Annotated in this window: 56 protein-coding genes (2 of these 56 cut by a window edge); 37 read left to right on the forward strand and 19 right to left on the reverse strand. The window is 67.7% G+C overall.

Translation table 11 applies throughout. The features are described from left to right. Positions 1-72, forward strand: the 3' end of a protein-coding gene (locus tag DIE11_RS14090; RefSeq protein WP_081334211.1) for a hypothetical protein. 255 nt of this gene lie to the left of the window's left edge; only the last 72 of its 327 coding nucleotides appear in the window; its start codon lies off the left edge, out of view; its stop codon occupies positions 70-72. A 28-nt stretch (positions 73-100) separates the two neighbouring features. Further along, entirely contained in the window at positions 101-787 is a 687-nt protein-coding gene (locus tag DIE11_RS14095) for a histone H1-like DNA-binding protein (protein ID WP_059608192.1), read from the forward strand. 215 nt (positions 788-1,002) lie between these two features. On the opposite strand, the gene DIE11_RS14105 is transcribed toward DIE11_RS14095, so the two are convergent. The 10 genes from DIE11_RS14105 to DIE11_RS14150 form a co-directional block, all read right to left on the reverse strand. After that, positions 1,003-1,476: a glycine zipper 2TM domain-containing protein gene (locus DIE11_RS14105; protein WP_059608193.1), complete on the reverse strand. Its 474-nt coding sequence runs from the start codon at positions 1,474-1,476 to the stop codon at positions 1,003-1,005. Between the two features lie 19 nt (positions 1,477-1,495). Then, entirely contained in the window at positions 1,496-2,434 is a 939-nt protein-coding gene (locus DIE11_RS14110) for a carbohydrate kinase family protein (protein WP_124624748.1), read from the reverse strand. Between the two features lie 94 nt (positions 2,435-2,528). Further along, positions 2,529-3,032, reverse strand: coding sequence for a thiol peroxidase (gene tpx / locus DIE11_RS14115; RefSeq protein WP_059535219.1), 504 nt, complete (start codon positions 3,030-3,032; stop codon positions 2,529-2,531). Between the two features lie 72 nt (positions 3,033-3,104). Beyond that, a complete protein-coding gene (locus DIE11_RS14120) occupies positions 3,105-4,454 on the reverse strand; it encodes a DUF3426 domain-containing protein (RefSeq protein WP_124624750.1) in 1,350 nt (449 codons plus the stop codon). A gap of 45 nt (positions 4,455-4,499) precedes the next feature. Further along, positions 4,500-5,402 carry a 50S ribosomal protein L11 methyltransferase gene (gene prmA / locus DIE11_RS14125; protein WP_124624753.1) on the reverse strand — a complete coding sequence of 301 codons (903 nt, stop codon included), beginning with the start codon at positions 5,400-5,402 and terminating at the stop codon, positions 4,500-4,502. A gap of 2 nt (positions 5,403-5,404) precedes the next feature. Next, complete coding sequence (accC, locus tag DIE11_RS14130; protein ID WP_059608197.1) at positions 5,405-6,772, reverse strand: acetyl-CoA carboxylase biotin carboxylase subunit; 1,368 nt, start codon at positions 6,770-6,772, stop codon at positions 5,405-5,407. 84 nt (positions 6,773-6,856) lie between these two features. Beyond that, positions 6,857-7,333 (reverse strand): acetyl-CoA carboxylase biotin carboxyl carrier protein, encoded by a 477-nt coding sequence (gene accB, locus DIE11_RS14135; RefSeq protein WP_124624755.1) that lies wholly within the window; start codon positions 7,331-7,333, stop codon positions 6,857-6,859. 64 nt (positions 7,334-7,397) lie between these two features. Then, complete coding sequence (gene aroQ / locus DIE11_RS14140; RefSeq protein ID WP_040143361.1) at positions 7,398-7,850, reverse strand: type II 3-dehydroquinate dehydratase; 453 nt, start codon at positions 7,848-7,850, stop codon at positions 7,398-7,400. A 194-nt stretch (positions 7,851-8,044) separates the two neighbouring features. Next, complete coding sequence (locus tag DIE11_RS14145) at positions 8,045-8,599, reverse strand: TlpA disulfide reductase family protein (RefSeq protein ID WP_059608199.1); 555 nt, start codon at positions 8,597-8,599, stop codon at positions 8,045-8,047. Between the two features lie 7 nt (positions 8,600-8,606). Then, on the reverse strand, positions 8,607-9,251 hold the full coding sequence (locus DIE11_RS14150; protein ID WP_059681884.1) for a hypothetical protein: 645 nt from the start codon (positions 9,249-9,251) through the stop codon (positions 8,607-8,609). 234 nt (positions 9,252-9,485) lie between these two features. Between DIE11_RS14150 and mpl the strand changes: the two genes are divergently transcribed. From mpl to pyrF, 17 genes are all read left to right on the forward strand, one after another. Next, complete coding sequence (gene mpl / locus DIE11_RS14155; protein ID WP_124624757.1) at positions 9,486-10,871, forward strand: UDP-N-acetylmuramate:L-alanyl-gamma-D-glutamyl-meso-diaminopimelate ligase; 1,386 nt, start codon at positions 9,486-9,488, stop codon at positions 10,869-10,871. Next, positions 10,868-11,437 carry a YqiA/YcfP family alpha/beta fold hydrolase gene (locus tag DIE11_RS14160; protein ID WP_059608201.1) on the forward strand — a complete coding sequence of 190 codons (570 nt, stop codon included), beginning with the start codon at positions 10,868-10,870 and terminating at the stop codon, positions 11,435-11,437. The genes mpl and DIE11_RS14160 overlap by 4 nt, the downstream gene beginning before the upstream one ends. Positions 11,438-11,518: 81 nt before the next feature. Further along, positions 11,519-13,609 (forward strand): RNB domain-containing ribonuclease, encoded by a 2,091-nt coding sequence (locus DIE11_RS14165; RefSeq protein WP_059608202.1) that lies wholly within the window; start codon positions 11,519-11,521, stop codon positions 13,607-13,609. Then, positions 13,606-14,472, forward strand: coding sequence for a shikimate dehydrogenase (gene aroE, locus DIE11_RS14170; protein WP_124624760.1), 867 nt, complete (start codon positions 13,606-13,608; stop codon positions 14,470-14,472). The genes DIE11_RS14165 and aroE overlap by 4 nt, the downstream gene beginning before the upstream one ends. 14 nt (positions 14,473-14,486) lie before the next feature. Continuing rightward, a complete protein-coding gene (gene mtgA / locus DIE11_RS14175) occupies positions 14,487-15,224 on the forward strand; it encodes a monofunctional biosynthetic peptidoglycan transglycosylase (RefSeq protein WP_059681846.1) in 738 nt (245 codons plus the stop codon). 426 nt (positions 15,225-15,650) lie between these two features. Beyond that, positions 15,651-17,261 (forward strand): S10 family peptidase, encoded by a 1,611-nt coding sequence (locus DIE11_RS14180; RefSeq protein WP_124624763.1) that lies wholly within the window; start codon positions 15,651-15,653, stop codon positions 17,259-17,261. 84 nt (positions 17,262-17,345) lie between these two features. Further along, positions 17,346-17,750: an EF-hand domain-containing protein gene (locus tag DIE11_RS14185; RefSeq protein ID WP_124624765.1), complete on the forward strand. Its 405-nt coding sequence runs from the start codon at positions 17,346-17,348 to the stop codon at positions 17,748-17,750. Positions 17,751-18,086: 336 nt separating this feature from the next. Further along, complete coding sequence (locus DIE11_RS14195) at positions 18,087-18,986, forward strand: IclR family transcriptional regulator (RefSeq protein WP_059608207.1); 900 nt, start codon at positions 18,087-18,089, stop codon at positions 18,984-18,986. Next, on the forward strand, positions 18,983-20,008 hold the full coding sequence (locus DIE11_RS14200) for a 2-dehydro-3-deoxygalactonokinase (protein WP_124624771.1): 1,026 nt from the start codon (positions 18,983-18,985) through the stop codon (positions 20,006-20,008). The genes DIE11_RS14195 and DIE11_RS14200 overlap by 4 nt, the downstream gene beginning before the upstream one ends. 22 nt (positions 20,009-20,030) lie before the next feature. Continuing rightward, positions 20,031-20,708 carry a 2-dehydro-3-deoxy-6-phosphogalactonate aldolase gene (locus DIE11_RS14205; protein ID WP_124624775.1) on the forward strand — a complete coding sequence of 226 codons (678 nt, stop codon included), beginning with the start codon at positions 20,031-20,033 and terminating at the stop codon, positions 20,706-20,708. Further along, on the forward strand, positions 20,708-21,487 hold the full coding sequence (locus tag DIE11_RS14210; protein WP_124625068.1) for an SDR family oxidoreductase: 780 nt from the start codon (positions 20,708-20,710) through the stop codon (positions 21,485-21,487). The genes DIE11_RS14205 and DIE11_RS14210 overlap by 1 nt, the downstream gene beginning before the upstream one ends. A 102-nt stretch (positions 21,488-21,589) precedes the next feature. After that, entirely contained in the window at positions 21,590-22,585 is a 996-nt protein-coding gene (locus DIE11_RS14215) for an arabinose ABC transporter substrate-binding protein (RefSeq protein ID WP_124624778.1), read from the forward strand. A gap of 67 nt (positions 22,586-22,652) precedes the next feature. Then, positions 22,653-24,164: an L-arabinose ABC transporter ATP-binding protein AraG gene (gene araG, locus DIE11_RS14220; protein ID WP_124624781.1), complete on the forward strand. Its 1,512-nt coding sequence runs from the start codon at positions 22,653-22,655 to the stop codon at positions 24,162-24,164. A gap of 90 nt (positions 24,165-24,254) precedes the next feature. After that, the gene (gene araH / locus DIE11_RS14225) at positions 24,255-25,271 is read left to right on the forward strand and encodes an L-arabinose ABC transporter permease AraH (protein ID WP_059465359.1); all 1,017 of its coding nucleotides are present in this window, start codon (positions 24,255-24,257) and stop codon (positions 25,269-25,271) included. 23 nt (positions 25,272-25,294) lie between these two features. Further along, on the forward strand, positions 25,295-26,110 hold the full coding sequence (locus tag DIE11_RS14230; protein WP_124624784.1) for an SDR family NAD(P)-dependent oxidoreductase: 816 nt from the start codon (positions 25,295-25,297) through the stop codon (positions 26,108-26,110). 74 nt (positions 26,111-26,184) lie between these two features. Next, on the forward strand, positions 26,185-27,246 hold the full coding sequence (locus tag DIE11_RS14235; protein WP_124624787.1) for an aldose 1-epimerase: 1,062 nt from the start codon (positions 26,185-26,187) through the stop codon (positions 27,244-27,246). Positions 27,247-27,285: 39 nt separating this feature from the next. Beyond that, the gene (gene pyrF / locus DIE11_RS14240) at positions 27,286-28,113 is read left to right on the forward strand and encodes an orotidine-5'-phosphate decarboxylase (RefSeq protein ID WP_011350899.1); all 828 of its coding nucleotides are present in this window, start codon (positions 27,286-27,288) and stop codon (positions 28,111-28,113) included. A gap of 255 nt (positions 28,114-28,368) precedes the next feature. Here the strand turns inward: pyrF and DIE11_RS14245 are convergent, their stop codons facing one another. Genes DIE11_RS14245 through thiL form a run of 3 tightly spaced genes read right to left on the reverse strand, consistent with a single transcriptional unit; the run spans position 28,369 to position 30,467 of the window. Then, positions 28,369-28,869, reverse strand: a complete 501-nt coding sequence (locus DIE11_RS14245) for a CinA family protein (RefSeq protein WP_059608214.1) — start codon at positions 28,867-28,869, stop codon at positions 28,369-28,371. Between the two features lie 31 nt (positions 28,870-28,900). Next, positions 28,901-29,443 (reverse strand): phosphatidylglycerophosphatase A, encoded by a 543-nt coding sequence (locus tag DIE11_RS14250; RefSeq protein WP_059608215.1) that lies wholly within the window; start codon positions 29,441-29,443, stop codon positions 28,901-28,903. Then, on the reverse strand, positions 29,433-30,467 hold the full coding sequence (thiL, locus tag DIE11_RS14255; protein WP_108064731.1) for a thiamine-phosphate kinase: 1,035 nt from the start codon (positions 30,465-30,467) through the stop codon (positions 29,433-29,435). The genes DIE11_RS14250 and thiL overlap by 11 nt, the downstream gene beginning before the upstream one ends. Before the next feature lie 100 nt (positions 30,468-30,567). On the opposite strand from thiL, the gene DIE11_RS14260 reads away from it, so the two are divergent. The 3 genes from DIE11_RS14260 to DIE11_RS14270 all read left to right on the forward strand — a co-directional run bounded on the left by DIE11_RS14260 (position 30,568) and on the right by DIE11_RS14270 (position 34,301). Next, entirely contained in the window at positions 30,568-32,910 is a 2,343-nt protein-coding gene (locus DIE11_RS14260) for an NADP-dependent malic enzyme (RefSeq protein WP_269467503.1), read from the forward strand. 379 nt (positions 32,911-33,289) lie between these two features. After that, positions 33,290-33,721 carry a ribonuclease gene (locus DIE11_RS14265; protein ID WP_006760307.1) on the forward strand — a complete coding sequence of 144 codons (432 nt, stop codon included), beginning with the start codon at positions 33,290-33,292 and terminating at the stop codon, positions 33,719-33,721. A gap of 16 nt (positions 33,722-33,737) precedes the next feature. After that, positions 33,738-34,301, forward strand: a complete 564-nt coding sequence (locus DIE11_RS14270) for a barstar family protein (protein ID WP_124624790.1) — start codon at positions 33,738-33,740, stop codon at positions 34,299-34,301. A gap of 340 nt (positions 34,302-34,641) precedes the next feature. Here the strand turns inward: DIE11_RS14270 and DIE11_RS14275 are convergent, their stop codons facing one another. The 3 genes from DIE11_RS14275 to speE form a co-directional block, all read right to left on the reverse strand. After that, positions 34,642-35,409, reverse strand: coding sequence for a 16S rRNA (uracil(1498)-N(3))-methyltransferase (locus tag DIE11_RS14275; protein WP_124624802.1), 768 nt, complete (start codon positions 35,407-35,409; stop codon positions 34,642-34,644). 17 nt (positions 35,410-35,426) lie between these two features. Further along, entirely contained in the window at positions 35,427-35,843 is a 417-nt protein-coding gene (locus tag DIE11_RS14280; protein WP_124624805.1) for a glyoxalase/bleomycin resistance/extradiol dioxygenase family protein, read from the reverse strand. Between the two features lie 205 nt (positions 35,844-36,048). After that, on the reverse strand, positions 36,049-36,906 hold the full coding sequence (gene speE, locus DIE11_RS14285) for a polyamine aminopropyltransferase (RefSeq protein ID WP_124624808.1): 858 nt from the start codon (positions 36,904-36,906) through the stop codon (positions 36,049-36,051). A gap of 216 nt (positions 36,907-37,122) precedes the next feature. Between speE and tkt the strand changes: the two genes are divergently transcribed. Beyond that, a complete protein-coding gene (tkt, locus tag DIE11_RS14290) occupies positions 37,123-39,195 on the forward strand; it encodes a transketolase (protein WP_059608220.1) in 2,073 nt (690 codons plus the stop codon). A gap of 86 nt (positions 39,196-39,281) precedes the next feature. Continuing rightward, on the forward strand, positions 39,282-40,292 hold the full coding sequence (gap, locus tag DIE11_RS14295) for a type I glyceraldehyde-3-phosphate dehydrogenase (RefSeq protein ID WP_006485712.1): 1,011 nt from the start codon (positions 39,282-39,284) through the stop codon (positions 40,290-40,292). 76 nt (positions 40,293-40,368) lie between these two features. On the opposite strand, the gene DIE11_RS14300 is transcribed toward gap, so the two are convergent. Then, complete coding sequence (locus DIE11_RS14300) at positions 40,369-41,259, reverse strand: LysR family transcriptional regulator (protein ID WP_124624811.1); 891 nt, start codon at positions 41,257-41,259, stop codon at positions 40,369-40,371. Between the two features lie 149 nt (positions 41,260-41,408). Between DIE11_RS14300 and DIE11_RS14305 the strand changes: the two genes are divergently transcribed. Further along, positions 41,409-42,182: an SDR family NAD(P)-dependent oxidoreductase gene (locus tag DIE11_RS14305; RefSeq protein ID WP_059608222.1), complete on the forward strand. Its 774-nt coding sequence runs from the start codon at positions 41,409-41,411 to the stop codon at positions 42,180-42,182. A 9-nt stretch (positions 42,183-42,191) separates the two neighbouring features. Beyond that, positions 42,192-43,250: an L-idonate 5-dehydrogenase gene (locus DIE11_RS14310; protein ID WP_124624814.1), complete on the forward strand. Its 1,059-nt coding sequence runs from the start codon at positions 42,192-42,194 to the stop codon at positions 43,248-43,250. A gap of 248 nt (positions 43,251-43,498) precedes the next feature. Here DIE11_RS14310 and DIE11_RS14315 read toward each other — a convergent pair whose 3' ends face one another. Then, positions 43,499-44,221, reverse strand: a complete 723-nt coding sequence (locus DIE11_RS14315) for a FadR/GntR family transcriptional regulator (RefSeq protein ID WP_175815302.1) — start codon at positions 44,219-44,221, stop codon at positions 43,499-43,501. A gap of 188 nt (positions 44,222-44,409) precedes the next feature. Here DIE11_RS14315 and DIE11_RS14320 point away from each other — a divergent pair, with 188 nt between their 5' ends. From DIE11_RS14320 to DIE11_RS14330, 3 genes are all read left to right on the forward strand, one after another. Continuing rightward, entirely contained in the window at positions 44,410-45,729 is a 1,320-nt protein-coding gene (locus DIE11_RS14320) for a C4-dicarboxylate transporter DctA (protein WP_124624817.1), read from the forward strand. A 101-nt stretch (positions 45,730-45,830) separates the two neighbouring features. Further along, on the forward strand, positions 45,831-46,838 hold the full coding sequence (alc, locus tag DIE11_RS14325; RefSeq protein WP_124624819.1) for an allantoicase: 1,008 nt from the start codon (positions 45,831-45,833) through the stop codon (positions 46,836-46,838). Between the two features lie 13 nt (positions 46,839-46,851). After that, complete coding sequence (locus DIE11_RS14330) at positions 46,852-47,376, forward strand: ureidoglycolate lyase (RefSeq protein ID WP_059535280.1); 525 nt, start codon at positions 46,852-46,854, stop codon at positions 47,374-47,376. 196 nt (positions 47,377-47,572) lie between these two features. On the opposite strand, the gene fur is transcribed toward DIE11_RS14330, so the two are convergent. Then, on the reverse strand, positions 47,573-48,001 hold the full coding sequence (gene fur / locus DIE11_RS14335; RefSeq protein ID WP_011350926.1) for a ferric iron uptake transcriptional regulator: 429 nt from the start codon (positions 47,999-48,001) through the stop codon (positions 47,573-47,575). Positions 48,002-48,143: 142 nt separating this feature from the next. Here fur and DIE11_RS14340 point away from each other — a divergent pair, with 142 nt between their 5' ends. The 8 genes from DIE11_RS14340 to DIE11_RS14375 form a co-directional block, all read left to right on the forward strand. Beyond that, a complete protein-coding gene (locus DIE11_RS14340) occupies positions 48,144-48,941 on the forward strand; it encodes an outer membrane protein assembly factor BamE (RefSeq protein ID WP_059608228.1) in 798 nt (265 codons plus the stop codon). Positions 48,942-49,006: 65 nt separating this feature from the next. Next, positions 49,007-49,804 (forward strand): 4-hydroxy-tetrahydrodipicolinate reductase, encoded by a 798-nt coding sequence (dapB, locus tag DIE11_RS14345; protein ID WP_059608229.1) that lies wholly within the window; start codon positions 49,007-49,009, stop codon positions 49,802-49,804. Between the two features lie 19 nt (positions 49,805-49,823). Next, positions 49,824-50,492 carry a MotA/TolQ/ExbB proton channel family protein gene (locus DIE11_RS14350; RefSeq protein WP_059682572.1) on the forward strand — a complete coding sequence of 223 codons (669 nt, stop codon included), beginning with the start codon at positions 49,824-49,826 and terminating at the stop codon, positions 50,490-50,492. Positions 50,493-50,516: 24 nt separating this feature from the next. Next, positions 50,517-50,972: a biopolymer transporter ExbD gene (locus DIE11_RS14355; RefSeq protein WP_124624822.1), complete on the forward strand. Its 456-nt coding sequence runs from the start codon at positions 50,517-50,519 to the stop codon at positions 50,970-50,972. A gap of 280 nt (positions 50,973-51,252) precedes the next feature. After that, positions 51,253-53,847, forward strand: a complete 2,595-nt coding sequence (gene leuS / locus DIE11_RS14360) for a leucine--tRNA ligase (protein WP_124624823.1) — start codon at positions 51,253-51,255, stop codon at positions 53,845-53,847. 38 nt (positions 53,848-53,885) lie between these two features. Then, on the forward strand, positions 53,886-54,437 hold the full coding sequence (lptE, locus tag DIE11_RS14365) for an LPS assembly lipoprotein LptE (RefSeq protein WP_059608233.1): 552 nt from the start codon (positions 53,886-53,888) through the stop codon (positions 54,435-54,437). A gap of 18 nt (positions 54,438-54,455) precedes the next feature. Next, positions 54,456-55,550, forward strand: coding sequence for a DNA polymerase III subunit delta (gene holA, locus DIE11_RS14370; protein WP_059682564.1), 1,095 nt, complete (start codon positions 54,456-54,458; stop codon positions 55,548-55,550). A 137-nt stretch (positions 55,551-55,687) separates the two neighbouring features. Further along, a protein-coding gene (locus DIE11_RS14375; protein ID WP_124624826.1) for a glutamate-5-semialdehyde dehydrogenase crosses the window boundary here: on the forward strand, positions 55,688-56,639 show its 5' portion. Its footprint extends 320 nt past the window's final position; 952 of the gene's 1,272 nt are visible here — the first part of the coding sequence; its start codon is at positions 55,688-55,690; its stop codon lies off the right edge, out of view.

Here is a 56,639-nt window from a genome sequence, read left to right on the forward strand (position 1 = left end):
CCGCTTCGAAGCGCACGTCCTGAACAGCGTCCGCGGGAAGCGGGTTTTGACGAAGGGTGTAGTTTGAACTGACTCTCATCTGAACCTGAAGGAGAACAACATGGCTACTGCCAAGAAGAAACCGGCTGCTAAGAAGGTCGCTGCCAAGAAGACCGTTGCGAAGAAGGCTGCTGCTCCGGCGAAGAAGGCCGCTGCAGTGAAGAAGGTTGCTGCGAAGAAGGTCGCGGTGAAGAAGGTTGCCGCGAAGAAGGCAGCACCGGCGAAGAAGGCCGCTGCGAAGAAGGTCGCGGCAAAGAAGGTCGCAACGAAGAAGGTTGCAGCCAAGAAGGTCGCTGCGAAGAAAGTCGCGGTGAAGAAGGTTGCCGCGAAGAAGGCAGCACCGGCGAAGAAGGCCGCAGCGAAGAAGGTTGCAGCGAAGAAGGTCGCAGTGAAGAAGGTTGCTGCGAAGAAGGCAGCACCGGCTAAGAAGGCTGCTGCGAAGAAGGCCGCGCCGGCGAAGAAGGCTGCCGCCAAGAAGGCTGCGCCTGCTAAGAAGGCTGCTGCGAAGAAGGCTGCCCCTGCGAAGAAGGCTGCGCCTGCCAAGAAGGCTGCCGCCGCACCGAAGGCTGCTGCCGCACCGAAGGCCGCTGCCCCGGCGAAGAAGGCTGCTGCTCCGAAGAAGGCCGTCGTGAAGAAGGCTGCACCGGCAACCACCGCGTCGACCGCATCGGTCGCGCCGGCATCGGGCGTGAAGACCGCGCTCAACCCGGCAGCGGCATGGCCGTTCCCGACCGGCAGCCGTCCGTAATCGCGGCTGACCAGCACCACCCGGACACTCACGTGGTGTCCGCGGGTTGAGTAGCGCTACTCAATCGGTCCCGCCATCTGGCTCAGGTGGCGGGATTTTTTTCGTCCGTATTCATCGATGTGTCGACCGGTTGCCGGGCACGGACGAAAAAAAACGCATGTGCAGCGTCGCACATGCGTTCGACCGCGGCTTGCGCCGCGTGCTGAGGATGCTCGTTAGTGCGTGACGCGCGTGACGCCGCCGCTCGACAGCAGTCGCACACGCTCGCCGGCGCGGAACATTTCGCCGCTCGCCGCCTGCGTGATCGAGCGCAGGTCACCGTTGTCGAGGCGCACGGTGATTTCGACACCGTTCGCCGTGCTGAGGTTTTCGCCGACCGCGTTGCCCGCGACCGCGCCGACGAGACCGCCCGCGATGGCCGTCAGGATCGACCCCTTGCCGCCGCCGATCGCGCTGCCCGCGACCGCGCCGAGCGCACCGCCACCGAGTGTGCCGATCGCGCTGCCGCCGCCGTCGGACTGGATGCGCACGGCACGGACGCTTTCGACCGTGCCCATGCGAACGGTTTGTTCGCGCTGCGCCTGGCCGACGCTATAGACATCTGCGGAGCCCGGCGCCGTGAAGCAGCCCGCGAGCGTGAGCGTGGCCGTCAGCATGGCGGTGAGCGTGAGGGTTTTCTTGGTCAACATTTTTACTCTCCCACAATATTCATTTGAGACTGTACCCGAAGGCAGCCTCGAAACGCGCGTCGATTTCGGCGCGCGTCAGTGCGTAAGTTTGAGGCCCCTGGTGGGCGATCTTGATCGAGCCCATCAGGCTCGCGAGGCGGCCCGTCGTTGCCCAGTCGAGGCCATTCTCAATGCCGTACAGCAGGCCGCCCCGGAAGGCGTCGCCGCAGCCGGTCGGATCGACGACACGCTCGGCTTGCACAACCGGAATCTGTTCTTCGCCGTTTTTGTGAAGAATGGTGGCGCCGTGCTCGCCGCGCGTGATGATCAACGCCTGAACCCGGCTGGCGATTTCCTGTTCGGACCAGCCCGTCTTGTCGCTGACGAGCTTGCCTTCGTAGTCGTTGACCGCGACGAAGGTCGCGAGTTCAATGATGCGGCGCAGCGTCGCACCATCGAACAGCGGCAGGCCTTGGCCCGGATCGAAGATGAACGGGACGCCGGCCTTCGCGAATTGCTCGGCGTGCTGGACCATCCCGTCGAAGCCGTCCGGCGCGACGATGCCGAGCTTCACGCCCGACACTTCGTCCGCGCGGTTCAGGTGCGACTGCATCATCGCGCCCGGGTGGAATGCGGTGATCTGGTTGTTCTCGAGATCGGTCGTGATCATCGCCTGCGCGGTATGTGTTTCGGGCACCACGCGCACGCTGGCCTTGGACAGGCCGAGGCTGTCGAGACGCTCGAGATAGCGATCGGCGTCGTTCGCGCCGACCGTCGCCATGATGCGCGCGTCGCCGCCGAGCATGTGCAGCGCGTAAGCGATGTTCCCCGCGCAACCGCCGAATTCGCGACGCATCGTCGGCACGAGGAAGCTCACGTTCAGAAGGTGAACCTGGTCGGGCAGGATGTGCTCGCGAAACCGGCCTTCGAAGGTCATGATGTTGTCGTAGGCGAGCGAGCCGCAAATCAGCGTAGTCAAGGCGTGCGTTCCTGTAGAGAGCAAAAGGAAGCGGCCGCCCGGCCGGTGCGCCGAGGCCGTCGGGCCTCGCGCGGCAGGGCCGGGCGGCAGCGGGTTACTTCAGTGCGGCGAGCGCTGCGTCGTAATTCGGCTCGTCCTTGATCTCGCCGACGAGTTCCGCGTGGATCACCTTGTCCTGCGCGTCGAGCACGACGACCGCGCGGGCCGTCAGGCCATTCAGCGGGCCGCTCGTCACGTCGACGCCGTACGCGTTCGCGAACGCGCGGGCGCCGCGGAACGTCGAAGCCGTCACGACGTTCGCGAGGCCTTCCGTCGTGCAGAAGCGCGTGGCGGCGAACGGCAGGTCGCCGGATACGACGATCACGACCGTGTTGTCGAGCGACGACGCGGCTTCGTTGAACTTGCGGGTCGACGTCGCGCAGGTCGGCGTGTCGAGGCTCGGGACGATGTTCAGCACCTTGCGCTTGCCGGCGAAGCTGGCGAGCGACAGATCGGCGAGGTCCTTGCCGACCAGCTTGAAGTCGGGGGCTTGCGAGCCGACGGCCGGGAACGTGCCGGCGAGATCGATCGGGTTGCCACCCAGCGTAACTTTGCTCATGTTCGTGCTCCGAAATAGCGCGCCGCTGCGGCGCGCGGGTTGAGACGGCGCGCATGCACGCGCCGCGGGGCGTCACGGATAGAAGATCTGGACGCGGAAATTCGAGGCGGGCGCGCCGTTCGTGTCGAGACGGACGACCATCGTCCGCGTCGTGCCGGGCGGCAGCCCGGCGTCGATCGGCGTGCCCGGGCGGACGTAGTCGCGCGGCGCAAGCACGCGGCGCACGGTCACGTGATTCGTGTCGTCGAGCAGCGTCAGCTCGAGAGACGGATAGGCGAGTGCGACGCGGTAGCGGTTCGTCAGCGGTACCTTCAACTCCAGCACGCGCGGGCCGTCGAGCTGGCGCAGGTCGGCCGCGTCGAGCCGCAGGCCGTCGATCGCGCGCGGCGGCGTGACCGTGCAGCCGAGCGGCGCGCACGCCTGCCGGAACCAGCCCTGCGTGACCGGCCAGTAGATCATCACGGTTTCGCGCTGCCACCACGCGAGTTGCGCGACGAGCAGCACCGCGAGCGCGGCAGCGATGAGTCCGCCGAAAAAGCCGCCGAGCATCCCGCGTCGCTCGGGCGCGCGCGTCTCGCGGGTCACGGCGAAGTGCGGGCGATCGTCGTCGGCCAGTGTGGCGGGGAAGGGCGCGGCCGATCTGGCGGCCGGTTGGGCAGCCGTTTCGCTGGCGGCCGCGGCCGGTCCGGCGGCGCGCGCGTCGGCGTTGGCATCGTATTCAGGGACGGCTTGCGCCGGCGTGAATGCGAAGCGCGGTTCGCGCGGTGCGTGTTCGTCGTCGGGTACGGAGAAGTGCGCGTTGCCGACGGGTTCGTCCGCGTCAGCCGCCGACGGCGTGTGCGCGACGAAGCGCGGTTCGCGCAGGTCGGGTTCGGCGGATGCCGTGGCCCGCGACGTGCCGGATGAGTCGGACGAGTCGGTTTTGTGCCACGCCAAGTCCGGCTCGGCCGACGCGACAGCGTGCAGTTCGGCGGGGGCCGATGCGATCGGGGCGGGCGTGCCGGAGAGGTGGACGACACCGGCGTCCATGGCCGGCAGCGCGAGCGGCACCAGCGGCTCGGTGCGCACGGTCTGCACGTTGTGCTGCAGGGATGGGTCGACGCCGGCATCGAGCCACGGCGCCCACATGTCCCAGCCTTCGGGCTTGTAGTCGGAACCGGGCGCCGGCTCGACCGGTGCGTCGGTGGTGAAGAGCCGCACGGGCGCGGCTTCGTGTTGCGGTTCGACGGCGGCCGGCCCGGCCGGTGCCGCTTCGGTCAGCGCTGGCTCGGGCTGCCGTGCCGGTTCGGGAACGAGCGACTGCGACGCGTTGAAGACCTGATGGCAGTGTCCGCAGCGCACGAGCCCGTCATGCAGCGAGAGCTGTTCCTGCTGCAGCCGGAAGACGGTTTCGCAATGAGGGCAGCGCGTCGCAAGAAGCATGTCGAGCCGGGCGGCCTGCTGGCCAAAGTGAAGGACAGCGCTATTCTAATGGCTTTCCCGCCGCGTTCCGGCGAGGCATACCCAACCTTCGTGTTCGCGCCAGACCGAGATGTCCACATAGCGCGCATAGACGGCCGCGACTTCGTCCGCCTGGCGTGCGAGCACGCCCGACAGCGCGATGCGCCCGCCCGGTTTCACCTTCGATGCGAGCATCGACGCCATCAGCTTCAGCGGGTTCGACAGGATGTTGGCGACGACGATGTCGAATTCTCCGGCCGGGCACGCGTCGGGCAGCCCGTACGTCACTTCCGCATGGTTGCGTTCGCTGTTCTGTCGCGCCGATTCGACCGCTTGCGGATCGATGTCGATGCCGACCACGGGGTTCGCCCCGCATTTCTTCGCGAGGATCGCGAGGATGCCCGAGCCGCAGCCGTAGTCGAGCACGGACTGGCCGGGCTTGACCGACTGTTCGAGCCATTCCATGCACAGGCGCGTGGTCGGGTGGCTGCCCGTGCCGAATGCGAGACCGGGGTCGAGTTCGAGGATCAGGGCGTCGGGGTCGGGTGCGTCGTGCCACGACGGCACGACCCAGATCCGCTCGCCGATCGGAATCGGCTCGAACTGCGACTGCGTGAGCCGCACCCAGTCCTGCTCCTCGACTTCGCGCACGTCGAACTTCGGCGTATCGGCGATGCCGATCTCGTTCGCGGCCGCCGCGAGCAGCACGGCCGGTTCGTGATCGGGCGACAGCAGCGCGATCACGCGCGAGTGCTGCCACGCGGTGCGTTCGGGCACGAGGCCCGGCTCGCCGAAGAGCGGCTGTTCGTCGGGCGTGTCGGCGTCGGCGTCCTCGACGGACACCGACAGCGCGCCGAGGTCGAGCAGTGCGTCGGACAGCGCCTCCGCATGCTCACGGGCCAGTTCGACGACGAGTTCGCGATAACTCATGCTTACGCTTCTTCCGGTGCGACCTGCTGCTTCTGCGCGAGCCGGTTTTCGAGGTAATGGATGCTGGTGCCGCCTTCGACGAACTTCGAGTCGATCATCAGCTCGCGGTGCAGCGGGATGTTGGTCTGGATGCCTTCGACGACCATCTCCGACAGCGCGATGCGCATCCGGCGGATCGCCTGGTCGCGCGTCGCGCCGTAGGTGATCAGCTTGCCGATCATCGAATCATAGTTCGGCGGCACGAAATAGCCATTGTAGGCGTGGGAGTCGACGCGCACGCCGGGGCCGCCCGGCGTATGCCACGACGTGATCCGGCCCGGCGACGGCGTGAACTTGAACGGATCTTCGGCGTTGATCCGGCATTCGATCGCATGTCCGCGGAACTGGATGTCGCGCTGGCGCAGCGCGAGCTTCTCGCCGGCCGCGATGCGGATCTGTTCCTGCACGATGTCGACGCCCGTGATCAGCTCCGACACCGGATGCTCGACCTGCACGCGCGTGTTCATCTCGATGAAGTAGAACTCGTTGTTCTCGTACAGGAATTCGAACGTGCCCGCGCCGAGATAGCCCATCTTCTTGCACGCGTCCGCGCAGCGGTCGCCGATGCGCTCGATCAGGCGGCGCGGAATGCCGGGCGCCGGCGCTTCCTCGATCACCTTCTGGTGACGGCGCTGCATCGAGCAGTCGCGCTCGCCGAGCCAGATCGCGTTCTTGTGCGCGTCCGACAGCACCTGGATCTCGATGTGGCGCGGGTTCTCGAGGAACTTCTCCATGTACACCTGCGGGTTGCCGAACGCACGGCCGGCTTCCTCGCGGGTCATGTTGACCGCGTTGACGAGCGCGGCCTCGGTGTGCACGACGCGCATCCCGCGCCCGCCACCGCCGCCCGCCGCCTTGATGATGACCGGATAGCCGATCGCGCGCGCAATCTTCACGATCTCCTTCGGATCGTCCGGCAACGCGCCTTCCGAGCCCGGCACGCACGGCACGCCGGTCTTGATCATCGTCTGCTTCGCGGTGACCTTGTCACCCATCATGCGGATCGTTTCCGGGCGCGGGCCGATGAACGTGAAGCCCGACTGCTCGACGCGTTCCGCGAAGTCGGCGTTCTCCGACAGGAAGCCGTAGCCGGGGTGGATCGCCTCGGCATCGGTGACTTCCGCGGCGCTGATCAGCGCCGGCATGTTCAGGTAGCTCAGGTTCGACGGGGCCGGGCCGATACAGACGGCTTCGTCCGCGAGGCGCACGTACTTGGCTTCCTTGTCGGCTTCCGAGTAGACGACCACCGTCTTGACGCCGAGTTCGCGGCACGCGCGCTGGATGCGCAGCGCGATTTCACCGCGGTTGGCAATGAGGATTTTTTCAAACATAGCGAGTATTCGTCTCTTCGAGGGGCGCGCGAACGGCGCCTGGCGAGCATCGGCGGCGCGCGGCCCGCAGGCCGCGCGGCGGACTTAGCCGATCACGAAAAGCGGCTGGCCGTATTCGACGGCCTGGCCGTTCTCGACGAGGATTTCCTTGATCACGCCGGCCTTGTCCGATTCGATCTCGTTGAGCAGCTTCATTGCTTCGATGATGCAGATCGTCTGGCCTTCCTTGACCGTGTCGCCCACCTGGACGAACGGGTCCGCGCCCGGCGACGGCGCGCGATAGAACGTGCCGACCATCGGCGACGTCACGACGTGGCCTTGCGGCACGGCGGGCGCAGCAGCGGCGCCCGCGGCCGGCGCGGCAGCCGCGCCTTCGGCCGGCAGCGCGACCGCCGGGGCCGGCGCGCTGACCTGCGGGGCAAATCCGCCCGTCGGCTGGACATAGACCGGCGGCGCGTTCTTGACGATACGCACCTTGCCTTCGCCTTCCGTCACTTCCAGCTCGGAGATGCCGGATTCGGAGACGAGGTCGATCAGAGTTTTCAGCTTACGAAGATCCATCGGGAATTCCCCTTTCAATACGTGAAAGCGCCGGTGGGACCGGCGCTGAATCTAGATCGCGAAATCAGCCGCGCGACGCGCCTTGCAGCTTGTCGAGCGCGTACTCGAGCGCGTACAGATAACCTTTCCAGCCGAGCCCGCAGATCACGCCTTCGGCCTGGTCGGAAAAGTAGGAGTGATGCCTGAAGGCTTCGCGGCGGTGCACGTTCGACAGATGAACCTCGACGAACGGGATGCCAACGCCGGCGATCGCGTCCCGGATCGCGACGCTCGTGTGCGTATACGCGGCGGGATTGATCAGGATGAAATCGGTCTGTTCCTCCCGCGCGGCCTGGATGCGGTCGACGAGCGCGCCTTCATGGTTGCTCTGGAACGACGACAGTTCGGCGCCGGCCTCCTGCGCCCGCGCGGCAAGCGCTTGATCGATCTGCGCGAGCGTGACGCGGCCGTACACCTCCGGTTCCCGGGTGCCGAGAAGGTTCAGGTTGGGGCCGTGCAGCACCAGCAATCGTGTCATGGTCGCTTCTATTTCTGCGGAATTGCGCGAACTTTAGCGCTATTTAGAGAAATTTGTCTAGTTTTGCCGAACGGCCGGGCGCGCCGGACCTGCAAGAATTACCGGTGCGGCCGCAAAGTATCAGCGAATTCACGTGAAATTGCGGCGATCGACGCACAAATCGCCGCCAACGCGCAGGCAGCCGTTCAGGGCGATCACAACGCGTCGAGGGTCTTTTTCAGCTCGGCCGGTTGGATTTGTCCCAATTTTGTCTCGCGAATCTTGCCGGTTTCGTCGATGACGACCGTAAACGGCAGCGCGCCGGCGGTATTTCCAAAATTACGGGCCAGATCGGCGCCCGCATAACCGCTGACGAAAACGGGATAGTCGACCTTCACCTTCTGCAGAAAGTTCTTCACGTTCTGGTCGGAATCGACGCCGATCCCGATGAAACGGATCCCCTTCTGCTTGTATTGGTGCGACAGCGCGACGAGCTCCGGCATCTCTTCGACGCACGGGCCGCACCATGACGCCCAGAAATTGACCACGACCTTCTGGCCCTTGAAGGAAGCGAGCGACGCCGGCTTGCCGTCGACACCGGTCAGCGACGCGGCCCACAGCTGGTCGACCGGGCTGCCGTTCGCGGCGGGTGCGGCGACGGCGACGCCGTCATCGGCGCTGCCGCCGCGGAACCAATGGCCGGCGGCGATTCCGCCGGCGACGGCGGCGGCCGCGACCACCGCGAGCGCCAACATGCGTTTCATCATCATCGTTGAATCATTCCGGTTCGGAAGGGGCGTTGCTGGCCTCGAGCAGCGCGCGCAACGCGGTGGCGTCGGCGCGGGCGACCCGGCCGCGGGCGTCGGCCTTGACCGCGCCGCGCAGGTCGTCGCTCGCGTAGAGCGCGACGTGAATGCCGATCGCGTCCACGTCGCGCCGCGGGCGCCACAGGAAGCTGAGCGTCTCGACGTCGGCGCGACCGGCGAAATGCCGCGTTTCGGACACGTCGTACTGAACGTTCTGGTTCAGCAGATAGATCGCGACGTCCTTCGGGTTGTCGGTGAATATCTGCAAATGGATGTCCGAATGCGCGTTCGCGGTGCCGTTCAGCACCGCGCCCGTCACGTACGGATTGAACTCGGCGAGCCGGCGCATCCAGTCGAGCGCGATCTCGCGCAGGCGGCGCAGCTCGTCCGGCTGCGTGTCGCTCTGGAACAGGGCGAGGTACTCGCGCAGTTCTTCCTCGATCAGATCGTTATCAGGCAGCCATTCGCCGGCAACGCGCGTATCGCCGAACAACTGGCGCGCGGCCTTGCGTTTCGCGCTGGCGTAATCGAGGCCGTCCTCCGCGATCAGGCGGGCGGCGGACTGGGCAATTTCCTCGCGGGCGCGCCGCGGGTCGACAAGAGGTTTGCGAGACATGATCCGGCAATCATACTCGATCGCCGCCACGGCCGAACGCGGTGCGGCCGGGTGCCGCCCGCCGCGCCGCGCGGCGTTCGGATCCATCGTTCGGGCCGCCGGGCAGGGCGGGCCGTCAGTTACAATGACGGTCTTTGTGTCGCGGCGAAAGTCGTTGGCCGGGCGGCCTGTCCGGCGTGCCGCAGACCTTCCTTTCCGAATCGACGGCGCCCGGCGGCGCGAAAGCATTCATCTATGCACATCCACATTCTTGGCATCTGCGGCACCTTCATGGGCGGTCTCGCCGTGCTCGCGCGCGAGGCGGGCCACACGGTGACGGGTTGCGACGCGGGCGTCTATCCGCCGATGAGCACGCAGCTCGAGGCGCAGGGCATCACGCTGATCGAGGGCTACGGCGCCGAGCAGATCGAGCTGAAGCCCGACCTGTTCGTGATCGGCAACGTCGTCACGCGCGGCAACCCGCTGATGGAGGCGATTCTCGATCGCGGCCTGCCGTACGTATCGGGCCCGCAATGGCTCGGCGAGCACGTGCTGGCCGGTAAATGGGTGCTGGCGGTCGCGGGCACGCACGGCAAGACGACCACGTCGTCGATGCTCGCGTGGTTGCTGGAAGATGCCGGCCTGAACCCGGGCTTCCTGATCGGCGGTGTGCCGCTGAACTTCGGTGTGTCGGCGCGGCTGACCGATTCGAGTTTCTTCGTGATCGAGGCCGACGAATACGATACGGCGTTCTTCGACAAGCGCTCGAAGTTCGTCCACTACCGGCCGCGCACCGCGGTGCTCAACAATCTCGAATTCGATCACGCCGACATCTTCCCGGATCTCGCCGCGATCGAGACGCAATTCCATCACCTCGTGCGCACCGTGCCGGGCGTTGGCCGGATCGTGACCAACGGCCGCTCGGACGCGCTGGAGCGCGTGCTCGCGCGCGGCTGCTGGAGCGAGGTCGAGCGCTTCGGCGTCGACGGCGGCTGGCAGGCGCTGCCTGCAGAAGACGGCGTGCCGGTCGACGAGCGTTTCGCGGTGTACGCACAGGCCGAGCGCGTCGGTGAAGTCGCGTGGCAGGTGCAGGGCGACCACAACCGGATGAACGCGCTCGCGGCGATCGCCGCCGCGCGCCACGTCGGCGTGCCGCCCGCGCAGGCCGCCGAATCCCTCGCATCGTTCCGCAACGTGAAGCGGCGCATGGAAGTGCGCGGCAGCGTGGACGGCGTGACCGTCTACGACGACTTCGCGCACCATCCGACCGCGATCGAAACGACGATCGCCGGCCTTCGTACACGCATCGGCCGCCAAAATTCCCGCATTCTCGCCGTGCTCGAGCCGCGTTCGAACACGATGAAGCTCGGTGTGATGAAGGCGCAATTGCCGGCAAGCCTCGCCGACGCCGACCTGGTGTTCGGCTACGGTGCCCCGACCGGGCGCGACGCGCTCGGCTGGAACCTCGGCGACGCACTCGCGCCGCTCGGCGACAAGGCCCGCGCGTTCGACGATCTCCACCTGCTGGTGAAATCGGTCGTCGAGGCCGCGCGCCCGGGCGACCACGTGCTCGTGATGAGCAATGGCGGCTTCGGCGGCGTGCACCAGAAGCTGCTCGACGCGCTCGGGAGCCGCGCGTGATCCTGTACCTGCACGGATTCCGGTCGTCGCCGGAGTCGCAGAAGTCGCGGCTCCTCGCCGCGCGCATGGCCGAACTCGGTCGCACGCACGAGTGGCGCTGCCCGTCGCTGTCGGTATCGCCGCTCGAGGCGATCGCCGTCGCGGAAGCCGAGGTGGCCGGTGCGCGCGACGTGACGGTGATCGGCAGCTCGCTCGGCGGCTACTACGCAACCTGGCTCGCCGAAAAGCACGGCTGGAAGGCGGTGGTGCTGAATCCGGCGATCGTGCCGCAGCGCGACCTCGAACAGTATCTGGGCGAACAGCCGCTGTGGCACGGCGGCGGGTCGATCGTCGTCGAACGCCGTCACCTGCACGAGCTCGATGCGCTGCGCGTGCCGGCGATTTCGCGGCCCGAACGCTACTATCTGTTCGCGGCGACTGGCGACGAAGTGCTGGACTACCGCGAGATGCTCGCCCATTACCCGGGCGCGAAAACGCGCGTGATCGAAGGCAGCGATCATGGAATCAGTGAATTTGCCGACTATATCGACGACGTTCTCGCCTTTTGCGACGAAAGAACGTCATGAACCCGGCGTCATGCCGATCGAATTCCCATCATCATGCGGCGCCGCCGATGCGGCGCCCGGCAGTCTGAACGAGAGTACTGAGTGAACGTTTTCTTCGAGGAATCGGGCAGTTTCAAGGCGGGCAGCGTGCTGTCGCGCCAGGGCGACGCGTTTCAGGTCGAATTGCCCGGCGGGCGGCGCGCGAAGGTGCGTGCAAAGGACGTGCTGATCGAATTCGAGAAGCCGGCCGCCGGCGAGCTGATGCAGGAAGCCGATACGGCCGCGCAGCAGATCGACCTGGATTTCCTGTGGGAATGCGCGCCGGCCGAGGAGTTCGCGTATACGGCGCTGGCCTCGGAATATTTCGGCGCGACCTACGGCCCGGTCGAGCGCGCGGCGCTGGTGCTGCGGCTGCACGGCTCGCCCGTCTACTTCCGCCGCAAGGGGCGCGGCCAGTATCAGCGGGCGCCGGAAGATCAGCTCAAGATGGCGCTCGCGTCGCTCGAGCGCAAGCGTCAGCAGGCGCTCGTCCAGGCGCAGTATGAAGAGGAACTGAAGGCCGGCAAGCTGCCGGAAGCGTTCGCGGGCAAGGTGCTCGGGCTGCTGACGCGGCCGGACAAGAACGCGATCGAATACAAGGCGATGGAAGCGGCGGCCGGGGCGCGCGGCGTGTCGCCGGCGCGGTTGATGCTCGACTGCGGCGGCATCGCGTCGCCGCGTGCGCTGCACGAGGCGCGCTTCCTCGCGGAATTCTTCCCGCACGGCACGGGCTTCCCCGCCGTCACGGTCGGCCCGCTGCCGGACGACCTGCCGCGCGCGGACGTCGAGGCGTTCTCGATCGACGACATCACGACGACCGAAATCGACGACGCATTCTCGGTCGAACACCTGTCCGACGGTCGCGTGCGGATCGGCGTGCACATCGCGGCGCCGGCGCTCGGCATCGTGCGCGGCGACGCGGTCGACGCGATCGCGCGCGCACGCCTGTCGACCGTCTACATGCCGGGCGACAAGATCACGATGCTGCCGGACGACGTCGTCGACGTGTTCACGCTGAAGGAAGGCGATTACCGCCCGGCGCTGTCGCTGTACATCATCGTCAACCGCGAGACGCAGGAGATCGTCGCGAACGAGACGCGTGCCGAACTCGTGTTCGTGAAGAACAACCTGCGCCACAACACGCTCGACGAGCTCGTCAATGAAGAGACGCTCGCGGCCGGCACCGGCGACTACCCGCACAAGGACGACATCGCCGTGCTGTGGCCGCTCGCGCAGGCGCTGTTCGAGAAGCGCCAGGTCGCGCGCGCGGGCTATGGCCTGAAGCGCGAAGTGCAGCGCAACACCGACTACAACTTCTACGTCGAAGGCGAGCACGTGACGATCACGCCGCGCCGCCGCGGGTCGCCGCTCGACCTGATCGTGTCGGAGCTCGCGATCCTCGCGAACTCGACGTGGGGCGCGTTCCTGCACGATCACACGGTGCCGGGCATCTACCGCTCGCAGCGCGGCTTCGGCGCGCCGGGCCCGAAGCGTACGCGGATGCAGACGACGGCCGCGCCGCACGAAGGCCTCGGTGTCGCTCAGTACGCGTGGAGCACGTCGCCGCTGCGCCGCTATGTCGACCTGGTGAACCAGTGGCAGTTGCTCGCATGCGTGCAGCACGGCGTCACGGCCAAGCTCGCCGCGCCGTTCAAGCCGAAGGACGCCGACCTGTACGCGGTCGTGCAGGGCTTCGACGACACCTATACCGCTTACGCCGACTACCAGCGCCGGATGGAGTACTTCTGGTGCCTGCGCTGGCTCGCGCAGGAGCAGAAGAAGCAGGTCGTCGCGAGCGTCGTGAAGGGCGACCTGGTGCGCCTCGAGGAAATTCCGCTGCTGCTGCACGTGCCGGGGCTCGGCGTGCATGCGCGCGGCACGCGCGTGCTGCTCGACGTGATGTCGCTCGACGAGCTGACGATCGAGGCGTCGGTGCGACTGCTGAACGTGCTTGACGCGCCGACCGTGACGAGCGGCGACGCGGCCGAAGACGAAGACGAGACCGAAGGCGGCGACGACACGCTGGTCGATGCGGAAGACGCGTCGGCGGAAACCGAGGCCGAGGCACTGGCCGAAGCGGACGGCGCAGCGGTCGAAGACGGCGAGGCCGCGAACGGCACCGGCCAGGAAAGCGAAGAGGGGCGCGCATCATGAACGCAGCCGCGTCGACGAGCGGCGCCGACCGCTACGTGGTGTTCGGCAATCCGGTGGCGCACAGCAAGTCGCCGTTCATCCACGCGCAGTTCGCCGCGCAGACCGGCGAGGCGATCGTCTACGAGCACCGGCTCGCGCCGGTCGACGGTTTCGAGGTCGCCGTGCGCGCGTTCGTCGCCGAAGGCGGACGCGGCGCGAACGTGACGGTGCCGTTCAAGCTCGACGCGCATGCGCTCGCCGATACACTGTCGCCGCGCGCGGCGGCGGCGGGCGCGGTGAACACGCTGCGCATCGAAGCCGACGGCCGCATCTACGGTGACAACACGGACGGCGTCGGTCTCGTGCGCGACATCGAATCGAACCTCGGCGTGTCGCTTGCCGGTGCGCGCATCCTGTTGCTCGGCGCAGGCGGCGCGGCGCGTGGCGTCGTGTTGCCGATGCTCGAGCGCGCGCCGCTGTCGATCACGATCGTGAACCGCACCGCGAGCAAGGCCGAGGCGCTCGTCGGTCAGTTCACGCAGGCCGCGCACGATGCGGGCTGCGTGCTGTCGGGCGGCGGCCCGGACACCGTGCGTGCGGAGCCGTACGACGTGATCGTCAACGCGACGGCCGGCAGCCTCGACGCGGCGCTGCCGGAGTGCGACGCGGCCGCGTTCGGCCCGGGCACGCTCGCGTACGACATGATGTACGGCGCGCAGCCGACCGTGTTCATGCAACATGCGGCGTCGCTCGGCGCGCGCACGGCCGACGGGCTCGGGATGCTGGTCGAGCAGGCGGCCGAATCGTTCTTCATCTGGCGCGGCGTGCGGCCGGACGGCGCACCGGTGCTGGCCGCGCTGCGCCAGGCGCTCGCGGCGGCCTGACCGGAGCGCGACAGGTGGTGGCGGTAAGCGGCACGCAGCGCACGCGGACCATCAGCCCGACCCGCTGGATCGTCTATGCGGGTTCGGTGTTCGCGGGCGCGTGGCTCGCGACGCAGCTGTTCTATCTCGTGCAGATCGCGCTGTGGTCGTTCATCAATCCGGGTTCCACCGCGTTCATGCGGACCGACGCATGGTGGCTGTCGCGCGACAATCCGCCCGCGCGGATCCAGCACCAGTGGGTGCCGTACGACCAGATCTCGCGCAACCTGAAGCGCGCGCTGATCGCGTCGGAGGATTCGACCTTCGCGACCAACAACGGCTACGACGTCGATGCGATCCTGCAGGCGTGGGAGAAGAACAAGGCGCGCGGACGGATCGTCGCGGGCGGGTCGACGATCACGCAGCAGCTCGCGCGCAATCTGTTCCTGTCGCGCGAGAAGAGCTACATCCGCAAGGGGCAGGAGCTGATCATCACGTGGATGCTCGAGACGGTGCTCGACAAGGAGCGGATCTTCGAGATCTACCTGAATTCCGTCGAATGGGGCCGCGGCGTGTACGGTGCCGAGGCCGCCGCCCGCTATTACTACAGGATTCCCGCGAGCCGGCTCGGCGCGTGGCAGTCGGCGCGTCTCGCGGTGATGCTGCCGAAGCCGCGCTGGTTCGACGCGCACCGCGGCTCGGCCTACCAGGCGCAGCGCGCGGCCGTGATTGCCCGCCGGATGGGCGCGGCCGAACTTCCGCAATCGCAGTGAGCGGCGCGCTCGCGCCGTGACATTGTCCGTTCCGTCGCCGGCGCGCCATTGGTGCGCTGCAGCGCATTCGTGTCGCCCGCATTTCGGGACGCATCCATTAGACGAATTCATCTATTTCGCTTTACTGAGCAATGCCCGCCCGCGCGAGATTTTGTTTGCCGATATGGCACGAAATCCGTGTGGTTTGAGTGTTTTCGGGTAGACGCGAAAGCAATTGAAAGACTGTTGAAACACAACGGTTCGTGAATTGAAGCATTCCTGAAAGGTGTGCGCCGCACCGAGCGTCGATCAAATATTTCCAAATTTTTCAAAGCCGACCCGCTCACGTATATTGGCCAGCGCCTCGGCTTATCGGCCGCAATCGAGGCGGGGGGCGGCTCACCCGGCTGCTCGACATAAAAAACATTCGAGAGAAGGAAAGCAACGATGCCAGCGAGCAAAGCGAAGCTGTTGTTGGGGGTTGTGTTCTCTTCGCTGATTCTGACGGCCTGCAACGACGACGTGACGTCGTCCTCGGCAGCAGGTACCGACAATTCAGCCGATCCCGCCGCTCAGGTGGACAAGCCGTACAACGATCCCAACAGTTATTCGTCGAGCGCGACCGCGTCGCTCGACGCGTCCGCCGCGGTCGAAAAGGCCGCCGTCACCCATCACCAGATCACGCTGAACGGCAAGACGATTCGCTACACGGCGACCGCCGGCCACCTCGTCGCACGCAATCCGCAGACGGGCGCGCCCGAAGCATCGTTCTTCTACGTCGCGTACACCGCCGACAACCAGCCCGCGGCGAAGCGGCCCGTCACGTTCCTGTATAACGGCGGCCCCGGCTCCGCATCGGTGTGGCTGCATCTCGGCTCGTTCGGTCCGAAACGGATCCAGACGGGCGACCCGAACGCGAATGCGTCGACGTTCCCGTTCGTCGACAACGCGGAAAGCCTGCTCGACACGACCGACCTCGTGTTCGTCGATGCGATCGGCACCGGCTTCTCGGAGGCGATCGCGCCGAACACGAACCAGACGTTCTGGGGCGTCGACCAGGACGGCGGCGCGTTCCGCGACTTCGTGATGCGCTACATCGCCGTGAACCAGCGCAACGATTCGCCGAAGTACCTGTTCGGCGAGTCATACGGCACGCCGCGCACCGACGTGCTCGCGAACCTGCTCGAGACGGCCGGCGTGAAGCTCGACGGCATCGTGCTGCAGTCGTCGATCCTCAACTACAACGCGAACTGCGACATGGCGAGCGACTACGTCGGCAACTCGAATAACGGGGCGAGCCCCGTGAGTTGCGCGGGCTTCGTGCCGTCCTACGGCACGGTCGGCGCGTACTACCAGCTCGACAACCCGAACCCGTCGAGCCTGCCGCAATATGCGGACCAGATGCGTCAGCTGACGGCCGGCAGCTACGTGCCCGCCGTGAACGCGTATCTCGCGAGCCACACGCCGCCCCCGCCGACGCTCGTCACGACGATGGTGAATTCGACCGGCGTGAAGCAGACGCTGTGGAACGCGGACTTCAACGTCGTCCCGACCTTCTTCGACAACAGCTTCCAGGTGTCGCTGATCCCGGGCACGCTGATCGGCCGCTACGACGCACGCGTGAACGTGCCGTCGTCGAGCCCGCTCGCGGCGGACGGCGACCCGTCGAGCACGTTCATCACGAAGCCGTTCACCGACACGATCGGCAGCTACCTGCCGAACGTGCTCAAGTACAGCGCGCAGTCGGCGTATTCGCTGAGCAGCAATGCGATCCAGACCTGGGACTGGACGCACGACGGCCTCGCGATGCCCGACACGATTCCCGATCTTGCGGCTGCGCTGACGCTGAATCCGTCGCTGAAGGTGCTGTCGCTGAACGGGTATCACGACATCGCGACGCCGTTCTACCAGACCGAACTCGACCTCGCCCGGCTCGGCTCGCAACCGAACCTGACGATCAAGGACTATCAGGGTGGACACATGGTCTATCTCGACGATACGTCGCGTCCGCAGGAGAAGGCCGACCTCGTGACCTTCTACAACGCGGCCGCGCACTGATGCGATGTGCGGGCCTGGCGACGCGCGCCCGTGGCGGCGCCGTTCGCCGGCCGTCGACGACCTCATTCCAGACTGGAGCCTGACATGAAGAAACGTTTCATCGTCGTTGCCGCCGCGCTCGCATGCGCCGGCGTTGCAGCATCCGCATCGGTGTCCGCGTTCGCGCAGGCGAGCGACGCCGTCACTCCGGCGCGCGCGCGCCAGGCGCAGCTCGGCGATCCGTACGTGCCGCCGGCCGCGCGCAAGCCGACCGCCGGCACGCAGACGACGGGCGCCGCGCTGCACGCGCAGGTGGTGCGCAAACTCGCGCGGCAGTTCGGCGCGGCCGATACGCAGAACACCGGTTCGATCACCGAAGCGCAGGCGCGCGCGGCCGGCCTCGGCTATGTCGCGAATCATTTCCGGCAGATCGACGCGAGCGGTAGCGGCCGCGTGTCGTTCTCCGACGTGCAGCGCTACATGCAGGCGCGCAGCACGAACCAGCAGTAAGCGCGGCGCGCATGACCAACGGGGGCGGGACCCGCGACGCATCGGGTTCCGCCCCCGTGCGCATGGCGCGACGGTTTCGCGACCTCCGCTGGTTTATCTCATTATCTGGGCAACGCATTCAAATATTGGAGACGAATGCGTGCGCTCCTACAATCCGAAGCACATCGACAGCTTCGGACCCACGCATCGCGCGGCGCCCGACGCACACGGAGACACATTCCATGAAGTTCGCCGGGCGCTTTCCTCGGTGCATCGACCGCCGCGTTGCCGCGACGCCCGACCTCGTTCCGGCGTCGCGACAGCGGCTTCACCGATTCGGCTGAAGAAACCCGTTCCATGACCAAGATGCCCGATTCCCTTGCTCTCGACGCCCGGCGCGCGACGCCGGGCGATGCGCCGCTCACCGACTCCATCGGCGCGACCAGCACGCCGCTCGACCTCACCGCGCAGCAGGCCGGTACGCAGACGCTGTTGCGCGGTCTCGCAATCCTCGAAGCGATCGCGAACGGCGCGCGCGACATGCGTGCGATCGGCGCCGCGCTCGGCACGACGCGCAGCACGACGCACCGTCTCGTCAGCAGCCTCGTGCAGGCGCGCTACCTGCGCCAGGTGCAGGGCGGCTACCTGCTCGGCCCGAAGCTGATCGAGCTCGGCACGATCGCGCTCGAACAGATGCCGCTCACGGCGGTCGCGCGGCCGCACCTCGAGGCGCTCGCCGAAGCGACGCTCGACACGATCCACCTCGGCGTGCGCGACGGCGATGACGTGCTGTACATCGACAAGATCCCCGGCACGCGCGGCCTCGAGATGCGCTCGCGTGTCGGCCACCGGATGCCGCTCGCGTCGACCGGCATCGGCAAGGCGATGATGCTCGACCTCGATCCGGACCTGTGGCGCTCGCTGTTCGAAGCCGCGCGGCGCGCGCTGGCCGGCGTCAACTTCAAGCCGGACAACCGGCCCGAGACGAGCGCGTTCCTGCAGCGCATGGCGCATTACGCGGCCGGCGGCTACACGTTCGACCTCGAGGAAAACGAGGCGTCGATCCGTTGCGTAGCCGCGCCGATCCGCGACGCGTCGGGCGCGATCGTCGCGGCCGTATCGGTCGCGAGCACGATTCCGTACATGCCGCACGACCGGATGGACGAACTGATTCCGCTCGTGCAGCGCGAAGCGCGAGCCATTTCCGCGGAACTGGGCTGGAGCCCGCCGCAGGGTACCCGCAGGATCAAACGATGACCAATTCGACCCGGACCGCTCCGGACGCCTCCTGCGCCGCACCGTCGCTGATCGCGCTCGACTGGGGCACGACGTCGCTGCGCGCGTATCTGTTCGACGCGCACGGTGCGCTGCTCGACACGCGCAGCCGCGCCGCGGGCGTGATGCATGTGCCGGCCGGCGGCGCGCGAGCCTTCGACGTCGTGTTCGAGGAAGCGTGCGGCGACTGGCTCGACCGCGCGCCGGGCGTGCCGGTGCTGGCCGCCGGGATGGTCGGCAGCGCACAGGGCTGGCGCGAGGCGCCGTACGTCCAGGTGCCGGCCGGTGCCGACGCGCTCGTCGCGGGGCTCGTCACGGTGACGACGTCGCGCGGCACGACGGTGTCGATCGTGCCGGGCGTGATCGCGACGGGCGAGTTGCCCGACGTGATGCGCGGCGAAGAAACGCAGATATTCGGCGCACTCGCGAACGATCTCATGCTTGATGCAGATCGTTCAGGCGTACTGATCGGATTGCCGGGCACGCATGCGAAGTGGGCATGGGTGAAGGACGGGCTCATCGAGCGCTTCCAGACCTTCATGACCGGCGAGTTGTTCGCGGCGCTGCGCGATCACACGATCCTCGGCCGCACGATGCGCGCGAGCGCGTCGCCCGACCGCGCGGCATTCGCGCGCGGCGTCGCGGTGGCCCGCGGTGCGCAGCGCGCGGGGTTGCTCGCGACGATCTTCAGCACGCGCACGCTCGGCCTGACCGACCGGCTCGCGCCCGATGCGCAGGGCGATTACCTGTCAGGCCTGCTGATCGGCCATGAGCTGAACGCACTTGACGCGATGCTGGCGGAACGCGGTGTCGCGCTCGCGAACCAGCCGCTGCTGCTGATCGGCGACGACGGATTGTGCGCGCGCTACGTCGACGCGTTGAGCGTGTTCGGCTGCACGCATGCGCGTGTCGTCGCTCAGGCGACAGAGCGCGGCTTGTGGTGGATCGCGTCGCGCGCCGGGCTCGTGCGCGCGGATGGCGAGCCCGTCTGCGCCGACCAATGAATCGATTGAAGAGGAACCGCCGATGTCGTCCGACCTTACGCTGCCCGCACCATACACGCCGCACGCCGCACTGATGCGCGCGTTCGACGCGTGCCCGCTGATCGCGATCATGCGCGGCATCACGTCCGCCGAAGCCGCTGACCACGGCCTTGCGCTGCACGAAGCGGGCTTCCGGATCGTCGAGGTGCCGCTCAACTCGCCCGATCCGTTCGGCAGCATCGCGGCGCTGCGCCGCGCGCTACCCGACGACATGATCGTCGGCGCTGGCACCGTGCTGCGCGCCGAGCATGTCGACCGCGTGCAGGACGCGGGCGGCACGCTGATCGTGATGCCGCACAGCGACGCGGCCGTGATCCGCCGTGCGCGCGAGCGCGGGCTCGCGAGCGCACCGGGCGTCGCGACGCCGACCGAGGCGTTTGCCGCGCTCGCGAACGGCGCCGACGTGCTGAAGATGTTCCCGGCCGAGCAGCTCGGCGTGCCCGTCGTGAAGGCGTGGCGTGCGGTGATCGACCGCGCGGTGCCGCTGATACCCGTCGGCGGAATTTCTCCGGACAACATGCAGCCGTTCCTCGCGGCCGGCGCCAACGGCTTCGGGCTCGGTTCGGCGCTGTACCGGCCCGGCCAGTCGGCGGAGGCGACCGCGGCGAATGCGCGCGCGTTCCAGGCCGGCCTGCACGTGGCGCGCGGCGGAGCCGCATGATGGGACGTCTCGCGGGCAAGGTCGCGATGGTGACGGGCGCCGGCCGCGGGATCGGCGCCGCGATCGCGCAGGCGTTCGCGCGCGAGGGCGCGGCCGTCGCGCTCGTCGACCTCGACTTCCCGCAAGCGCAGCGTACGGCCGCGGCGATCGCCGACGACATCGACGGCGCGCGCGTGCTGCCGCTGCATGCGGATGTCGCGCGGCAGGATTCGGTGCGCGACGCGCTCGCGCAGACCGAAGCCGCATTCGGCCCGCTCGACGTGCTCGTGAACAACGCGGGCATCAATGTGTTCGCCGATCCGCTGACGATGACGGACGAAGACTGGCGCCGCTGCTTCGCGGTCGACCTCGACGGCGTATGGCACGGCTGCCGCGCGGCGCTGCCTGGGATGGTCGAACGCGGCCGCGGCAGCATCGTGAACATCGCGTCGACGCATGCGTTCCGGATCATCCCGGGCTGCTTTCCGTACCCGGTCGCGAAACACGGCGTGCTGGGCCTCACGCGTGCGCTCGGCATCGAATACGCGGCGCGCAACGTGCGCGTGAACGCGATCGCGCCCGGTTACATCGAGACGCAGCTCACGCGCGACTGGTGGGACGCGCAGGCCGACCCGGCCGCGGCGCGCGCCGAGACGCTCGCGCTGCAGCCGATGAAGCGGATCGGCAAGCCGGAAGAAGTCGCGATGACGGCCGTGTTTCTCGCCTCCGACGAGGCGCCGTTCATCAATGCGGCTTGCATCACCGTCGACGGCGGGCGCGCGGCGCTGTACCACGACTGACGCAACGATTCGACAGACCGCACGTGCGACGGCCGCGCGCACGCTGCGTCGAAACCAACAAGCGGCTGTATTCCGTTCGATGAAGACAAGGAGACACTGGAGATGAAACGCAGAACCTTCGTAACGCTGGCCGCCGCGGCGGCAGTGGTGATCGGAAGCCCGGTCGCGCATGCGGCCGACCCGGTCAAGATCGGCTTCCTGGTGAAGCAGCCGGAAGAGCCGTGGTTCCAGGACGAGTGGAAGTTCGCCGAGATCGCGGCGAAGAACAAGGGCTTCACGCTCGTGAAGATCGGCGCGCCGTCGGGCGAGAAGGTGATGAGCGCGATCGACAACCTGTCCGCGCAGAAGGCGCAGGGCTTCATCATCTGCACGCCGGACGTGAAGCTCGGGCCGGGCATCGTCGCGAAGGCGAAGTCGCACAACCTGAAGATGATGACGGTCGACGACCGCCTCGTCGACGGCGCGGGCAAGCCGATCGAGGCGGTGCCGCACATGGGGATCTCCGCGTACAACATCGGCAAGCAGGTCGGCGACGGCATCGCGGCCGAGATCAAGAAGCGCGGCTGGGACATGAAGGACGTCGGCGCGATCGACATCACCTACGAGCAGCTGCCGACCGCGCACGACCGCACGAGCGGCGCGACCGACGCGCTGGTGGCGGCCGGCTTCCCGAAGGCGAACGTGATCGCGGCGCCGCAGGCGAAGACCGACACCGAGAACGCGTTCAACGCAGCGAACATCGCGCTCACCAAGAACCCGCAGTTCAAGCACTGGGTGGCGTACGGCCTGAACGACGAGGCCGTGCTCGGCGCGGTGCGCGCGGCCGAAGGGCGCGGCTTCAAGGCGGACAACATGATCGGCATCGGCATCGGTGGTTCCGAATCGGCGCTGAACGAATTCAAGAAGCCGCAGCCGACGGGCTTCTACGGCACCGTGATCATCAGCCCGAAGCGCCACGGCGAGGAAACCTCGGACCTGATGTACGCGTGGATCACGCAGGGCAAGGCACCGCCGGCGCTGACGCTGACGACGGGCATGCTCGCGACGCGCGACAACGTGTCGAAGGTGCGCGACGAGATGGGGCTCGCATCGAAGTAAGCCGCCCGCCGGCTGCCGCGACGATGCGGCGGCCGGCGATCGATGGAACTGCAAGTAGGGAGACGACGTGTCAGCGGCACTGCGTTTTGACAATATCGGCAAGGTATTTCCCGGCGTGCGCGCACTCGACGGCATCTCGTTCGACGTGCACGCGGGCGAGGTGCATGGCCTGATGGGCGAGAACGGCGCGGGCAAGTCGACGCTGCTGAAGATTCTCGGCGGCGAATACCAGCCCGATGCGGGCAGCGTGCTGGTCGACGGCCAGCCCGTGCATTTTTCGAGTGCGGCCGCGTCGATCGCGGCCGGCGTTGCGGTGATTCACCAGGAACTGCAGTACGTGCCCGACCTGACGGTCGCGGAGAACCTGTTGCTCGGCCGCCTGCCGAACGCGCTCGGCTGGGTGAGGAAGGGCGAGGCGAAGCGCCATGTGCGCGAACGGCTCGCGGCGATGGGCGTCGATCTCGATCCCGATGCGAAACTCGGGCGGCTGTCGATCGCGCAGCGGCAGATGGTCGAGATCTGCAAGGCGCTGATGCGCAACGCGCGCGTGATCGCGCTCGACGAACCGACGAGCTCGCTGTCGCATCGCGAGACCGAGGTGTTGTTCAAGCTCGTCGACGACCTGCGCGCGCAGGGCCGCGCGCTGATCTACATCTCGCACCGGATGGACGAGATCTACCGGCTGTGCGATGCGTGCACGATCTTTCGCGACGGGCGCAAGATCGCCTCGCACGAATCGCTCGCCGACGTGCCGCGCGAGCGGCTGGTCGCCGAGATGGTCGGGCGCGAGATCGCGGACATTTACCACTACGCGCCGCGTGCGCTCGGCGACGTGCGGTTTTCGGCCGAAGGCGTCGACGGCCCCGCGTTGCGCGAGCCGGCGAGCTTCTCGGTGCGCGCGGGCGAGATCGTCGGCTTCTTCGGGCTGGTCGGCGCGGGGCGCAGCGAACTGATGCGGCTCGTGTACGGCGCGGATCGCCGACGCGCGGGCGCGCTGACGCTCGACGGCAAGCGCATCGACGTGAAGCGCACCGGCGACGCGATCCGTCACGGCATCGTGCTGTGCCCGGAAGACCGCAAGGAGGAAGGGATCATCGCGATGGCGTCGGTCGCGGAGAACATCAACATCAGCTGCCGCCGTCATTCGCTGCGCGCGGGCCTGTTCATCGACCGCAAGACCGAAAATGAAACGGCCGACCGCTTCATCCAGCGGCTGAAGATCAAGACGCCGAACCGGCGGCAGAAGATCCGCTTCCTGTCGGGCGGCAACCAGCAGAAGGCGATCCTGTCGCGCTGGCTCGCGGAGCCCGACCTGAAGGTCGTGATCCTCGACGAGCCGACGCGCGGCATCGACGTCGGCGCGAAGCACGAGATCTACGACGTGATCTACCGGCTCGCGGAGCGCGGCTGCGCGATCGTGATGGTGTCGTCGGAACTGCCGGAAGTGCTCGGCGTGTCCGACCGCATCGTCGTGATGCGCGAAGGCCGCATCGCGGGCGAGCTGCCGCGCGAGCAGGCGAACGAGCATGCGGTGCTGAGCCTCGCGCTGCCGCAGACCAGCGTCGTCGAGGCGGCCTGACGCGGTTTCAGGTCGCCTCGGGCGACGCACGACATTCGAATCGATCAAGCGCGGCGCGGGCCGCGCGACGCAGGAGCAGGAGACACAATCATGCAAGTCAGGGAAAACCTCGCCAGCGCAGCCGTGAAGCCGTCGGCCGACGCGCTGGTTCCACAACAGAGCGACCGCCAGAAGTGGTGGCAGCACCTCACCGAATACAGCCTGATCGCGATCTTCGCGGTGATGTTCGTGACGATGTCGCTGACGGTCGATCATTTCTTCTCGATCGACAACATGCTCGGCCTCGCGCTGTCGATCTCGCAGATCGGGATGGTCGCGTGCACGATGATGTTCTGTCTGGCCTCGCGCGACTTCGACCTGTCGATCGGCTCGACCGTCGCGTTCTCGGGCGTGCTGTGCGCGATGGTGCTGAATGCGACCGACAACACGTTCGTCGCGATCGTCGCGGCGGTCGCGGCCGGGGCGGCGATCGGCTTCGTGAACGGCGCGGTGATCGCGTACCTGCGCATCAACGCGCTGATCACGACGCTCGCGACGATGGAAATCGTGCGCGGGCTCGGCTTCATCGTGTCGAAGGGGCAGGCGGTCGGCGTGTCGTCGGATACGTTCATCGCGCTCGGCGGGCTGTCGCTCTTCGGCGTATCGCTGCCGATCTGGGTCACGCTCATGTGCTTCATCGTGTTCGGCGTGCTGCTGAACCAGACCGTGTACGGCCGCAACACGCTCGCGATCGGCGGCAACCCCGAGGCGTCGCGCCTCGCGGGGATCAACGTCGAACGCACGCGCGTCTACATCTTCCTGATCCAGGGCGCGGTGACGGCACTCGCCGGCGTGATCCTCGCATCGCGCATCACGTCGGGACAGCCGAACGCGGCGCAGGGCTTCGAGCTGAACGTGATCTCGGCGTGCGTGCTCGGCGGCGTGTCGCTGATGGGCGGCCGCGCGACGATCTCGGGCGTCGTGATCGGCGTGCTGATCATGGGCACCGTCGAGAACGTGATGAACCTGCTGAACATCGACGCGTTCTATCAGTATCTGGTGCGCGGCGCGATCCTGCTCGCGGCCGTGTTGCTCGACCAGCTGAAGAACCGCGGCGTACGCGACTGACCGATTCCACGGAGACGATTCGCATGACCATCGAAACTTCCGCGCAGGATTCGCGCGCCGCGAGCGACGCACGCTATGCGTGCTACCCGAGCCTCGAGGATCGCGCGGTGCTGATCACGGGCGGCGCGACCGGGATCGGCGCGGCGTTCGTCGAGCATTTCGCGCGGCAGGGCGCGCGCGTGGCGTTCGTCGATCTCGACGCGCACGCGGGCCAGGCGCTCGCGGAAACCCTCGCGCAGGCGCCGGACGTGCACCACGCGCCGCTGTTCATCCCGTGCGACCTGACCGACATCGACGCGCTGCGCCATGCGATCGACGCGATCCGCGCGCGCATCGGCGCGATCGCCGTGCTCGTGAACAACGCGGCGAACGACACGCGCCACGCGATCGGCGACGTGACGCCCGAGTCGTTCGACGCGGGCATCGCGGTGAATCTGCGCCATCAGTTCTTCGCCGCGCAGGCGGTGATCGACGACATGAAGCAGTGCGGCGGCGGCGCGATCATCAATCTCGGTTCGATCAGCTGGATGCTGAAGAACGGCGGCTACCCCGTCTACGTGATGGCGAAGGCGGCCGTGCAGGGCCTCACGCGTGGGCTCGCGCGCGATCTCGGCTCGTTCGGAATCCGCGTGAATTCGCTGGTGCCCGGCTGGGTGATGACCGACAAGCAGCGCAAGCTCTGGCTCGACGACGCGGGCCGTGCGGCGATCAAGGTCGGCCAGTGCATCGACGCCGAGCTGCTGCCGGACGATCTCGCGCGCATGGCGCTGTTTCTCGCGGCCGACGACAGCCGGATGATCACCGCGCAGGACGTGGTGGTCGACGGCGGCTGGGCCTGATTGCCGATGTTCGAATTCGCGCGGCACCGCGCGACGACCCGTATCACTTCATCGACGAAGGAAAGGAGCTCACCATGACCGCCACGTCCTCGCGCGCATCGTCGTCCACGAGCCAGTCGCGCCGCGCGCGCCTGGCTGCCGCCGCGCAGCCCGTCAGCGCCGGCCCGCAGACCGCCGCATTCGCGCAGGGCGTCGGCACCGCGCATGCGGCGGTCGTCACGCTGTCGAATGCGGCGCTGCGGCTCGACGTGCTGCCGCATCTGGGCGGCGGCATCGCGCGCTTCGACTGGCGCGGCGATCACGGCGCGCTGGTGCCGGTGTTCCGGCGTTGCGAGCACCCGGAAACGGCGACGGACCCGAACGCGCTCGCCTGCTATCCGCTGCTGCCGTACTCGAACCGGATCGGCAACGGCCGTTTCGAATGCGACGGGCGCAGCGTCGCGGTGCCGCGCAACCGCCGCGACGAACCATTGCCGATTCACGGCGACGGCTGGCTCGCGCCGTGGCAGGTGGACGACGCAACCGACACGACGCTGCAGCTGTCGCTCGATCGCGCGAGCGGCGCGCCGTACGCGTTTCGCGCGATCCAGTCGTTCGCGCTCGACGATACGACGCTGTCGATCGCGCTGACGATCGAAAACGCGGGGCGTGCACGGCTGCCGTTCGGGCTCGGCATGCATCCGTTCCTCGTGCGCGACGACGCGACCGAGCTGGCCGCGGCCGCGGGCGGCCTGTGGCTGTCGGGTACGGATTTCCTGCCGGTGCGGCACGTGAGCGTGCCGCCGGCCTGGCAGTTCGGCGTCGCATATCCGTTGCCGGCGACGCTCGTCAATCATGCGTTCACCGGCTGGGGCGGCCACGCGACGGTGAGCTGGCCGCGCCGCGGGCTGTTGTTGACGATCGCGGCCGACGCCGATGCGTACGTGCTCTATACGCCGCCCGGCGAGCATTTTTTCTGCTTCGAGCCGGTCGATCATCCGATCAATGCGGTGAACCTGCCGGGCGGCGCGGCCGCGCATGGGATGACGCTGCTCGCGCCGGGCGAGCGGCTCACGCGGCGTTTCGCATTCACCGTCGAGCGGTCCGATGCGCGCATCGACGCCGCCGCGCGCGAAGGACGCCGGCGACGCGGGTAAAATACGCGGTCTACCAACGGTTTGCCGCGAGTATCCGCCATGTCTTCCCCGCTTACTTTCATCGAATCGCTGCGCGCCGCGTGGCAGCGCACGAATTCGCTGCTGTGCGTCGGCCTCGACCCCGAGCCGTCGCGCTTTCCCGTGCAGTTCGACGGCCAGCCCGACGCGATCTTCGAATTCTGCCGGCAGATCGTCGACGCGACCGCGCAATACGCGAGTGCGTTCAAGCCGCAGATCGCGTACTTCGCCGCGCATCGCGCGGAAGATCAGCTCGAGCGCCTGATCGCGCACATCCACCTCCAGCATCCGGGGCTGCCCGTGATCCTCGACGCGAAGCGCGGCGACATCGGCAGCACGGCCGAGCAGTACGCGCGCGAGGCGTTCGAGCGCTATCGCGCGGACGCGGTCACGGTGAACCCGTACATGGGCTACGACTCGGTGGAGCCGTACTTCGAGCATGAAGGCAAGGGCGTGATCGTGCTGTGCCGTACGTCCAACCCGGGCGGGTCGGACCTGCAGTTCCTCGACACCAACGGCCGGCCGCTGTACCAGGTCGTGGCCGACCTCGCGGCGAACAAGTGGAATGCGAAGAACGGCCAGCTCGGCCTCGTGGTCGGTGCGACGTTCCCGAAGGAAATCGAGATCGTGCGCGGGATCGTCGGCGACATGCCGCTCCTGATCCCCGGCATCGGCGCACAGGGCGGCGACGTGCAGGCGACCGTCAACGCGGGCCGCACCGCCGACGGCACCGGGATGATGATCAACTCGTCGCGCGCGATCCTGTACGCGAGCAAGGGCGAGGATTTCGCCGAAGCCGCCGCGCTCGCCGCGCAGAAGACGCGCGATACGATCAACGCGCATCGCTGAAATAGCGCTGAAACGCAGGCCGCCCGCCCGGGCGGCCTTTCACCGCCGAACCCGCATCCGCGGGCCGCGCGGCTGCTTCGCGTGTCTGCCATCCTGGCGCACGCGAACAACGTCCCGTCGCTTGCGCACCGCATGCCTGCGCGGCCGAAGGCGCTCGGCCTGCCGGTCACGGCGGACAAGAACTGGATCGTCGTGAAGCCCGACGCAATTCAGTCGGCGGGCAGGGGCGGCCGCCCCTGCCGCTGCGCCGGCGAATCAGCCTTCGCGCTCGTCGAGCAGCTTCAGCAGCCCGCGCAGTGCATGCGCGGCCGCCTGCGCGCGGATCTGCTCGCGGTCGCCCTTGAACACGAGGGTCTCGACGTCGGTATGCAGCCGGTTGCTCCATGCGAACGACACGGTGCCGACCGGCTTCTTCTCGCTGCCGCCGGCGGGACCGGCGATGCCGGTGACGGACAGCGCGACCTGCGCGCGGCTGTTGCGCAGCGCACCTTCGGCCATCGCGCGTGCGACCGGCTCGCTGACGGCGCCGTGTTTCTCGATCAGGTCGGATGGAACGCCGATCATGTCGATCTTCGCCTGGTTCGAGTAGGTGACGAAGCCGCGCTCGAACCACTGGCTGCTGCCGGAGATGTCGGTGATCGCGGCGGCGATCATGCCGCCCGTGCAGGATTCGGCGGTGGCGAGCGACAGGTGCTCGTCACGCAGCTTGTTGCCTGCGCGGATCGCAAGCTGATGGACGACGGAATCGGTTGGCATGCGCGTCGGGAAACGGGAGTCGGGAAATCGGTCAGCCGACGACGGAGCGCCAGGCGGCGATCACGAGCAGCGTCATGAACGCGGCGATCAGGTCGTCGACCATGATGCCGAGCCCGCCTTTCACGCGACGGTCGAAATAGCGGATCGGCGGCGGCTTGAGCATGTCGAAGAAGCGGAACACGACGAACGCCCACAACTGGCCGATGAAGGTCGCGGGCGTGACGAACAGCATCACGAGCCAGATCGCGACGATTTCGTCCCAGACGACGGCGCCCGGATCGGACGTGCCCATCTTTCGTGCGGTGAAACCGGTGATCCACGTGCCCGCCGCGAAGCCGACCGCGATCAGCGCCCACCATTCGGGCACCGTCAGGTAGCGATTGAGCACCACGAACGTGAGCCAGCCGAACAGCGAGCCGAACGTGCCGGGCATGAACGGCGCGAGCCCGCTGCCGAAGCCGAGCGACACGATGTGCGCCGGGTGCGACAGCATGAAGCGCGCCGTGGCGCGCTGCGGCACGTTCCGGGCGGCGCCGGGCGCGGCCGCGGATTGCCCGGTCGGGTCAGTCTGCATGGAAGTGGTCGAAACCGTGCAACGTGAGAGTCAGGGGGGCGCCGGCGGCGTCGCGCCACGCGATCGCGGGCTGCTCCGACGGCGAGGACAACGCGCGTATTGTACCGACTCGCGTCACCCGGACGCCGGCGCTCGCGCCCGCTGCCTCGATCGTCGCGCGGGCCGCGGCCGGCGCGGTGAAGCACAGTTCGTAGTCGTCGCCGCCGGCGAGCATGCAGCGTCGCTGCACGTCGGGCGGCAGCGTCGCGAGCGCGGCCGAGCGCGGCACCGCGTCGGCGTCGATCTCGGCGCGCACGTTCGAGCGGGTCAGGATGTGCTGCAAGTCGCCGGCGAGGCCGTCCGAGATGTCGAGCGCCGCATGTGCGACGCCCGCGAGCGCAAGCCCGAGCGCGATGCGCGGCTCGGGACGCTCGAGCGCCTGCCGGAACACGGCGGCTTCGTCCGCGCCGGCGGTCCATTCGCCGCGCGCGAGTCCGAGCCCAGCACGGGCGTCGCCGAGCGTGCCGGACACCCAGACGTCGTCACCGTCACGCGCGGCATCGCGCCGCAACGCCGCGTCCGGCGAGACTTCGCCGAACACGGTCACGCACAGGTTCAGCGGCCCGCTCGTCGTGTCGCCGCCGATCAGTTCGCAGCCGAACCGCTCGGCGAGCGCGAACAGCCCGTTGCTGAACGCCTCGAGCCACGCCGCGTCCGCGCGCGGCAGTGCGCACGCGAGCGTGAACGCGCGCGGCTCGGCACCCATCGCCGCGAGATCCGACAGGTTGACCGCGAGCGTCTTGTGGCCGAGCGCGTCGGGTGCGACATCGGGGAAGAAATGGCGGCCTTCGACCAGCATGTCCGTCGAAATGGCCAGCAATTTGCCGGATCGAGGCGCGATCAGCGCGCAATCGTCGCCGATGCCGAGCGTTGACGCACGCGCCCCCCGGGCCGCGCGGCGCGCGAAGAAGCGATCGATCAGCGAAAACTCGGACAGGGCGGCTGGCACGGCGGACGGACCCGGAAGCGGTGAAGGGAACGGCATTGTACGCAGCGAACGGCGCCGTTCCTGCACCGTTCAGTACATTTTTGTCGCGGCTGTCGCACCCGAATCGCCGGTCTGGCGGCCTTCGATTGGCGCTACAATGCCGTCGAACAGTTATTCTAATCCGCCCGTCAAGAGACACATGTCGACCCAAGCCTCCTCCAAAGCCAAGCTCCGCGAAGCCGCACTCGACTATCACGAATTCCCGACGCCGGGGAAAATCGCGATCGCCCCGACCAAGCAGATGATCAACCAGCGCGACCTCGCGCTCGCGTATTCGCCGGGTGTCGCCTACGCGTGCGAGGAGATCGTCGAGAACCCGCTGAACGCCGCGCGCTTCACCGCGCGCAGCAACCTGGTCGGCGTCGTTACGAATGGCACCGCGGTGCTCGGGCTCGGCAACATCGGCCCGCTCGCGTCGAAGCCGGTGATGGAAGGCAAGGCCGTACTGTTCAAGAAGTTCGCCGGCATCGACGTGTTCGACATCGAGCTGAACGAGTCGGACCCGCACAAGCTGGTCGACGTGATCGCCGCGCTGGAGCCGACTTTCGGCGGGATCAACCTGGAAGACATCAAGGCGCCGGACTGCTTCATCGTCGAGCGCGAAGCGCGCAAGCGGATGAAGATCCCGGTGTTCCACGACGACCAGCACGGCACCGCGATCGTCGTGGCCGCGGCCGTCACGAACGGCCTCAAGGTCGTCGGCAAGGACATCAAGAAGGTGAAGCTCGTCGCGTCCGGCGCGGGTGCGGCCGCGCTCGCGTGCCTGGACCTGCTGGTCGACATCGGCCTGCCGCTCGAGAACATCACCGTGACCGACCTGGCCGGCGTGGTCTACAAGGGCCGCACCGAGCTGATGGATCCGGACAAGGAGCGTTTCGCCCGCGAAACCGACGCCCGCACGCTGGCCGAGGTGATCGACGGCGCGGACATCTTCCTCGGCCTGTCGGCCGCCGGCGTGCTGAAGCCGGAGATGGTGAAGGGCATGGCCGAGCGCCCGCTGATCCTCGCGCTCGCGAACCCGACGCCGGAAATCCTGCCGGAAGCGGCGCTCGAAGTGCGCCCCGACGCGATCCTCGCGACCGGCCGCACCGACTATCCGAACCAGGTCAACAACGTCCTGTGCTTCCCGTTCATCTTCCGCGGCGCGCTCGACGTCGGCGCGACGACGATCACGCGTGAAATGGAGATCGCGGCCGTGAACGCGATCGCCGAACTCGCGCAGCACGAGCAGAGCGACATCGTGGCGACCGCGTACGGGATCCAGGACCTGTCGTTCGGGCCCGAATACCTGATTCCGAAGCCGTTCGATCCGCGGCTGATCGTCAAGATCGCGCCGGCCGTCGCGCAGGCCGCGATGGACGGTGGCGTCGCGACGCGCCCGATCGAGGACATGGAGGCGTACCGCGTTCACCTCCAGCAGTTCGTGTACCACAGCGGCACGACGATGAAGCCGATCTTCCAGCTCGCGCGCAGCGCGCCGGCGGAGAAGAAGCGCGTCGTGTTCGCGGAAGGCGAGGAAGAGCGCGTGCTGCGCGCCGTCCAGATCATCGTCGACGAGAAGCTCGCGACGCCGATCCTGATCGGCCGTCCGTCGGTGATCGAGCACCGTATCCAGCGCTACGGCCTGCGCCTCACGCCGGGCACCGACTTCACGGTCGTCAACACCGAACACGACGAGCGCTACCGCGACTTCTGGCAGACGTACTACAAGATGATGGCACGCAAGGGCATCAGCGAGCAGCTGGCCCGTGTCGAGATGCGCCGCCGCACGACGCTGATCGGCTCGATGCTGGTGAAGAAGGGCGAAGCGGACGGGATGATCTGCGGCACGATCAGCACCACCCACCGCCACCTTCACTTCATCGACCAGGTGATCGGCAAGCGCCCTGGCTGCAGCGTGTACGCGGCGATGAACGGCCTCGTGCTGCCGGGCCGCCAGATCTTCCTGGTCGACACGCACGTGAACGTCGATCCGACCCCGGAGCAACTTGCCGAGATCACGATCATGGCCGCGGAAGAAGTGCGCCGGTTCGGCATCGAGCCGAAGGTCGCGCTGCTGTCGCACTCGAATTTCGGTACGAGCAACGCGCCTTCGGCGCAGAAGATGCGCGATACGCTCGCGATCCTGCAGGAACGTGCGCCGGAGTTGAAGGTCGACGGCGAAATGCACGGCGACGTCGCGCTCGACGCGGCGCTGCGCAAGGAAATCCTGCCCGAATCGACGCTGGAAGGCGATGCGAACCTGCTGATCCTGCCGAACATCGATGCCGCGAACATCGCGTACAACCTGCTGAAGACGGCCGCCGGCAACAACATCGCGATCGGGCCGATCCTGCTGGGCGCAGCCCAGCCGGTGCACGTGCTGACCGAATCGGCGACCGTTCGCCGCATCGTCAACATGGCGGCGCTGCTGGTCGCCGACGTGAACGCCGCACGCTGAGCCGGAACGAACCGCGCGGCAACGGTCGAACCGGTGCCGCGCGCCGGGCGAAATTGTAAACAAAAGCAAAAAGAGGCGTGCCCGCAAAGGGCACGCCGTCGGGCAGGGCGCAAACGCGCTTCCCGCAAGCAGCAGCAGCATCTCTCCACTCCGGGTAGCGAGCGTGGCAAGGAGGCAGGGTCTTGCCATACGAGAGATGCCGCCGGTATTTTATCTCATGTAAGATATATGTAGTCTTGTTTCGGTAAAAAATGCACGATTCCGGGCGGCGCCAGCCTTTCGATTCCCAAACGAACATTGATTCGCGCGGACAATAGCGCTACGCTAACGCCTTTGGTTGGTCGTCAACTACTTGATTTAACAGCGGGAACCCTGGTTCATGGCACGCAAGTGGCTCCGCAACGGCGCGCTCGCGTCCGTCTTCGCGATGTTCGCGATGGGTATCGTCGGTACGCCGACGGGCAGTCTGGTTTCCGCCGCTTACGCACGGCAGGCCGTTTCGGCCGACCTGGCCGTCGGCGGGGTCGATACGATCCCGACCGCCCGTCTGCCGCGCGAGGCCGTGACCACGCTTGGCCTGATCGGCGCCGGTGGCCCCTATCCGTACGAGAAAGACGGCGTCGTCTTCGGCAACCGCGAGCGGATCCTGCCGAAGGCGAAGCGCGGCTACTACCACGAGTACACGGTGCCGACGCCGCGCGCACGCAATCGCGGCGCGCGCCGGATCGTCTGCGGCGGGCCATTGCGCCGGATCGACAACTGTTATTACACGGACGACCACTACAACAGTTTTAAACGTATTGTTGAATGACTTCGGGATGAACGGCATGAGCGACTCCATCTACGCGCACGATACGGTGGCGGCGGAACTGTTCGCGGCCGGCGACGGCAATCTGTTTCAGCGCGTGATGCAACTCCACGCGGCGGCACAGGCCGGCGTCGGCCCGGAGCAACAGGAAGCCGAGCCCGGGCTTTCATCGAACGAGGAGCCTATGAGCCTTTTCACGACCGTGCGACCCAATCTCGTGCAGTCGATCCGCGCGTTCCGCGTGCAGGATCTTGCCGACGAAGCCAGCCGGCTCGGCCAGCATTTCCTGTATGCATATTGCGGCGCCGCGCAGTCGAAGCAGGAAGTGATGGAGACGATCGCGACGTCGTTCCTGTTTCCGAAGCATTTCGGGAAGAACTACGATGCGCTGTACGACTGCCTGACCGACCTCGTCGCGAAGGCCGGCGCGCAGCCCGGTTTCGTGATCGTCCTGGAAGGGCTGCCGATCGCGCAGAAATTCGACAAGGAAGGGCGCGAGACGCTGCTCGACGTGTTCCGCGAAGCCGCCGAATTCTGGGCCGAGCGCAAGGTCGCGTTCCGCGTGTTCTATTCGTTCGCGTAAAGCGCGAATCTGTCGGCCGCCTGAACGCGGCCGATCCGGCAAAAGGCCCGCCTCGCGCGGGCTTTTTTGCGTCCGCGCGACGCAGGCAGGACGGAGGTGCCGGATGCGTCGCCGGTGACGCGCGCGATGACGGGCACGATCGATCTTGACAGCCTCGATGTCGGCTGGGTAACCGGCAGCCTGCAACACGTGCTGACGCCAGTGCTCGACGCATTGCTCAACCTGATGCCGCACCGCTCGTCGAGTGGCAAGTCGCAGCAAGCCGCAAGATCGAAACGCGCCGCATTCACGTGGCGACCCCGCGGGCCGGGGCGCCGCGGGTCGCGGCACGTCGGGTTCGTCACCAGCCGCCCCAGCGCGCGGCCAGCGCCGCGAGCACAGCCGCGCCGGCCGTCTCGGTGCGCAGCACGCGCGGGCCGAGCGACAATGCGGTGAACCCGTGTGCGCGTGCCGCATTTTCCTCGTCCGGCGACAGCCCGCCTTCGGGGCCTATCAGCAGCGTGACTGCCGCCGCGGGCGGCGCGTCGGGCAGCGACGCGAACGGGATGCTCGCGCGCGGCGACAGCAGCAGCCGCAGTTCGCCGTCGGACGGCGCGGCCGGCAGCGTGTCGAGCCAGGCGCCGAAGCCGCGTACCGGCGCGACGTCGGGCACGCGGTTGCGCCCGCATTGTTCGCACGACGCGCGCACGACGCCGCGCCAGTGCGCAACGCGCTTGTCCGCGCGCTCCCCCGACAGTTTCACGACGCCGCGCGCGGTCGACAGCGGCACGACCGCAGCGACGCCGAGCTCGACGGCCTTCTCGATCACCCAGTCCATCTTGTCGCCGCCGGCGATGCCTTGCGCGAGCGTCACGCGATAGGGCGGCTCGGCCTCGGACGGGTCGAACGCTTCGATCTGCGCGAGCGCGCTGCGCTTGTCGATCTCGACGAGCCGCGCGCGGTACTGGCCGCCGCTGCCGTCGAACAGCGCCAGCGCGTCGCCGGGCTGCAGCCGCAGCACTTGCGCGTGACGCGCGACGTCGGCCGGCAACGCGAGCGTCGCGTCGGTGCGCAGCGCCGCCTCGACGAAAAAGCGCGGCACGGCCGCGGTGGTGGTGGCTTCAATCATGCGTATCGCGGCTCCGTTCATGCGCTCAGGCGGCGCGCGAGCGCCCAGCGATAGCCGTCGAGATCCTCGATCTGCGCGAAGCGGTCGCCCCAGAATTGGTCTTGCGGTGCGGTCAGCGATTTCGCGCCCGAATCGAGCGCGCGCTGCCAGGTCGCGTCGACGTCGTCGACATACAGGTAAAACGACTGCGGGGCGGTTGCGCCCGCACTCTTCGGCGTGAGCGCGGTGGAGCCGAACGCGCCTTCGGGCGCGAACATCACGATCAGTTGCCCGCGGTAGGTCATCTCCACGTGCATGATCGCGCCGTCCTCGTCGAGGACGTCGCGCAACTCGAAGCCGAATGCGGCCTGGAAGAACTCGATGGCCGCATGCGCATTGCGCACGGCCAGGTAAGGCGTCAACCAAGGCACGTTGGCCGGACGTGGATCGGTCATGAAATCTCCTGTCGAACGGTGTTGGCGCTTGAGCGGTTACTCCGGTCCCATGTTTTGCAGTCCAACGGGTATTGGCGCGCGGGCGCCCGGTGCGGTGCCGCGGATACGCCGGCTGCCCGCGTGCATCGTTCCGGGCCTGCGCGTCGCGGGTCGAGCGCGGGAGAAAGCGCGGCCAGCCCGCAGAACGATACGTCCGCCCGGAAGCTCAGCGGCGAACGCCCAGTGTATCGCGCAGCGCGCGCGGCAGGGCAAAGAGGGCTGCATGGAGTCGCGCATCGTAGTAGCGCAGGCCCTGCACGCGGCGCGCGGCGAGACGCTCGTCGATGTCGTGCGCGAACAGCGCGGCCGCATCGAGCGTGTCGCTCGCGATCGCCATCAGCCATTGGGATCCGTACAGCGGCACGTGCGCGGACAACGGATCGACGACCGCGAAGCTCGCGCGCAGGTCGGCGAGCAGCGCGGCGATGCGCGCCGCGTGGAACACCGGCGAGCCGAGATGCATCGAGATCGCGCCGCACGGCGTGAGGATCCGCTTGAGTCGCGCGTAGAACTCGCGCGTATAGAGGCCGGCCGCCGGCGAATCGGGTGGCGTGAGGTCGAACACGACGAGGTCGAAATGCTCGACGGTCGACGTGACGAAACGCGCGGCGTCGCCGATCACGACCTCGACGCGCGGGTCGTCGAGCGCGCCCTGATGCACGTCGTCGAGATAGCGGCGTGCCATGCCGACCACCTCGTCGTCGAGTTCCGCGACGACGATCCGCTCGATGCACGCGTGCTTGAGCAACTGACGCGCCGCGCCGCCATCGCCGCCGCCGAGCACGAGCGCCTTGCGCGGGCACGGATGCGCGAGCGCGGCCGGGTGCGTCATGCACTCGTGGTACACGTATTCGTCGCCGACCGACGTCATCGGCCGTCCGTCCAGCGTGAAGAGGCGGCCGAGCTGCGGGGTGTCCCAGACTTCGATGTGCTGGTGCGGCGACGCGACGTGCGCGAGCCGGCGTGCGTTCGGGAAGCCGTACGCAGCGTCGGGCGTGGGATGGAAGAGAAGGGTCGTGTTCACGGGCGGGCCGCTCGGGGCGGGCAGTTCCGACGCCTGAATTATAGGAGGCGTGCGGTTCCGCGGAAAAGCGTGCCGGAACACCGCGCGCCGACAAGGGAAATGTCAGCCCATCTGTTAAAATGACGAGCTTTGCAGCCCCGTCCGTAGGCTCCGTCCGCTTCGCGTCCGTCAGGCGCCGCACCGCGCGCCGGGAACGATTGACGCTCGAGCTTCCGGATGCCGCCGTGCCCCCGTTTCCTCGACTCGTTCTCCGGACTCGACATGACGACTTCGTCTCCCGCCTCTACCACCCTGATGGCCAACGCGATCCGTGCGCTCGCGATGGACGCCGTCCAGCAAGCGAACTCCGGCCACCCCGGCATGCCGATGGGCATGGCCGAAATCGGCGTTGCGCTCTGGTCGCGCCACCTGAAGCACAACCCGACGAACCCGCACTGGGCAGACCGCGACCGCTTCGTGCTGTCGAACGGCCATGGCTCGATGCTGCTTTACTCGCTGCTGCACCTGACCGGCTACGACCTGCCGATGGAAGAGCTGAAGAACTTCCGCCAGCTGCATTCGAAGACGCCGGGCCACCCCGAATACGGCATCACGCCGGGCGTCGAGACGACCACCGGCCCGCTCGGCCAGGGTCTCGCGAACGCGGTCGGCATGGCGCTCGGCGAAGCGCTGATGGCCGACGAGTTCAACCGTGACGGCGCGAAGATCGTCGATCACCACACGTACGTATTCCTCGGCGACGGCTGCCTGATGGAAGGCATCTCGCACGAAGCCTGCTCGCTCGCGGGCACGCTGAAGCTGAACAAGCTGATCGCGCTGTACGACGACAACGGCATCTCGATCGACGGCGACGTCGTCAACTGGTTCCACGACGACACCCCGAAGCGTTTCGAGGCCTACGGCTGGAACGTGATCCCGAACGTGAACGGCCATGACGTCGACGCGGTCGACGCGGCGATCGCGAAGGCGAAGCTGTCGGACAAGCCGACGCTGATCTGCTGCAAGACGGTGATCGGCAAGGGCGCGGCGACCAAGGCCGGCGGCCACGACGTGCATGGCGCTGCGCTCGGCGCGGAAGAAATCGCGAAGACGCGCGAAGCGCTCGGCTGGAAGTGGGAGCCGTTCGTGATTCCGCAGGAAGTCTATGCGGCATGGGACGCGAAGGAAGCCGGCAAGCGTGCCGAGTCCGACTGGGACGCGACGTTCGCGCAATATCGCGCGAAATTCCCGGCAGAAGCCGCTGAATTCGAACGCCGGATGGCCAACAAGCTGCCGGCCGACTGGGCCGAGAAGGCCGCGGCGATCATCGCCGGCGCGAACGAGCGCGCCGAGACGGTCGCGACCCGCAAGGCATCGCAGCAGGCGATCGAAGGGCTGGCTGCCGCACTGCCGGAACTGCTCGGCGGCTCGGCCGACCTGACCGGCTCGAACCTGACCAACTGGAAGGCATCGAAGGCGGTCCGCGCGAATCCGGAAGGCGCGGGCGTCGTGCTGGGCAACCACATCAACTACGGCGTGCGCGAATTCGGCATGAGCGCCGCGATCAACGGCCTCGCGCTGCACGGCGGCCACAAGCCGTTCGGCGGCACGTTCCTGACGTTCTCCGACTACAGCCGCAACGCGCTGCGCGTCGCCGCGCTGATGAAGGTCCCGTCGATCTTCGTGTTCACGCACGATTCGATCGGCCTCGGCGAAGACGGCCCGACGCACCAGTCGATCGAGCACGTGTCGAGCCTGCGCCTGATCCCGAACCACGACGTATGGCGTCCGGCCGACACGGTCGAGACGGCCGTCGCATGGACCCACGCGGTTGCCGCGGATCGTCCGTCGAGCCTGATCTTCAGCCGCCAGAACCTCGCGTTCAACCCGCGCACGGATTCGCAGATCGCGAACATCGAGAAGGGCGGCTACGTGCTGAAGGACTGGGACGAAGAGATCGTCGCGCGCAAGATCATCCTGATCGCGACGGGCTCGGAAGTCGAACTCGCGATGAAGGCCGTCGAGCCGCTCGCGCAGCAGGGCATCGCAGCCCGCGTCGTGTCGATGCCGTCGACCAACGTGTTTGACCGCCAGGACGCCGAATACCGCGAACGCGTGCTGCCGCACGGCGTGCGCCGCGTCGCGATCGAAGCGGGCGTGACCGCGTTCTGGCACAAGTACGTCGGCCTCGAAGGCGGCGTCGTGGGGATCGACACGTTCGGCGAATCGGCCCCGGCCGGCGTGCTGTTCAAGTACTTCGGCTTCACTGTCGAGCACGTCGTCGAGACCGCGAAGGCCGTGCTGGCCTAAAACCATTCGCGACGCGCGCTACCCCCGCGCGCGTCGCACCGTGAAGCTGCACGAAACGAATTTTTTCAGCCATCAGGAGATAGACCATGACGATTCGCGTCGCAATCAACGGCTACGGCCGTATCGGCCGCAACACGCTGCGCGCGTTTTATGAAAACGGCAAGAAGCACGATCTCGAGATCGTCGCGATCAACGACCTGGGCGATGCGAAGACCAACGCGCACCTGACCCAGTACGACACCGCGCACGGCAAGTTCCCGGGCGAAGTGTCGGTCGACGGCGACTACCTCGTCGTGAACGGCGACAAGATCCGCGTGCTGGCGAACCGCAACCCGGCCGAACTGCCGTGGGGCGAGCTGGGCGTCGACGTCGTGATGGAATGCACGGGCTTCTTCACGACGAAGGAAAAGGCGAGCGCGCACCTGAAGGGCGGCGCGAAGAAGGTGATCATCTCGGCGCCGGGCGGCAAGGACGTCGACGCGACGATCGTCTACGGCGTGAACCACGACGTGCTGAAGGCCGAGCACACCGTCATCTCGAACGCATCGTGCACGACAAACTGCCTCGCGCCGCTCGTCAAGCCGCTGAACGACAAGATCGGCCTCGAAACCGGCCTGATGACGACGATCCACGCGTACACGAACGACCAGGTGCTGACGGACGTGTACCACGAAGACCTGCGCCGCGCGCGTTCGGCCACCCACAGCCAGATCCCGACGAAGACGGGCGCTGCGTCCGCCGTCGGCCTCGTGCTGCCGGAACTGAACGGCAAGCTCGACGGTTACGCGATCCGCGTCCCGACGATCAACGTGTCGATCGTCGACCTGTCGTTCATCGCGAAGCGTGACACGACGGTCGAGGAAGTCAACGCGATCATGAAGGAAGCATCGGAAGGCGCGCTGAAGGGTATCCTCGGCTACAACGACGCGCCGCTGGTGTCGATCGACTTCAACCACAACCCGGCGTCGTCGACGTTCGACGCGACGCTGACCAAGGTGTCGGGCCGCCTCGTCAAGGTGTCGAGCTGGTACGACAACGAGTGGGGTTTCTCGAACCGCATGCTGGATACGGCTGTCGCGTTCGCGAACGCGAAGTAATCCCGCACGTCGCGCGGCCGCCGCAAGGCGGCCGGCGTGGCGAACGAGCCCGGCCCGGTTTTTCCGGCCGGGCTTTTTATTGCCCGGCGTTCGCCGTCACATGTTCGAGCGCGTCGACGAACGCGCGCTTCAGCGGGCTGTCGAGGTCGGTCCACGCGAGCCCGATGCCGGTCCGGTGCCCGGCCAGGTCGAGCGGCCGCGCGAGCACGTTCGGCGGCAACGCGCTCGCGGCTTCCGCCGGTATCAGCCCGATCCCCATCCCGGCCGCGACGAGCGCGAGCATCGTCGTGAATTCCCCGAACTCCTGCGCGATCTCGAGCGTCGTGCCCGCGCGGCTCAGCGCGAGCAGCATGTCGTCGTGAAAGCCGGGCGCGTAGCGGCGCGCGAGCACGAACGCGGGCTGTCCGCGCAACGCGGCCGGCGTGATCGTCTCGTGCGCGGCAAGCGGATGGTCGAGCGGCAGCGCGACGACGAAGCCTTCCTCGAGCACCACGCGCGTGTCGATTCCCGCATACGCGGCCGGCAGCCGGATCATTCCGAAATCGATGCGCCGGTCGCGCAGCGCGGCGATCTGGTCGGGCGTCGGCAGATCCTTCAATTCGAGCGCGATCAGCGGATAGCGCTCGCGCATCGTGCGCAGCACGGCCGGCAACAGCGCCGGCAGCACGGACGACACGAACGCGATGCGCAGCGTGCCGATCTCGCCGCGGCTCGACAGCCGCGCCATCTGCTCCGCACGCGCGGCTTGCTGCAGCGTCGCCCGCGCCTCGGGCAGGAACACGCGTCCGGTATCGCTGAGTTCGACCTTGTGGCGGTCGCGCTCGAACAGGCGTGTGCCCAGATCTTCCTCGAGCGCCTTGATCTGCATGCTCAGCGCGGACTGCACGATGAACAGGCGCTGCGCGGCGCGCCCGAAATGCAGCTCTTCAGCGAGCGTGACGAAGGCGCGCAATTGCTTGAGTTCCATGGTGGGGGGGCGGCAGCGGACGGTGATCGGATTTCATGATAACCGGATCAAAAAAGACCATTGGCGCGGCCCCGGCCGAGCGCCGAAGATACGCTCATCGCGAGACCGGCCGCGACCGGCGGTCGGCTCGATGGCACGAGGAGACATGCATGAGCAACGCGCTTGACCGGTTCCGGCTGGACGGCCGCCGCGCACTGATCACGGGTTCCGGACGCGGGATCGGGCTGACACTCGCCCGCGGGCTCGCGGAGGCCGGCGCGGCGATCGTGATCAACGATCGCAATGAGGAGAAGGCCGCGACGCTCGCGCACCATTTCCGCGAGGAAGGCTTCGCGGCCGATTACGCGGTGTTCGACGTAGCCGAGCATGCGCAGGTGCGTGCGGCAATCGACGATTTCGAGGCGCGCGTCGGCGCGATCGACATCCTCGTGAACAACGCGGGCATCCAGCGCCGCGCGCCGCTCGATGCATTCGAGCCGGACGACTGGCACGCGCTGATGCGCGTGAATCTCGACGGCGTGTTCAACGTCGCGCAGGCGGTGGCGCGCCACATGATCGCGCGCGGCCGCGGCAAGATCATCAACATCTGCTCGGTGCAGAGCGAGCTTGCGCGGCCGACGATCGCGCCGTATGCGGCGACGAAGGGCGCGGTGCGGATGCTGACGAAAGGGATGTGCGCCGACTGGGCGCGTCACGGCATCCAGGCGAACGGCCTCGCGCCAGGCTATTTCGAGACGGAGCTGAACCGCGCGCTGGTCGACGACGCGGCGTTCTCAGAATGGCTCTGCAAGCGCACGCCGGCCGGCCGCTGGGGACGCGTCGACGAGCTGTGCGGCGCCGCGATCTTCCTCGCATCGGCCGCATCCGATTTCGTGAACGGCCAGACGCTGTTCGTCGACGGCGGCCTGACCAGCGCCGTATAGGAGAACGTCATGCGTATGCGTTGCATGTGTCTCGTGATCCACGGTCCGAACGACCTGCGGCTCGAAGAGCAGGACGCGGGCGAGATCGGCCCGGGCCAGGTGCGCGTCGATGTCGCAATGGGCGGCATCTGCGGCTCAGACCTCCATTACTTTCGGCACGGCGGCTTCGGCGCGATCCGGCTGCAGCAGCCGATGGTGCTCGGCCATGAAGTGGCCGGCACGGTGGCGGCCGTTGCGCCGGACGTGACGTCGGTGACGGTCGGCGATCGCGTCGCGGTGAATCCGAGCCGCCCGTGCGGCGCGTGCCGCTACTGCCTGGAAGGGCTCCCGAACCAGTGTCTCGACATGCGCTTCTATGGCAGCGCGATGCGCATGCCGCACGTGCAGGGCGCATTTCGCAACGCGCTCGTGTGCGATGCCGCGCAGTGCGTGAAGGTGGCGGACCATGTGCCGCTGTCACTCGCGGCGCTCGCCGAGCCGTTCGCGGTCGGGCTTCATGCGGTGTCGCGCGCGGGCCCGCTGATCGGCCGCCGCGTGCTCGTGTCCGGGTGCGGGCCCATCGGCGTGCTGGCGGTCGCGGCGGCGCGCGTGCACGGCGCGGCGGAGATCGTCGCGACCGACGTGGTCGATGCGCCGCTCGGGGTTGCCCGCGCGCTCGGCGCGGATCACGCGATCAACGCGTCGACGGACACCGGCTGGGTCGCGCGCTACGGTGCCGACAAGGGGACGTTCGACGTGATGATCGAGTGTTCGGGCAATGAGCGCGCATTGCGCGACGGTCTCGACGTGATGCGGCCGCGCGGCATCGTCGTGCAGCTCGGGCTCGGCGGCGATGTCAGCCTGCCGCAGAACGTCGTGGTCGCGAAGGAACTGTCGATATGCGGTTCATTCCGCTTCCATGCGGAATTCGCGCTCGCGGTGCAACTGATCAATGCGCAGCGCGTCGACTTGCGCCCGGCCGTGACGGGCGTGTTCCCGATGCGCGACGCGAACCGCGCGTTCGAGCTGGCCGGTGACCGGCAGCGTGCGATGAAGGTGCTGATCGATTTCACGCACGAGGGGGCATGATCGTCCACTGATGGCGCGACGGCGCGCATGCAGAAAAGGCACGCCCGCGATTTGCGGAGCGTGCCTGTTTCATTGGCCGGCGCGAAAGCGGGCGACTGCGTGACTTGCCGCGCGGTGCAGCTCACCGAATTCGGCGAGGTCCATGCGCGTCACGCGCGCGCTCGCGTATCGCGATCCTTCGGGAGGATGACCGGCACGACCGGAGAATGGGCTGCCGCGGCGGCCGGGATCGCCGGCCGACGGCGGCGTCAGGTGCCCGGCGTCGGGAAGAAGATGCCCGCGCGTTGCGCGGCGTTCTCGATGTGCGTCTCGATCGCCGTACCGGCCGCGGCCGCATCGCGGGCGATCAGCGCGTCGACGATCGCGCGGTGCTCGTGCCACGTCGACAGCAGCAGCTCGCGCCGGTAGAACGGCATGCGCTGGCTTTCCTTCATGATGTCCGCGCTGCTGCGCAGCACCGACTCGATCGCCGCGTTGCCCGCGAGATGGATGATCCGCATGTGGAAGTCGAAGTCGAGCCGCGACGCTTCGTCGAGTGCGCTCTCGGTCAGCGCGACGTGCAGGTCGGCGAGGTTGTCCTCGAACCATGCGATGTCGTCGTCGGTGACGACGTGCGCGGCCATCCGCGCGGCGAATCCTTCGAGCGCATAGCGCATCTGGTACGTGTCGGGCGGCGACGACTGCTCGGCGAATTGCCACGGATGGGCGGCCGTCGCCTGGGCGCTTTCGACATACACGCCCTTGCCGGCGCGGATGCGCAGCATCCCGAGCGCCTCGAGCGTGGAGAGCGCCTCGCGCAGCGACGCGCGGCTGATCTCCAGCTCCTCGGAGAGCTGGCGCTGGGCCGGCAGCAGGCTGCCGACCGGATACACGCCTGCCTCGATCCGGTCGCGGATCGTCGCGATGGCGGCGTCGGTCACGGTGTGCGGAACGTTTTTCATGATGTGAACGATGGCCGGTCTGACCGGCATTGTAATCCGCCTGCGCGCGGTGCATGACCGGCCTACGGGAAAGTCACGATCCGCCCCTGCATGGGCGGGAAATCCCTATTTTGTTCGCCCTTGACGCGACTATATCGGCTTCCTACTATCCACCATAACATCACTGGTCTTACCAGTATGAACAGACGAAACTGCAACCGTTGGATCGGGAGAGCGCCGTGTCGAAATTCCTCAATTCGCTGTTTGGCCGGGTAGTCGTCGCATTAATCCTGGGGGTCGCGCTCGGCGCGTTCTTCCCGCATTTCGCCGAGTCGCTGCGACCGCTCGGCGACGGCTTCCTGAAGCTCATCAAGATGGTCATCGGCCCGATCGTGTTCTGCGTCGTGGTCAGCGGGATGGCCAATGCGGGCGACCTGAAGAAGGTCGGCCGGGTCGGCCTGAAGGCGGTCGTCTACTTCGAGGTGATGACGACGATCGCGCTCGGCATCGGACTCGTCCTCGCGTGGCTGACGCGCCCGGGCGTCGGGATGAACATCGACCTGCACTCGCTCGACGCGGCCTCGCTCTCGTCGTACGCGAAGAACGCCGAAAGCCTGAAGGACACGGCCGGCTACCTGATGAAGATCATCCCCGAGACCGCGATCGACGCGTTCGCGAAGGGCGACATCCTGCAGATCCTCGTGTTCGCGGTGCTGTTCGGCTCGGCGCTGTCGCTGCTCGGCGACAAGGCGCAGCGCGTGAACAGCCTGATCGAGGAGCTGTCGCACGTGTTCTTCCGCATCATCGGCTTCATCATCAAGCTTGCGCCGCTCGGCGTGCTCGGCGCGATCGCGTTCACGACCGGCAAGTACGGCGTCGCGTCGCTCAAGCAGCTCGGCTACCTCGTCGCGGTGTTCTACCTGAGCTGCATCGTGTTCGTCACGGTCGTGCTCGGCATCGTGATGCGCATCGCGGGCTTCTCGGTGTTCAAGCTGATCCGCTACCTGCGCGAGGAACTGTCGATCGTGCTCGGCACGGCGTCGTCGGACGCGGTGCTGCCGCAGGTGATGAGCAAGCTCGAATACATGGGCATCAAGGATTCGACGGTCGGCCTGGTGATCCCGACCGGTTATTCGTTCAACCTCGACGGCTTCTCGATCTACCTGACGCTCGCCGTGCTGTTCATCGCGCAGGCCACCAATACGCCGCTGTCCACGCATGACCTGATCGTCGTGCTGCTGGTGTCGCTCGTCACGTCGAAGGGCGCGCACGGGATTCCGGGTTCGGCGATCGTGATCCTCGCGGCGACGCTGTCGGCGATTCCCGCGATTCCGGTGCTCGGCCTCGTGCTGATCCTGCCGGTCGACTGGTTCGTCGGCATCGCCCGCGCGCTGACCAACCTGATCGGCAACTGCGTCGCGACGGTGGTCGTCGCCGTGTGGGAGAACGACATCGACCGGGCCCGCGCGACGCGCGTGCTGAACCGCGAACTGCGCTACGTGGCCGACGAACAGGCGAGCGCCGCACCGGTCGCCGGCGACCAGGCCCACGCGCTCTGAGCGCCCTCGCGCGAAGCGGCTTCCCCGGCCGCTTCGCGCGAACGAATTCCCTGCGGCCGGCGCGACGATGCGCCGGCCCTCATCAAGATAATGGAGACGACATGGCAGCCCCCATCCTCGATCCGAACGCGCCGGCCTTCACGCGGCGCTACATGAACCTCGCCGACCCGCGCCTGGGCGCGCAGGCGCTTTTCGCCAGCGACGAATTCTTCGCGCCGAAGGAGCGCATGCTGAATCCCGAGCCGGCCGTCTTCATTCCCGGCAAGTACGACGACCACGGCAAGTGGATGGACGGCTGGGAAACGCGCCGCAAGCGCACCACCGGCCACGACTTCTGCGTGGTCCGGCTCGCGCGGCCGGGCGTGATTCACGGCGTCGATCTCGATACGAGCCACTTCACCGGCAATTTCCCGCCGGCCGCGTCGATCGAGGCATGCGCAGTGGACGGGGACGCGCCGCCGGACGACGCCGAATGGCGCACGATCGTCCCAGCGACGACGCTGCAGGGCAATTCGCACCACTACGTGAGCGTTGACGATGCGCAGCCGGTCACGCATCTGCGTGTGAACCTGTATCCGGACGGCGGGCTCGCGCGGCTGCGCGTGTACGGCCAGCCGCGCCGCGACTGGCGCCACGTGCCGGCCGGCGAGTTCGTCGATCTCGCGGCGATCGAGAACGGCGGCTACCTGGTGGCCGCGAACAACCAGCACTTCGGCGCGGCCTCGCAGATGCTGATGCCGGGGCGCGGCGCGAACATGGGCGACGGCTGGGAAACGCGGCGCCGCCGCGAGCCCGGCAACGACTGGGCGATCGTCGCGCTGGCGCGGCCGGGCATCATCCGGCGCGTCGAGGTCGATACGGCGTTCTTCAAGGGCAACTTCCCCGACCGCTGTTCGCTGCAGGCCGCGCGGGTCGTGGGTGGCACCGACGATTCGCTCGTCACGCAGTCGATGTTCTGGGCCGAGCTGCTCGGCGAACAGAAGCTGCAGATGGACCACGTGCATACGTTCGACCAGCTCGCGGCACTCGGCCCCGTCACGCACGTGCGTTTCAACATCTTCCCGGACGGCGGCGTGTCGCGCCTGCGTCTGTGGGGCGAGCCGGCTTGAAGGAGGCATCGGCATGAGCGGACCACACATCCTGCGCGTCGAGCGCCTGACCCGCGAGGCGTTCGCGCCGTTCGGCGACGTGATCGCGCTCGAAGGCGCGCGGCACTTCCCGATCAACGGCGGCACGACCGAGCGCTTCCACGATCTCGCGACGATCGACGTCTGCGCGGACGGCGGCCGGCCGCTCGTCAGCGTGTTTCGCGCGCAGCCGCGCGCGCTGCCGGTCGCGATCACGCTGATGGAGCGCCATCCTCACGGCAGCCAGGCGTTCATTCCGCTCGCGGCCGTGTCGCGCTACGCGATCGTCGTCGCGCCGGCCGGCGAGTTCCGGCCCGACGCGATGCGCGCGTTTCTCGCCGAAGGCTGGCAGGGCGTGAACTACGCGAAGGGCGTCTGGCACCATCCGCTGCTTGCGCTCGACGCGGTCAGCGACTTCGTGATCGTCGACCGCGGCGGCCCGCAGCCGAACTGCGACGAGATTCCGCTCGACGACGCGTGGGCGCTCGAGTTCGCGCCGGCGTGCGCGAGCGCGGCCTGACGCGCGGCGAAGGTGGCATCGGGCGTCGAGCATCGCGCACCGTGCGGCGGCGGCATGGCTCGCCGCTCACAATTGGAAACTTTCCCGAACCGGCCCGCGCGCAACGTGCGGGCCTTTTCCATTCCGATCCCGAAAACAACACGGCCCGGGCGGCGAGATGCCGGCCGGGCCGTGGCGCAGGCGTGATGCGTGCGGATCAGTGCTTGCGGTGCGGGCAGTTCTCGGTCGTGCAGGAGCCGTACATCGCGAGCGAGTGTTCCTGGAGCCGGAAGCCGCGCTCCTTCGCGATCGCCTGCTGGCGGCCTTCGATCTCGGCGTCGAAGAATTCCTCGACGCGGCCGCAATCGAGGCAGACGAGGTGATCGTGGTGCGAGCCTTCGTTCAGTTCGAACACGGCCTTGCCGGATTCGAAGTTGCTGCGCGTGAGCAGGCCGGCCTGCTCGAACTGCGTCAGCACGCGATAAACGGTGGCGAGCCCGATGTCGAGCTGCTCGTTGAGCAGATTGCGGTAGACGTCTTCGGCCGTCAGGTGACGCACCGGGCTTTGCTGGAAGATCTCGAGAATCTTGAGGCGCGGTAGGGTGGCCTTTAGCCCGATATTCTTGAGATCCGTCGGATTGGTCATGGCTAGGCATCCCTAGAGTACAATGCAGGGCTTCAATGTTACCGGCTTTTCGCCGTTCCAGAAACACGCGCGGCCCGCGACGCGGGCCTGCACGGTGACGGAAATGTTCCCGGAATCTCTTTCGCACCTTCAGAGGAGTCGCATGCGGAGTGCCATCATCGCTGCCGCCGCCGTTGCCGCGCTGGCTGGTTGTTCGTCGTACGACAGCGTGACGCAGCGCATCGCGCAGAGCATCACGCCCTATCGGATCACTGTCGTGCAGGGCAACTTCGTGTCGCAGGAGAAGGCCGCGCAGCTGCAGGCCGGAATGACGCGCGAGCAGGTCCGCGCGCTGCTCGGCACGCCGCTGCTGTCGGACATGTTTCATGCCGACCGCTGGGATTACCTCTTTTACTTCAAGCGCGGCTCGACGTCGATCGTCCAGCAGCGCGACCTCGTGCTGACGTTCTCGGGCGATCGCCTCGCGAGCTGGACGGGTGCCGAGAACCTGCCTTCCGAACTCGACCTGCTGGCCGATATCGACGGCGATCGCGGCGGCAAGAAGGCGAAGGCCGCGGCCGCGGCGAAGAAGGCGTCCGAAGCCGCTGCTGCCGCGAGCGCCGCGCAGGCGGCCGCGACCGCATCCGCCGAGCCGGTTTCCGGCGTGGCGGTCGACCAGGATGCCAACGCCCAGGCGGCGCGCGCGGCGAACCGCGCGACCAACCAGGTATCGGGGCAGGGCACGACCGCCCGCCGCTTCACGCCGTCCGCGCAGGCTTCGGGCGGCGCGCCGGTGCCGGGCGGCCAGCCGCCGGGCGCCGCGCCGGCGATCCAGCCGCAATTCCAGTTCCATCGCCCGCCGCAGCCGAACGTGTCGAGCGAGGCGTCGCCGCCGGTCGGCCCGCGGGGTTCGGACAACCTGCAGAACCAGCCGCTCACCGCGCCGGCCCAGTCGCAGTAAGCGGCCGGCGAGCGGAAACAGGGCGGCATGCGCCGCCCGCCTTTAGACCTGTCGTGTAGAAAGCCATGAAGATTGCGATTGCCGGTGCATCGGGCCGTATGGGCCGGATGCTGATCGAAGCCGTTCTCAACGATTCCGACGCGCAGCTCGTCGGCGCGCTCGACCGCGCCGATTCGCCGTTCCTCGGTCAGGACGCGGGCGCGTTCCTCGGCAAGGAAACCGGGATCAAGCTGACCGACGACCTCGACGCCGTATTCGCGCAGGCCGACTACCTGATCGACTTCACGCGGCCGGAAGGCACGATCGCGCACGTCGCGGCCGCGCTGCGCCACGACGTGAAGCTCGTGATCGGCACGACCGGCTTCACCGCCGAGCAGAAGGCCGAGCTGCAGGCCGCGGCAGGCAAGATCGGCATCGTGTTCGCGGCGAACATGAGCGTCGGCGTGAACGTCACGCTGAAGCTGCTCGAATTCGCGGCAAAGCATTTCTCGCACGGCTACGACATCGAGATCATCGAGGCGCACCACCGTCACAAGGTCGACGCGCCGTCGGGCACCGCGCTGATGATGGGCGAGGCCGTTGCCGGCGCGCTCGGGCGCTCGCTCGACGAATGCGCGGTGTATGGCCGCCAGGGCGTGACGGGCGAACGCGATCCGTCGACGATCGGCTTTGCGGCCGTGCGCGGCGGCGACATCGTCGGCGATCACACCGTGCTGTTCGCCGGGATCGGCGAACGGATCGAGATCACGCACAAGTCGTCGAGCCGCGTATCGTACGCGCAGGGCGCGCTGCGTGCGGTCCGCTTCCTGTCGGCGCGCGGCGCCGGCCTGTTCGACATGCAGGACGTGCTCGGCCTGCGCTGACCCTCACGGGGAAACTCCGATGGCGATTCCCACCGGCGTTGTCCACTACCTCGAAAGCGGCGATGCGATCACGCACGCCGTCGCCTACGTGCTGCTGGCGATGTCCGTCGCCAGCTGGTGCTTCCTCCTCATGAAAGCCTGGCTGCTGGTCCGCGCGAAGCGCCAGGGGCCGCGGGCGCTCGCCTCGTTCTGGCGCGCGGCGTCGCTCGACGCGGGCATCGCTGCGCTCGCCGGTGCCGATCGCGAGCGCGTGTTCGTACCGCTCGCCGAAGCGGCGCGCGATGCGGCCGACGAACATGATCCGGCCGCGCTCGCCGCGCGTGTCGAGCGCAGCGAACGCGTGCTGCGCGCGCTGCGTCACGCGATGCTGCGCTCGCAGCGCCGTCTCGAATTCGGTCAGGTGCTGCTCGCGTCGATCGGCAGCACCGCGCCGTTCGTCGGCCTGCTCGGCACCGTATGGGGCATCTATCACGCGCTCGGCAGCATCGCCGCGAGCGGGCAGGCGCAGATCGAGAACGTCGCGGGGCCGGTCGGCGAGGCGCTGATCATGACCGCGTTCGGGCTGGTCGTCGCGATCCCCGCAGTGCTCGCCTACAACATTCTCGGGCGGCTCGTGCGCCAGCTCGCCGAGGAACTCGACGGCTTCGCGCGCGACCTGCACGTGTTCGTGTGCGCGCAGGAAGCCTGACGCGCGTATTCCGGAGGAGCGACCATGGCATTCGGCGGACTGGAGCACCACAAGACGTCCGCGCCGATGGCGGAGATCAACATGACGCCGCTGATCGACGTGATGCTCGTGCTGCTCGTCATCTTCATCATCACCGCGCCGCTGATGACGCACGCGATCCGGCTCGACCTGCCGAAGGTCGCGGCCAGCGTCGCGCGCGACACGCCGCAGTCGGTCACGCTGTCGATCGACGACGCCGGCAAACTCTACTGGGACGACGCGCCCGTCGCACTCGACGCGCTGCCGGCGCGCTTCCGGGCCGCCGCCGCGGGCGCCGCGCCGCCCGAGCTGCGGCTGCGCGCATCGCGCGCGACCCGCTACGAGGTGATCGCGCAGGTGATGGGCGCCGCGCAGGCCGCGGGCCTCACGCGGATCGGCTTCGTCACCGACGTGCCGCCGACGGGTGCCGTCGCACCGGCGGCCACGGGCGCGGCACGCTGACGCGCAGCCCGCCCGCGCGCCGGGGGCGGGCAAGAATGCATGGCCGGCCCGCGAGACCGGCCGTCCCGCCCGCCACGGACGGTATAATCGTCGTTTCCGCCCGGTTGGCAGGGTTTCGCCGGGTAACCTGGAGACCCTCCGGGTTACCCGGCGAATATCCGGAACCATGAGGCAGGCCCGAGAACCGTGAGCCTGCTCCCGCCGCCGGGCTGCCCGATTTCGTCCACTTCCGCGTGCCCGCCTCGTGGCGCGCCGCTTAAAGCCTAGTCCGAACCACACCATGCACGAGAGATACGTACCCGCCGACGTCGAAGCCGCCGCCCAGGGCGACTGGCGCGCAGCCGATGCCTACAAGACGAAGGAAGATTCGCAGAAGCCGAAGTTCTACTGCGTGTCGATGCTGCCGTACCCGTCCGGCAAGCTGCACATGGGTCACGTGCGCAACTACACGATCAACGACGTGATGTACCGCTATCTGCGGATGAACGGCTACAACACGCTGATGCCGATGGGCTGGGATGCGTTCGGGATGCCGGCCGAGAACGCCGCGATGGCGAACGGCGTGCCGCCCGCGAAGTGGACCTACGACAACATCGACTACATGAAGGGCCAGATGCAGTCGATGGGCCTCGCGATCGACTGGTCGCGCGAGATCGCGACGTGCAAGCCCGACTACTACAAATGGAACCAGTGGCTGTTCCTCAAGATGCTCGAGAAGGGCATCGCGTACAAGAAGACGGGCACCGTGAACTGGGACCCGGTCGACCAGACCGTGCTCGCGAACGAGCAGGTGATCGACGGCCGCGGCTGGCGCTCGGGCGCGCTCGTCGAAAAGCGCGAGATCCCGATGTACTACCTGCGGATCACGCAGTACGCGGATGAGCTGCTGAACGATCTCGACGGCCTCGGCTGGCCAGAGCGCGTGAAGATCATGCAGCAGAACTGGATCGGCAAGAGCTTCGGCGTGAACTTCGGCTTCCCGTACGAACTCGACGGCGAGAAGAAGCTGCTGCGCGTGTTCACGACGCGTGCCGACACGATCATGGGCGTCACGTTCTGCGCGGTCGCGGCCGAGCATCCGCTCGCCACGCGCCTTGCGCAGGGCAAGCCGGAACTGCAGGCGTTCATCGACGAATGCAAGCGCGGCGGCGTCGCCGAGGCCGACGTCGCGACGATGGAGAAGAAGGGCGTCGCGACGGGCTTCTCGGTCACGCATCCGCTGACGGGCGAACCCGTCGAGGTGTGGATCGGCAACTACGTGCTGATGAGCTACGGCGAAGGCGCGGTGATGGGCGTGCCGGCACACGACGAGCGCGACTTCGCGTTCGCGAAGAAATACGACCTGCCGATCAAGCAGGTGATCGCGGCCGAAGGCCAGACGTACTCGCTCGACGCTTGGCAGGAGTGGTACGGCGACAAGGAAGTCGCGGTCTGCGTCAACAGCGGCAAGTACGACGGCCTGGCATATGGCGCGGCGGTCGATGCGATCGCGGCCGACCTGAAGGCCGGCGGCTTCGGCGACAAGCAGGTCACGTGGCGCCTGCGCGACTGGGGCGTGTCGCGCCAGCGCTACTGGGGCACGCCGATCCCGATCATCCATTGCCCGTCGTGCGGCGACGTGCCGGTGCCGGAGCAGGACCTGCCGGTCGTACTGCCGGAAGACCTCGTGCCGGACGGCTCGGGCAACCCGCTCGCGAAGTCGGAGGCGTTCCTGAACTGCACGTGCCCGAAGTGCGGCGCGGCCGCGAAGCGCGAAACCGACACGATGGACACGTTCGTCGATTCGTCGTGGTACTTCTCGCGCTACACGGCGCCGGACGCCGAGACGATGGTCGACGCGCGCACCGATTACTGGATGCCGATGGATCAGTACATCGGCGGCATCGAGCATGCGATCCTGCACCTGCTGTATTCGCGCTTCTGGACCAAGGTGATGCGCGACCTCGGCCTCGTGAAGTTCGGCGAGCCGGCGAAGAACCTGCTGACGCAGGGCATGGTGCTGAACGAGACGTTCTACCGCGAAGACGCGGCGGGCAAGAAGACCTGGTACAACCCGGCCGACGTGACGGTCACGCACGACGACAAGGGCCGCCCGGTCGGCGCGACGCTGAACACCGACGGCCAGCCGGTCGTGCTCGGCGGCATCGAGAAGATGTCGAAGTCGAAGAACAACGGCGTCGATCCGCAGGTGCTGATCGACCAGTACGGTGCCGATACCGCGCGCCTGTTCACGATGTTCGCCGCACCGCCAGAGCAGCAGCTCGAGTGGTCGGGCGCGGGCGTCGAGGGCGCGAGCCGCTTCCTGCGCCGAGTGTGGAGCTTCGGCGCGACGAATCGTGAAGCGCTCGCCGCGCGTGCGGGCTTCGACGCGGCCGCGCTCGGCGACGCCGACAAGGCACTGCGCCGCGAGATCTACAGCGTGCTGAAGCAGGCTGATTTCGACTACCAGCGTCTGCAATACAACACGGTCGTGTCGGCCGCGATGAAGATGCTGAACGCGATCGACGGCGCGAAGGGCGCGACGCCCGGCGTGCTGCGCGAAACGTACGGCGTGCTGCTGCGCGTGCTGTATCCGGTCGTGCCGCACGTCACGTTCGAGCTGTGGAAGGCGCTCGGCTACGCGGACGAATTCGGCCCGCTGCTCGATGCACCGTGGCCGAAGGTCGACGAGGCCGCGCTCGAGCAGGCCGAGATCGAACTCGTGCTACAGGTGAACGGCAAGGTGCGCGGCGCGCTGAAGGTCGCGAAGGACGCGAGCCGCGAGGCGATCGAAGCAGCGGCGGTGGCTGACGACGCGTTCGCGAAGTTCAGCGACGGCAAGCCGGCGAAGAAGATCGTCGTCGTGCCGGGCCGCCTCGTGAACATCGTCGTCTGACGGCCGCCGGCCGTCTGACGTACCCAGAAGGAGCGAAGGTGATCCGCAGATCGTTTTTGATGCTCGTCGGCAGCGCGGTCGCGCTGTCGGCATGCGGCTTCCAGCTGCGCGGCCAGCAGGACTATGCGTTCAAGCACCTGCTGGTGGCCGGCGCGCCCGCGCCCGTCGAGGCGCGGCTGACGCGTCTCGTCGAGGCCGGCAGCGACACGAAGATCGTCAAGTCGGCGGACGACGCCGACGCCGTGCTGCGCATGTGGGAGTCGCGCGGGCAGAACACGCTGACGCTCAACAAGTATGGGTCGGCGCAGGAATACGCGCTGTTCTATACGCTGAACTACACGCTGACGAGCAAGGACGGCACCGTGCTGATCCCGCCGAGCGCGATCGCGCTGAACCGCGCGATGACGTACAGCGACCAGTACACGAACGCGAAGGCGCAGGAAGCCGACATCCTGTACGCGGACATGCAGAACGACGCGGTCGACCAGCTGATGCGGCGTCTCGCGATCGTCCACTCGCTGACGCCGGCGCCGGAGGACGTGGTGCCGGGCGTCGCGCCGGGCGCGCCCCTGCCGCCACCGCCGCTCTGATCGACGGCGCACGCACCGATGCAATTGCGACTTGATGCGCTGGAGCCGCACCTCGCGAAGGGGTTGGCCGGACTCTACACCGTCTACGGCGACGAGCCGCTGCTCGCGCAGGAAGCGTGCGACCGCATTCGTGCGGCTGCGCGCGCGGCCGGCTTCACCGAACGTTCGGTGCACACGGTCGAGCGCGGCTTCGACTGGAGCGTGCTGCTCGGCGCGACCCAGGCGATGTCGCTGTTCGGCGAGCGTCAGCTGATCGAGTTGCGCATTCCGTCGGGCAAGCCCGGCAAGGAAGGCGCCGACGCGCTGAAGACGCTCGCGGCCACGCCCAATCCCGACGCGCTGATGCTCGTCACGTTGCCGCGTCTCGATGCGGCCACGCAGAAATCCGCGTGGTTTACCGCGCTGCAGAACGGCGGCGTCGCGCTGAAGATCGATCCGGTCGACCGCGCGCAACTGCCGAACTGGATCGGCCAGCGTCTGTCGATGCAGGGCCAGCGCGTCGCGGCCGGCGACGATGGCCGGCGCGCGCTGCAGTTCATCGCGGAGCGCGTCGAGGGCAACCTGCTCGCCGCGCACCAGGAAATCCAGAAGCTTGGGCTGCTCTATCCGCAGGGCGTGCTGTCGTTCGAGCAGGTGCACGACGCGGTGTTGAACGTCGCGCGCTACGACGTCTTCAAGCTGAATGAGGCGATGCTCGCGGGCGACGCAGCACGGCTCGCGCGGATGATCGACGGGTTGAAGGGCGAGGGCGAGGCGATCGTGCTCGTGATGTGGGCCGTCGTCGAGGAATTGCGCACGCTGTTGCGGATCAAGCGCGGGGCGACGGCCGGCAAGCCGCTCGCCACGCTGCTGCGCGAGAACCGCGTATGGGGGCCGCGCGAACGGCTGATCGGCCCCGCGCTGAACCGCGTGTCGGAAGCGGTTCTCGAGAAGGCGCTCGCGTTCGCCGCGAAGCTCGACCGGCAGGTGAAGGGGCTGTCGGCCGTCGCACCGGGCCGCCGCACGCAGGACGATCCACCGCCCGATCCGTGGGACGGCCTGTTCCAGCTCGCGATGACGGTAGCGGGCGCGCGCGGCGAGCGACCGCCGACCGCGGGTCGCGTGCGTCGTTAAGCCCCGTCCGGGCCTTCAGCGCACGCATCGCAACCCGCTTACAATGTTCCGATAGCTGGCGCGGCCCGCTTGCCGCCGCGCTCCACGCTTCCCACGAATTCACGCCGCGCCAAGCGGCTCGCTTTTCGAGTCACACGATGGATATCGACCAGTACATGACGGACCTGGGCCGCCGTGCCCGGCACGCTTCCCGCGCGATGGCGCGCGCCAGCACGGCCGCGAAGAACGCGGCGCTCGACGCCGTGGCCCGCGCGATCGAGCGCGACGCGCAGGCGCTGAAGGATGCGAATGCACGCGACGTCGCCCGTGCCCGTGAAAAGGGGCTCGATGCCGCGTTCATCGACCGCCTGACGCTGTCGGACAAGGCGCTGAAGACGATGGTCGAAGGCCTGCGCCAGGTTGCGTCGCTGGCCGATCCGATCGGCGAGATCGGCAATCTCAAGTACCGCCCGAGCGGGATCCAGGTCGGCCAGATGCGCGTGCCGCTCGGCGTGATCGGCATCATCTACGAGTCGCGCCCGAACGTGACGATTGACGCGGCCGCGCTGTGCCTGAAGTCGGGTAACGCGACGATCCTGCGCGGCGGCTCCGAGGCGCTCGAATCGAACGCGGCGCTCGCGAAGCTGATCGGCGAAGGGCTCGAGGCGGCCGGCCTGCCGCAGGATGCCGTGCAGGTCGTCGCGACAGCCGATCGCGCGGCGGTCGGCAAGCTGATCACGATGACCGAATACGTCGACGTGATCGTGCCGCGCGGCGGCAAGAGCCTGATCGAGCGCCTGATCAACGAGGCACGTGTGCCGATGATCAAGCACCTCGATGGTATCTGCCACGTGTACGTCGACGATCGTGCCGATCTCGCCAAGGCGCTGACGGTGTGCGACAACGCGAAGACGCACCGCTACGGCACCTGCAACACGATGGAAACGTTGCTCGTTTCGAGCGGCATCGCGGCGACGCTGTTGCCGCCGCTCGGCAAGCTGTATCGCGACAAGCAGGTCGAGCTGCGCGTCGATCCGGCCGCGCGCGCGGTGCTCGCCGAGGCGGGCATCGGGCCGCTCGTCGACGCCACCGACGAAGACTGGCACACCG

It is taken from the genome of Burkholderia sp. Bp9012, assembly GCF_003853825.1.
Lineage (GTDB): Bacteria > Pseudomonadota > Gammaproteobacteria > Burkholderiales > Burkholderiaceae > Burkholderia > Burkholderia diffusa.

Coding starts and splice junctions, on each gene's coding strand:
- thiL (WP_108064731.1), bottom strand. CDS start 30,467: ATGCCGTTCCCTTCACCGCTTCCGGGTCCGTCCGCCGTGCCAGCCGCC.
- DIE11_RS14305 (WP_059608222.1), top strand. CDS start 41,409: ATGAGCAACGCGCTTGACCGGTTCCGGCTGGACGGCCGCCGCGCACTG.
- DIE11_RS14120 (WP_124624750.1), bottom strand. CDS start 4,454: ATGCTTCTTGCGACGCGCTGCCCTCATTGCGAAACCGTCTTCCGGCTG.
- DIE11_RS14200 (WP_124624771.1), top strand. CDS start 18,983: ATGACCAATTCGACCCGGACCGCTCCGGACGCCTCCTGCGCCGCACCG.
- DIE11_RS14330 (WP_059535280.1), top strand. CDS start 46,852: ATGAGCGGACCACACATCCTGCGCGTCGAGCGCCTGACCCGCGAGGCG.
- DIE11_RS14205 (WP_124624775.1), top strand. CDS start 20,031: ATGTCGTCCGACCTTACGCTGCCCGCACCATACACGCCGCACGCCGCA.
- alc (WP_124624819.1), top strand. CDS start 45,831: ATGGCAGCCCCCATCCTCGATCCGAACGCGCCGGCCTTCACGCGGCGC.
- DIE11_RS14230 (WP_124624784.1), top strand. CDS start 25,295: ATGACCATCGAAACTTCCGCGCAGGATTCGCGCGCCGCGAGCGACGCA.
- araH (WP_059465359.1), top strand. CDS start 24,255: ATGCAAGTCAGGGAAAACCTCGCCAGCGCAGCCGTGAAGCCGTCGGCC.
- DIE11_RS14180 (WP_124624763.1), top strand. CDS start 15,651: ATGCCAGCGAGCAAAGCGAAGCTGTTGTTGGGGGTTGTGTTCTCTTCG.
- DIE11_RS14105 (WP_059608193.1), bottom strand. CDS start 1,476: ATGTTGACCAAGAAAACCCTCACGCTCACCGCCATGCTGACGGCCACG.
- DIE11_RS14270 (WP_124624790.1), top strand. CDS start 33,738: ATGAGCGACTCCATCTACGCGCACGATACGGTGGCGGCGGAACTGTTC.
- DIE11_RS14095 (WP_059608192.1), top strand. CDS start 101: ATGGCTACTGCCAAGAAGAAACCGGCTGCTAAGAAGGTCGCTGCCAAG.
- DIE11_RS14145 (WP_059608199.1), bottom strand. CDS start 8,599: ATGATGATGAAACGCATGTTGGCGCTCGCGGTGGTCGCGGCCGCCGCC.
- aroE (WP_124624760.1), top strand. CDS start 13,606: ATGAACGCAGCCGCGTCGACGAGCGGCGCCGACCGCTACGTGGTGTTC.
- fur (WP_011350926.1), bottom strand. CDS start 48,001: ATGACCAATCCGACGGATCTCAAGAATATCGGGCTAAAGGCCACCCTA.
- leuS (WP_124624823.1), top strand. CDS start 51,253: ATGCACGAGAGATACGTACCCGCCGACGTCGAAGCCGCCGCCCAGGGC.
- pyrF (WP_011350899.1), top strand. CDS start 27,286: ATGTCTTCCCCGCTTACTTTCATCGAATCGCTGCGCGCCGCGTGGCAG.
- DIE11_RS14245 (WP_059608214.1), bottom strand. CDS start 28,869: ATGCCAACCGATTCCGTCGTCCATCAGCTTGCGATCCGCGCAGGCAAC.
- DIE11_RS14150 (WP_059681884.1), bottom strand. CDS start 9,251: ATGTCTCGCAAACCTCTTGTCGACCCGCGGCGCGCCCGCGAGGAAATT.
- tpx (WP_059535219.1), bottom strand. CDS start 3,032: ATGAGCAAAGTTACGCTGGGTGGCAACCCGATCGATCTCGCCGGCACG.
- DIE11_RS14250 (WP_059608215.1), bottom strand. CDS start 29,443: ATGCAGACTGACCCGACCGGGCAATCCGCGGCCGCGCCCGGCGCCGCC.
- aroQ (WP_040143361.1), bottom strand. CDS start 7,850: ATGACACGATTGCTGGTGCTGCACGGCCCCAACCTGAACCTTCTCGGC.
- DIE11_RS14265 (WP_006760307.1), top strand. CDS start 33,290: ATGGCACGCAAGTGGCTCCGCAACGGCGCGCTCGCGTCCGTCTTCGCG.
- accB (WP_124624755.1), bottom strand. CDS start 7,333: ATGGATCTTCGTAAGCTGAAAACTCTGATCGACCTCGTCTCCGAATCC.
- prmA (WP_124624753.1), bottom strand. CDS start 5,402: ATGAGTTATCGCGAACTCGTCGTCGAACTGGCCCGTGAGCATGCGGAG.
- tkt (WP_059608220.1), top strand. CDS start 37,123: ATGCCGCCGTGCCCCCGTTTCCTCGACTCGTTCTCCGGACTCGACATG.
- DIE11_RS14355 (WP_124624822.1), top strand. CDS start 50,517: ATGGCATTCGGCGGACTGGAGCACCACAAGACGTCCGCGCCGATGGCG.
- DIE11_RS14350 (WP_059682572.1), top strand. CDS start 49,824: ATGGCGATTCCCACCGGCGTTGTCCACTACCTCGAAAGCGGCGATGCG.
- DIE11_RS14185 (WP_124624765.1), top strand. CDS start 17,346: ATGAAGAAACGTTTCATCGTCGTTGCCGCCGCGCTCGCATGCGCCGGC.
- DIE11_RS14340 (WP_059608228.1), top strand. CDS start 48,144: ATGCGGAGTGCCATCATCGCTGCCGCCGCCGTTGCCGCGCTGGCTGGT.
- accC (WP_059608197.1), bottom strand. CDS start 6,772: ATGTTTGAAAAAATCCTCATTGCCAACCGCGGTGAAATCGCGCTGCGC.
- holA (WP_059682564.1), top strand. CDS start 54,456: ATGCAATTGCGACTTGATGCGCTGGAGCCGCACCTCGCGAAGGGGTTG.
- DIE11_RS14210 (WP_124625068.1), top strand. CDS start 20,708: ATGGGACGTCTCGCGGGCAAGGTCGCGATGGTGACGGGCGCCGGCCGC.
- dapB (WP_059608229.1), top strand. CDS start 49,007: ATGAAGATTGCGATTGCCGGTGCATCGGGCCGTATGGGCCGGATGCTG.
- mpl (WP_124624757.1), top strand. CDS start 9,486: ATGCACATCCACATTCTTGGCATCTGCGGCACCTTCATGGGCGGTCTC.
- DIE11_RS14260 (WP_269467503.1), top strand. CDS start 30,568: ATGCCGTCGAACAGTTATTCTAATCCGCCCGTCAAGAGACACATGTCG.
- DIE11_RS14310 (WP_124624814.1), top strand. CDS start 42,192: ATGCGTATGCGTTGCATGTGTCTCGTGATCCACGGTCCGAACGACCTG.
- DIE11_RS14195 (WP_059608207.1), top strand. CDS start 18,087: ATGACCAAGATGCCCGATTCCCTTGCTCTCGACGCCCGGCGCGCGACG.
- DIE11_RS14280 (WP_124624805.1), bottom strand. CDS start 35,843: ATGACCGATCCACGTCCGGCCAACGTGCCTTGGTTGACGCCTTACCTG.
- DIE11_RS14315 (WP_175815302.1), bottom strand. CDS start 44,221: ATGCCGGTCAGACCGGCCATCGTTCACATCATGAAAAACGTTCCGCAC.
- DIE11_RS14215 (WP_124624778.1), top strand. CDS start 21,590: ATGAAACGCAGAACCTTCGTAACGCTGGCCGCCGCGGCGGCAGTGGTG.
- DIE11_RS14300 (WP_124624811.1), bottom strand. CDS start 41,259: ATGGAACTCAAGCAATTGCGCGCCTTCGTCACGCTCGCTGAAGAGCTG.
- DIE11_RS14235 (WP_124624787.1), top strand. CDS start 26,185: ATGACCGCCACGTCCTCGCGCGCATCGTCGTCCACGAGCCAGTCGCGC.
- gap (WP_006485712.1), top strand. CDS start 39,282: ATGACGATTCGCGTCGCAATCAACGGCTACGGCCGTATCGGCCGCAAC.
- DIE11_RS14275 (WP_124624802.1), bottom strand. CDS start 35,409: ATGATTGAAGCCACCACCACCGCGGCCGTGCCGCGCTTTTTCGTCGAG.